This window comes from Mesorhizobium sp. B2-3-4 (assembly GCF_006442315.1).
GTDB lineage: Bacteria > Pseudomonadota > Alphaproteobacteria > Rhizobiales > Rhizobiaceae > Mesorhizobium.
This window is the reverse complement of record NZ_VFVY01000012.1, coordinates 115,343-171,813: the sequence shown is the minus strand read 5'-3', so window position 1 is coordinate 171,813 and position 56,471 is coordinate 115,343. Positions and strand designations below refer to the sequence as shown.

Here is a 56,471-nt window from a genome sequence, read left to right as displayed (position 1 = left end):
GGCGGCATCAGCTCACCAACATGAAGATTTCGCCTGACATGAAGCGCCTGGTCATCAATCTCGATCGCTCTCCCGACCGGCTTGCCCATATGATCGCCGAGTTCGCCCGCATCGGCACGGCCTTCGAGCGGATCGCGGCAGTCGATGCAAGACAACATCCCGACCTGGTGCTGCAACCCCAGCATGCCCGCTACGCAACACGGCGCCTCTTCGGCAGCGAGATCGCCTGCCTGCACAGCCACCGCGCCTGCTGGACCATTATCGCGCAGGACGAGGCCCCCTATGGCGCCGTGTTCGAGGACGACATCGTGTTTTCTGCGAAGGCCGGCGCGCTGCTCGCCGATACGGGTTGGGTTCCGGCCGACGCCGACATCGTCAAGCTGGAGACATTCTTCCAAAGAACGGTCATCCATCGCGCAACCATCTCCGTCGGCCATTGTTTTTCGGTATCCAGGCTGCGCAAGAACCACATAGGATCCGGGGGCTACCTGCTCTCCAGGCAAGCGGCACGCGACCTTCTGCAGGCGAGTGCCGGGGTCAACGTGGCGGTGGACAGTCTTCTCTTCGATCCCGCATTCAAAACGGCAGCCGGCAAGACGATCTACCAGCTTGTCCCCGCGCTCTGTGCCCAGGACCAGTTCCTGCGCAACAGCTTGCCAAGCCTGCTCAATCTGGAACGGCAAGCCGAGTGGGTCGCAAGCGGGCACTCCACAAAGCGCCGAAAGCCGTTGGTCGAGAAGGCAAGGGTGGAAGCCAGGCGGGCAGCCGAGTGGATCATCGACCACTGCAGGCTGCGACGGCATGCGATCATTCCCCTCGATCCACCCGAAGCGGGGCGATAGATCTCCTGCCGAATCGCCGGCATGCTCATGCTCTGCTAAGCAAATCCGCCCAGAAATAGTCCGTGATCCCCGGGACTTCGCATGCTAGACGGCGCCGGCGATCCGCTGAACGGCAGTGCTGGCGTCCGAATATGAAGTGCCTGGTCATCAATCTCGATCGTTCAGCCGACCGGCTCGCCCACATGACCGCCCAGTTTGCCCGCATCGGCGTCACCTTCGAGCGTGTCGTGGCGGTTGATGCAAGCCAACATCCGGACCTTGTGCTGCAACGCCAGCACGACCTTTACGCCGAGCTGCGCCTGTCGGCCAGCGAGATCGCATGCCTGCACAGTCATCGCGCCTGCTGGGCCATCATTGCGCGGGACGACGCGCCCTATGGCGCCGTGTTCGAGGATGACATCGTGTTTTCGGCGAGAGCCGGGGCGTTGCTCGCCAATCCGGGCTGGATTCCGGCCGATGCCGACATCGTCAAGCTCGAAACAAGCTTCCATACGACCGTGATCCAGCGGGAAAGGATTTCCGTCGGCCACGGCTTTTCGGTGTTCAGGCTGCGCAAGAACCATATCGGGGCCGGTGGCTATCTGCTTTCCAGACAGGCGGCTCGCGACCTTCTGCACGCGACCGCCGAGACCAACGTGGCGGTGGACAATCTCATCTTCGATCCAGCTTTCGCGATCTCGTCGGGCAAGACGATCTACCAGCTCGTTCCCGCGCTCTGTGCGCAGGATCAGTTCGTCGATGACAAGTTGCCGAGCCTGCTCCAGCCGGGGCGGGAGGCCAGTTGGGCAGCAAGCGGGTTTGCTGGTCGGCGCAGGCCGCCGCTCATGGCGCGAATCAGGCGCGAGGCGTGGCGGACGGCACGGTGGATTGCCGATTTCTGCAGATTCCGCCGACAGATCGTCGTTCCCTTCGATCCGATCCAGGCAAACGACTAGTTGGCGGCCGAGCCATCGGCAGGCCCCATACCCAGCGCCGTGAAAACGCGCTATAGACGCCGCCCAAAAGGCAAGGCCGACCGGTACCGATGGCGAAAATCTCCCTGAAGCTCGATGAATTGATCGACGGCGACGCTCTGCGCCGCGAGATGACCGCGCTGACAGCGGCGAGCGACGGCGACGGCTCCAGCCAGGCCATCCGCACGGCGGTTCTCCAGCTTCTGAAGGGACGCCTGGCCGAAGGCCGCAAGACCGCCGAAGCCATGCTGAGGCAAGATGGCGGCGGCAACGCCTGCGCCGAGCGGCTTTCACACCTGATGGACGAGCTGATCCGGGCGCTCTACGATTTTGCCGCCACCCATGTCTACCGGGTGAAGAACCGGTCCTCGGCCGAACGCATGGCGGTCGTCGCCGTCGGCGGCTATGGCCGCGGCACGCTGGCGCCGGGATCCGACATCGACCTGTTGTTCCTGCTGCCCTACAAGCAGACGCCGTGGGGCGAACAGACGGTCGAATACATGCTCTACATGCTGTGGGACATGGGGCTGAAGGTCGGCCACGCCACCCGCAACATCGAAGAGTGCCTCAGGCTGTCGCGCACCGACGTCACCATCCGCACCTCGATCCTGGAGGCGCGGTTCCTGTGGGGCGAACGCAAACTCTATGACGAGCTGATGCTGCGCTTCGACCATGAAGTGGTCCGCACGACCGGCCCGGAATATGTGCAGGCCAAGCTCGCCGAGCGCGACGAACGCCATGCCAAGGCCGGCGAGAGCCGTTATCTGGTCGAGCCCAACGTCAAGGACGGCAAGGGCGGCCTGCGCGACCTGCAGACCCTGTTCTGGATCGGCAAGTATTTCTACCGCGTGCGCACCGGCGAGGAACTGGTCGAAAAGGGCGTCTTCACGGAGGCCGAGTACCGCGAGTTCCAGAAGGCCGAGGATTTCCTGTGGGCGGTGCGCTGCCATATGCACTTCCTCACCGGCAAGGCCGAGGAGCGGCTGCATTTCGACATTCAGCGCGAGATCGCCGAGCGGCTCGGCTATACGACCCATCCCGGCCTGTCGGCGGTCGAACGCTTCATGAAGCACTATTTCCTGGTCGCCAAGGATGTCGGCGACCTGACCCGCATCTTCTGCGCCGCGCTCGAGGAGGAGCAGGCCAAGCACGTGCCGGGCTTCAACCGCATTTTCCTCACCTTCCAGCGGCGCAAGCGCAAGCTTGCCGGTACGTCGGACTTCATCGTCGACAACCATCGCATCAACGTCGCCGACGACAGCGTGTTCGAGCGCGATCCGGTCAATCTCCTGCGGCTGTTCTGGTTCGCCGACAAGCATGGGCTGGAATTCCATCCCGATGCGCTGAAACTGCTGACCCGCTCGCTCGGCCTGGTCAACAAATCGCTCAGGCGCGACGAGGAGGCCAACCGGCTGTTCCTCGACATATTGACCTCGGACCGGAACGCCGAGCTCAATCTGCGGCGCATGAACGAGGCTGGGCTGCTCGGCCGGCTGATCCCCGATTTCGGCAAGATCGTCGCCATGATGCAGTTCTCGATGTACCACCACTATACGGTGGACGAGCACCTGATCCGCTGCATCGGCGTGCTGGCCGAGATCGAGCGCGGCGATGGCGAGAAGGTGCATCCGCTGTCGCATTCGCTGATGCCGGGGCTGAAGAAGAGCCGCGAAGCGCTCTATGTCGCGGTCTTGCTGCACGATATCGCCAAGGGCAGGCCGGAAGACCATTCCGAGGCCGGCGCCAGGATCGCACGGCGGATCTGCCCGCATATGGGGCTTTCGCCGGCCGACACGGAAACCGTTGCCTGGCTGGTCGAGAACCATCTCGTCATGTCGATGACGGCACAGACCCGCGACCTCAACGACCGCAAGACGATCGAGGATTTCGCCTCTATCGTGCAGTCGGTCGAACGCCTGAAGCTGCTTTTGATCCTCACCGTCTGCGACATCAGGGGCGTCGGACCGGGCGTGTGGAATGGCTGGAAAGGCCAGTTGCTGCGCACCCTCTACTACGAGACCGAACTGTTGCTGACAGGCGGCTTTTCGGAAGTGTCGCGCGCCGAGCGCACGGCGGCGGCGCGCGAGCAGTTGGCCGAGGCGCTCGCCGGCTGGCCCGACAAGACGCGCAAACGCTATGTCGGCCTGCATTACGAGAACTACCTGCTGACCGTGGACCTGCCCGTCCAGATCCGCCACGCCGAATTCATTCGCGAGGCGGACGCGGCGGGCAACAAGCTCGCCACCATGGTCAAGACGCACCAGTTCGAGGCGGTGACAGAAATCACCGTGCTGGCGCAGGATCATCCCCGGCTGCTCTCAGTGATCGCGGGCGCCTGTGCCGCTGCCGGCGGCAACATCGTCGACGCGCAGATCTTCACCACCTCGGACGGCCGCGCGCTCGACACGATTCTGATATCGAGGGAATTCGACCGCGACGAAGACGAGCGACGGCGCGCCGAGCGCGTCGGCCGGCTGATCGAGGATGTGCTGTCGGGCAAGAGCTGGCTGCCGGAAATGATCGAGAAGCGGACCAAGCCGAAGCGCGGCGCCAAGGTGTTCAAGATCCAGCCGCGCGCCGAAATCCGCAACGCGCTGTCGAACCGGTTTTCGGTCATCGAGGTCGAGGGGCTCGACCGGCCTGGCCTTTTGTCGGAAATCACCGGAACGCTGTCCGACCTGTCGCTCGACATCGCATCGGCGCATATCACAACTTTCGGCGAGAAGGTCATAGACACCTTCTATGTCACCGACCTCACCGGCCAGAAGATCGACAGCCCGGCCCGCATCGCCACCATCCGCAACCGGCTGATGGCGACGCTCGAAGGCGCGGCGCCCGAGCGCGGCGGCAGGGCCAAGGCGGCCGCCGAGTGACGTCCACCATCCCCCTCCCCCGATCCCACAGGCGGTTTGCGAACGCATGAGTCTCGTCAAGAAATTCGCCACCGTCGCTTCCGGTACGCTGATGAGCCGTGCGCTCGGCTTCGGCCGCGAGATGCTGATGGCGGCAGCATTGGGCACCGGACCCGTCGCGGACGCCTTCAACGCCGCCTTCCAGTTTCCCAATACCTTTCGCCGGTTGTTCGCCGAGGGCGCTTTCAACGCCGCCTTCGTGCCGCTGTTCGCCAAGGAGATCGAGACGCACGGCACCGACGGCGCCAAGCGTTTTTCCGAGGAAGTGTTCGGGGTCCTGTTCACCGCTCTCCTGGCATTGACCATCGCCATGGAACTGGCGATGCCGCTGATCGTGCGCTATCTGGTGGCGCCGGGCTTTGCCGACACGCCGGGCAAGTTCGAGACGACCGTCACGCTCGCGACGATCATGTTCCCCTATCTGATCTGCATGTCCCTCGCCGCCATGATGGCTGGCATGCTGAACTCGTTGCGCCGCTATTTCGCCGCAGCGATCGCGCCGGCTTTCCTCAACATCATCCTGATCAGCGTGCTTGGCTACGCCTGGTACCATGGGCTGGATGCCCATGCCGTCGGCTTTGCCCTGTCCTGGGGCGTTCTGGCGGCCGGCATCGTGCAGCTCGCCATCGTCTGGGTGGCGGTGCGCAATGCCGGCATCTCGATCGGCTTTCGCCGGCCCAAGATGACGCCGAACGTGAAGCGGCTGTTGATCCTGGCGCTACCGGCGGCGATCACCGGCGGCATCACCCAGATCAACCAGCTGATCGGCACCGCCATCGCCTCGGCGCAGGACAGCGCCGTCTCCTCGCTTGCCTATGCCGACCGCGTCTACCAGTTGCCGCTCGGTGTCGTCGGCGTCGCCGTGGCGATCGTGCTTTTGCCCGAATTGTCGCGGGCGCTGAAGTCCGGCAACCTGATCGAAGCGGCCAATCTGCAGAACCGTTCCGTCGAGTTCACCTTGTTCATGACCTTGCCGGCGGCCGTGGCGCTGTGGGTGATGGCGGAGCCGATCGTGCGGCTGGTCTATGAGCGCGGCGCGTTCGCCGCCAACCATTCGACCCCGACGGTCGCGGCGATCCTGGCGATCTTCGGTCTCGGCCTGCCTGCCTTCGTGCTGATCAAGGCCTTCACACCGGGTTATTTCGCCCGTGAGGATACGCGCACGCCGATGATCTTCGCCGCCATTTCAGTGGCAGTGAACGTGATCACCGCTCTGACCCTGTTTCCCAGGATGGGCGCGCCTGGCATCGCCGTCGCCTCGGCGGTCGCCGGCTGGGTCAACGCGCTGATGCTGCTTGCCGTGCTGATCCGGCGCGGCCATTGGGGCCGCGACATACCTCTCCTGAAACGCATTCCGCGCCTGATCCTGTCGGCGGTGGTGATGGGCGCGGCGCTGTATTTCGCCGAGCACTGGCTGGCCGTCAGGCTCGGCCCCGGCTCGCCGCTTTTCGTCAAGGCGACGACGCTGCTGGCGCTGGTGGCCGGCGGGGCGCTCATCTATTTCGTTACCGCCTTCGCTACCGGCGGCGCCGATTTCGGCATGATAAGGCGCAACATAGGGCGCAAGGGAACGCCGCCTAAGGCACAGTCCGAAGATCAGTAAGCCGGAATTCGTCGGCCGTCGAAAGCATCGGAACGTCGTAGTAGCGCGCGCAAGCGTAGTGGAAACAATCTGCCAGATTCAGTCGGAGAGCATTGTTGCGAAACCGTGACGCAGCTTCGATGGACAAGGCCGTCGCATCGGATGCAGGTGGGAGTTCTCGCAAGGCGATGGCCCTCTCTTCGAGAAAACGATTGACTATTTTCAAGCTCAATTCGACCGGCACAGCCAATTTTTCCGGCCGCGAAAGCGCCATTGCAGCTTCCCAGACGGCGATCGCCGATGTGAACGAGGCCGAAGCATCGATGATTGCCTGAGAGCAGCGTTCAGCCTCGGTCTCCTGGCTCAGCATTGCCACGATGGCGGCAGCGTCGACAAACATCAGTCTTCGCCAGACAATTCGTCGTAAACGGAGCGCGGCAGCGGCTTGCGCGCCTGCTCGCTCAGCTCAATTCCGAATTCGGCTCGGAGCCGTGCTGCCGTCTCCAGTGGCGTCTCTCGGTTGCGGCGACGCTCCAAAGCCTCACGCATGGCGATAACGATTGCCTCGGTAATGCCAACACCTTCGATCCTGGCAAAGGCCCGTGTCAGGTTATCGGCCTCCTTGTTGTTGATGTTGATCGTCATCTTTCTCTCGTCAGAATGTAGTAAATATTATGTAGCTGCCTACATGACAATGTCAATATTGATTGGCGTCACGTCCCAGGCAACCTCTTGATCCCCCGACCGCTCTCGTCCATAAGCGCGCCGTCGAAAGACTTTCGCCGCGCGCGAAACGGCCCTCCACCAGCCACGAGGACATCATGACCGCCTTCAAGCCACTCGTCTTCTCCGGCGTCCAGCCGACCGGCAATCTGCATCTCGGCAACTATCTCGGCGCCATCAAGAAATTCGTCGCCCTGCAGGAGACGTCCGATTGCATCTACTGCGTCGTCGACCTGCACTCGCTGACCGCGCAGCTCGTCCATGACGACCTTGCCGATCAGACACGGTCGATCACCGCGGCGTTCCTCGCCTCCGGCATCGACCCGAAGAAGCACATCGTCTTCAACCAGTCGCGGGTGATGCAGCACGCCGAGCTTGCCTGGATCTTCAACTGCGTCGCGCGCATCGGCTGGATGAACAAGATGACGCAGTTCAAGGACAAGGCCGGCAAGGACCGCGAAAATGCCTCGCTCGGCCTGCTCGCCTATCCCTCGCTGATGGCCGCCGACATCCTGCTCTACCGCGCCACCCACGTGCCGGTGGGCGAGGACCAGAAGCAGCACCTGGAACTGACCCGCGACATCGCCCAGAAATTCAACAACGACTTTTCCGACCGCATCGCCGCCCTGGGCGTCGGCGTGGAGATGCAGGTCGGCGAGGAGACGGTGAACGGGTTCTTCCCGATCACCGAACCGGTCATTGGCGGGCCGGCGGCGCGCATCATGAGCCTGCGCGACGGTTCGAAGAAGATGTCGAAGTCGGACCCGTCGGACCTGTCGCGCATCAACCTGACCGACGACGCCGACACTATCTCGAAGAAGATCCGCAAGGCCAAGACCGACCCGGAAGCCTTGCCGAGCGAGGTCGACGGGCTGGAAAGCCGGCCGGAAGCGGAGAACCTCGTCGGCATCTATGCTGGCCTGGCCGAGATGTCGAAGGCCGACGTGCTGAAAGAATTCGGCGGCCAGCAATTCTCGGTGTTCAAGCCGGCACTGGCGGACCTTGCGGTCGACAAGCTGGCGCCGATCGCCGGCGAGATGCGCCGCATCCAGGGCGACCGCGCCTATGTCGACGGCGTGCTCAGGGATGGCGGCGAGCGCGCCGGCGTGCTTGCCGAAGCGACGATGAAGACGGTGCGCGACATTATCGGGCTGCTGCAGGGCTGATACCGGCGGCGCCGCACCGTACTGGCCCAAGACCGGCGGCTTGCCGCCGGTCCGCCGCGGTGGCAGATTGCGGCCGAAATGACACCGAGTAGATAGACATGGTCTCCAAACGCCTCAGCCGCGAAGCCGGTCATCGCAGGAAATTCCTGACGATCATCGACGACACGCCGGAATGCGAGCGCGCCGTCGCCTACGCCTCGAAGCGGGCGCAGAGCACAAGCGGCACGCTGGTGCTGCTCTATGTCATCGTGCCGGACGACTTCCAGCATTGGCTGGGGGTCGAGAAGATCATGCGCGAGGAGGCCAACGCCACGGCGCGCGCGGCCTTGGACAGTTACGCCAACAAGGTTCGCCAGAAGCTCGGCATCGAACCAGAAATGGTTGTGCGCGAAGGCAAGCCGACCGAAGAGATCCACAAGCTGATCGAGGAAGACCAGGACATCGCCATCCTGGTTCTGGCGGCCGGCGCCGGCAAGGAAGGCCCGGGACCGCTGGTTGGCGCGGTGGCCGGCAAGGGTGCCGCCTTCCCCATTCCGGTCACGGTTGTGCCGCAGAACCTGTCCGACGAAGAGATTGAGAGCCTCGCCTAGGGCCCGCCCGGGATTTGACGTCCCCAGCCAGCAAAAACATTCCGCCAGCCAGCCATCCGAGCGAACGCGTTTCGCTTGAATGTCCAGCCGATAGAGCCTATTTAGAATTATTCCAAACTAGTTGCCCGGCATGGGCACGGAGACGGCTATGTTCATCCAGACCGAGTCGACGCCCAATCCGGCGACGCTGAAATTCCTGCCCGGCAAGGAAGTGCTCCGGGAAGGCACCGCCGATTTCCGCGATGCCGACAGCGCGGCGGCGGCCTCGCCGCTGGCTGGCCGGCTGTTCGAGATCCCCGGCGTGACAGGCGTCTTCTTCGGCTATGATTTCATCACCGTCTCCAAGGACGGGCCGGACTGGCAGCACCTGAAGCCGGCGATTCTCGGCGCCATCATGGAGCATTTCATGTCGGGCGCCCCTGTGATGGTTACGGCCGGCCCTGCGGCAGAGACCAGCCAGACAGGCGAGTTCTATGACAAGGCCGACGAGGAGCTCGTCGTCACCATCAAGGAGCTGCTCGACACGCGGGTACGCCCGGCGGTGGCGCAGGATGGCGGCGACATCACCTTCCGCGGTTTCGAGAATGGCACCGTGTTCCTGCACATGAAAGGCGCCTGCGCCGGTTGCCCGTCGTCGACGGCGACGCTGAAGCACGGCATCCAGAACCTTCTGCGCCATTTCGTGCCGGAAGTGCAGCAGGTCGAGCAGGTCAGCTGATCGCTGGTGCAGCCGGCCGCCGGCCGGTCCGCGCACGTCCTGCACCATCCTATCCCCAAACAACAAAAAACCGGGCCAGATGCCCGGTTTTCTGTTTGGGACGTCCGTTGTTGCCTAGACGGTCCGCGTACGAAACTTGTCTTCTCGTCCCGTCACACCGTGACGGGTATGGTCCCTACATCACGATGACCTTGGCGCCGACCGAGGCGCGGTCATAGAGATCGATGATGTCCTGGTTCATCAGCCGGATACAGCCAGACGACATCGCCTTGCCGATCGAGTTCCATTCCGGGCTGCCGTGCAGGCGGTAGCCCATGTCGCCGCCCTTGTTGAACAGGTACATGGCGCGCGCGCCGAGCGGGTTCTTCAGGCCTGGCTCCATGCCGCCGGCGAATTTGGCGAGCTCCGGCTGGCGCTTGATCATCTCGCGGGGCGGCGTCCAGGTCGGCCATTCGCGCTTCAGCGCGATGTGGGCCGTGCCGTGCCACTCGAAGCCCTCGCGGCCGACACCGATGCCGTAGCGGATGGCGCGGCCATCGCCCTCGACGAAGTAGAGGAACTTGTTCTGCGTATCGACGATAATGGTGCCGGGCTTTTCCTTGGTGTCGTAGTTCACTTCCTGGCGGTGATACTGCCTCGGCACCTTCTCGATCGGAATGCGCGGCAGTTGGTAACCGGCATCGGTCACCGCGCCATAGTCGTTGGTGAAGATCTGCCCGCCGATGGTGCTGCAACCGGCGATGGCAGTGGACAGCGCCAGAGCGGCAATGACTGCAAGCGACTTCAAGCGCATGTGGTGATCCGGAGCCCCGCCCAAATGTCAGCGGCACGAGTCGGCCGCTTTCTCGCCATCATTCATGCTGGCATTTGCTTTGCTTGCCAAGCACACGATGCCTATATGCGAGGACTTAGGTGCTGGTAAGCGTATCACTATGGCATTTCGGCAACAGCCCTCACCGGATTGTGAAGGAAATTCAATGAGGGCGACATCAAACGGTTACCTGGAATCGAGGATCGGCCATGAATGTCGGTGATGCAGCCAACCGGTCCGGCCTGCCGGCTAAGACCATCCGCTACTACGAAGAGATCGGCCTGATCGCGCCCGCGCGCGCCGCCAACGGCTACCGCGACTATTCCAGCGACGACATCCACCGGCTGGCCTTCCTGCGCCGCGCCCGCAACCTGGGCTTTTCCATCGACGATTGCCGGCAGCTGATGGCGCTCTACCGGGATCGCGGCCGCGCCAGCCAGGACGTGCGCGCGATCGCCGCTGCCCATGTCAGCGCCATCGAGGAGAAGGTGCGCGAGCTGCAGTCGATGCGCTCGACCCTGCAGAAACTGATCCACGCCTGCCATGGAGACGAGCGGCCGGACTGTCCGATTTTGGATGACATGGCGGGAACAGCGGACCAGGCATCTGCCTGAGACTGGACCGGCGTCCGACGCTATCCGCCGCGATGTTGCGTGGGCGATTCGCCGAAACGCGCCCGGAAACGGCGATTGAAATAGGACACGTCGTTGAACCCCGCGGCCAGCGCGATGTCGCTTATCTTCGTCGCATCGTTACGCACGTCCGACAGCATGGTGCACGCCTTCATCAGCCGCAGTTCCAGGACGCGCTCGGCAAAGGTGCGGCCGCTTTCGAGAAGAAGCGTGTTCAGGTATCGGCGCGACAAGCCAATCTTGCGCGCCACCATGTCCGTCGACAGGGCCGGGTCGGCGAAAAATGCTTCTATTACGGCCACGGCCTCGCGCAGCCGCGCCGCGCGCAGCCCGCGGGCGGTCGCGATTTGCGCGGAATCGCCTTCAGCACCCAGCGCGAGCACGATCAGGTCGGCAAGCGCTACTCCGGCCTGCCGTGAGAGCGCCGGATCCGCGTCCAGTTCCTCGGACTGGAGCAGGAAGTCGATCGTGCGTTCCAGATGTCGCACGGCGGAGTTGGCCGGATCGAGCCGCGTTACCGGGCGGTCGTCGGCACGCGGAACCATCTTGAGCAACGACACGCGAGGGATCGACGCCAATACCCAGGAGGTAACGCCGTCGGTGAAACTGCGGCAGGGTTGGGCGACATTGTAGGCAATGCCGTCGCCGCGCTGCAGGGACAGATCGCGATCGGCGACCGACCAGACCTGCGGCTTGGGGCTCCGATAAAATCCCACGAAGATATCGTCGCGATCGTTGGCGACATGCCGTCGCGTGCGCACGTAGTATTCGGTCGTGGTCTCGAACAGGCCGACGCGAAGGTCGCCCAGGAAGCGCATTTCGGTCGCCGTGGCGAAACGCTTGTCTTCGGCATGCCTGATCTCCGCCGCGCCGAGCTGTTCCATCCACATGTCTCGCCAGAGGCGAAACCGATCCTTGTCGCTCAGATGGGAAGGGAGGCTGTCGGACGAAAAAACGATCTTCTGCATTGCCAAAAATCTGTTTGACCGACCACAGCCTATCACGGCGTTCGCGTCTCGGAAGCGAACAAAAGCAGGCAAGAGCCCTTGCGTCCAACTTCAGAGCCCCCCGGTCCAATCCCCGATCATTTGCGCCACCTTTCGTTGCGTCGGCGCAACATTTCCGACTGATCTCGCGGCCGACCTGACCATCCAATGCCGGAGCCCGTGCGTCCAAGACGACGGCCGCGAAATCGGCGATGGCTGCACGTACAGAATGAACATCGAGGACTTTTGCATGAGACTTTTGGCAGTGGCTGGCATCGTGACGATCGCGGGCATGTTGCAGCCGATGGCATCGGCGGCCGACATGAGCGCCACGGGACAAGCGCCAGCCCGGGACTGGAGCGGGTTTTATCTTTCAGCCGGCGGCGGGTTTGGATGGTGGAGTGCCGATCAGTACACGGATTTCGGAGGCTTTCCCGCGCCAGGGCCATCCGAGCGTACCTCAGGCAGCGGTGCCTTCGGCACGATCGGCGCTGGTTACGACTGGCAGTTCGCTCCGTCCTGGGTGGCAGGCGCTTTTGCCGATGTTCAGTTCGGCGACATCAGGGGCACGATCAGGGCGCCTTTCGAGCAATATTCCGGCACCACGAGCGACAGGTTGAACATCGCCGCGGGGCTCCGTCTCGGCGTGCTTGCCACGCCGGACGTGCTTATCTAAGCCAATGGCGGCTACGGCCATGCCGAGTTCACGGGGTCCGGCCTCGACCCGACACCGCTTGTTCCACTGAGTGTTGCCGGACAACACTATGACGGCTGGTTCGTGGGCGGCGGCATCGAAAACACACTCGACTTCACGGGCATCTCTTCGCCAGGCTGGTTCATGAAAACCGAATACCGCTTCGCCGATTACGGCCGCAGAAGCGCCGACATGTATGTCGACGTGACCGGAGCCCCGGACAGCGCCATCGCCTTCAAGCCAACCGTCCAGACAGTCTCGTTCTCGCTCGTCTATCGTTTCAATGCCAACAACGCCGGAGGCACCTCGCCCTGACGACCCTCGAAGAATTCGATCGAGGATTTCGAATCGGCCGCAAATTGCCCGTTGCGGCGGCGAGCAAGATGCGCGGTTGAAACACACTTACGGGGATGAGCGGCCGAACTGTCCGGTCCTGGATGACATGGCGGGCGGCGCCGTTTCCCGATCCGCCTGAAGACGCGCGTCCCGCGTTGCTCGCCGGATGGAGTGACGAGGTGCGCGCTGACTGCGCATAGGTGCAGGCAAGATCTGAGGGCGGGACGGTGACGCATCGGTCTGCAAAACCGACGTAATGGGTTCAATTCCCATTCCGGCCTCCAGTAATCACGCATTTCCTGCCGCATTCATGGGTTGTTAGCCAGGACACCGCCTCCAGAAAAGCGATTATATATTTGACAAACCCCAACGCTGAGACGCGAACGAGCTGCCGTGTTTCAAGCGGCTTTGCCAGAGTTGCCGCTCCTTGCCGCATCTCTCTTGGCTTGAAAGAATTTGCGCTGCGCACGCGCCATTCTATTATTGAGACTCCCTAAAAGATAACCGCTGGGCGCTACGCCGATGATCCCGGTCACTACATTTTGCGGGAGAAATAGATATATAAACGCGATTGCTATAGCTCCGGCGACAAAAATACCCACAACCGTGGCAAAGCAATCTTGCCACATACGATCTACCGGTAGGAATTGCTCCATCCATGGCATTACCAATGGGTTCTTATCCCAAAACCGAGCAATTTGGATGGGGTCGTCCTGTGGCATGGCTCTAGATGATCCCTAGGGGCCCGATTGACCCCAGGCCACCATGCGTGACGACGATACGATAGGACCAATCACAAGCGCGACACTAGCGGGACCCAGCCCCAAACCAGCGAATAGATGTGGCATCCTTGCAGGTGATGTCCTTCACCGCCTTTAACAGAGCTTGCGCAGAATAATCGACTCGCAGTTCGAATATACACAAACGATTATTGCGGATCATTCGGAAAACCGAAAACCTTGCATATATAATCGCTTACACAAAACAGGTTCAAACCGTGAACAAAATCTGGCATGGTGCCGGCCATGCCAATCATTTCCCCGATTCTCCTCAACCCTTTGATCGATGGCCGCCAGTCCGAGCGCGCCATGCTTGTGCGGCGCGGCGTGCAACGGCTGCTAATGGAGATGGGCGCGCATGTGCTGCCTGAACTGTCGCTGGCGACCGGTCGCCGCGCCGACCTCGTGGCGCTGACCCGGCAGGGCGACATCTGGATCATCGAGATCAAATCCTCGATCGAGGATTTCCGGGTCGACCGCAAATGGCCCGATTACCGGCTGCACTCCGACCGCTTCTTCTTCGCCACCCATCCGGGTGTGCCCTCGGAAATCTTTCCGGAAGAATGCGGGTTCATCCTTTCCGACGGCTATGGCGCGGAAATCATGCGCGATGCGCCGGAGCACCGCATGGCGGCAGCGACACGCAAGGCTCTCATGTTGCGGATAGCGCGCGCGGGCGCCGCGCGACTGCTGGCGGCGGAGCTGGCGGGCGTGGCGGTGCCGGCGCTGGAGGGCGAGAGCGAGTAGCGAGGCCTATTCTGTCGGCTCGTCCGCACCGCCGGCAGCCGGCGCCATCAGCAATACGGCGGCGCCGAGAATGGCGGCGACAAGCGAGCCGGCGAGGATGCCGACCTTGACGGCATCCTGCAGCGCCACGTCGCTGGCAAAGGCAAGCAGGCCGATGAACAGGCTCATGGTGAAGCCGATGCCGCACAGCAGCGACACGCCAAGCATATGCGACCAGCCGGCATGGGCGGGCAGGTCGGCAAGGCCGAAGCGGATGGCAAGCGCCGAGGAGCCGAACACGCCGACGAGCTTGCCGACGACGAGGCCGGCCGCGACGCCCAGCGTCAACGGCTGGACAAGGGCGCCAAGGCTGAGGCCAGCGAGCGAAACGCCGGCATTGGCAAAGCCGAAGATGGGGATGACGATGAACGCGACGAGCTTGTGCAGGCCATGCTCGAGCCGGTGCAGCGGCGAATGGTCGAGATCGTGGCCGATCCCGGCGGAGCGTTCGAGCGGAATGGTGAGCGCCAGCGCCACGCCGGCCAACGTGGCATGGACGCCCGACTTCAACACCAGCACCCATAGAATGGCGCCAAGCACGAGATAGGGGACCAGCGTCATCACCCGCATGCGGTTGAGCACGATGAGCAGAGCGATGACGGCGAAGGCGCCACCGAGATAGGCCAGCGACAGGCCGCTGGTGTAGAAGATGGCGATGATGATGACGGCGCCGAGATCATCGATGATGGCGAGCGCGGTCAGGAAGACCTTCAGCGAAGCCGGCACACGGCTGCCGAGCAGCGACAGCACGCCGAGCGCGAAGGCGATGTCGGTGGCGGTCGGGATCGCCCAGCCGGACAGCGCGGCCGGATTGTTGCTGTTGATGGCGACATAGACCAGTGCCGGCACGACCATGCCGCCGGCGGCGGCGATGCCTGGCAGCACCCGGCGCGGCCAGGTCGAAAGCTGGCCGTCCAGCATCTCGCGCTTGATCTCCAGCCCGACGAGCAGGAAGAACACCGCCATCAGCCCGTCATTAACCCAGTGCGAGATGCTGAGCGGGCCGAGATAGGCGTGCAGGGCCGAGAAATAGGTTTCGGCAAGCGGCGAATTGGCAACTATGAGCGCCAATGCAGCCGCCACCATCAGGATGATGCCGCCGGCGGCCTCGCTGTCGAGGAACTCGCGGAAGACGGAAACCGGCCGCTGCTTCTGATCCTGCATGTCGCCTCCTGATTTTTGCCGGGCGTCGGCAGCGTCACTCGCTGCCGACCCCTCACGGCTCCAGAGCGATGGCTCTCAGCGCGGCGCGCGCTTGGCCAGGATGCGCTGCAGCGTGCGGCGATGCATGTTGAGCCGGCGCGCGGTCTCGGAGACGTTGCGCTCGCACATTTCATAGACGCGCTGGATATGCTCCCAGCGCACGCGGTCGGCCGACATCGGGTTTTCCGGCGGCGCCGCGCGCTCGCCCGAGGTGCGGGTGAGCGCGGCGAAAATGTCGTCGGCATCGGCCGGCTTCGACAGATAATCGACGGCGCCGAGTTTCACCGCTGTCACCGCGGTGGCGATATTGCCGTAGCCGGTGAGGATGATGGTGCGGGAATCCTGGCGCTTCTCGCGGATGGCTGCAACGACATCGAGGCCGTTGCCGTCGCCGAGCCGCATGTCGACCACCGCGTAGGCGGGCGGATTGGCGCGCGCCTTGCCGACGGCCTCCTCGACGCTCTCCGCCGTCTCGACCACAAAACCCCGGGTCTCCATGGCGCGGGCCAGGCGGGTCAGGAACGGTTTGTCGTCATCGACGATCAGAAGCGAGGTGTCCTCGCCTTCAACCATTGCACCACTGTTCTCATCGCCTGTCATCGTCTTGAAAAATTCCTGCTGCCTTATTTTTACGCAGATATAGTTTTGCGCCGCTTTTGTCCAATTTACGCAGTGTCAAACATGGTTGCCTGAGCCGATTCCGGGTTCAGGAAGACGCTTCGCGGCCAGGAAATCTGCACCACGGCCCCCTCGCCCAGCCCGCTCGAATTGCGGAAATCGAGGGCGGCGCCAGAGCGCTCGAGCAACGTCTTGGCGATGAAGAGGCCGAGCCCCAGGCCGCCGCCCGCCTCGGTTCCCTGGCGTGTCGACATATAGGGCTCGCCGATGCGGTCGATGATCTCGGCCGGAAAACCGGGTCCATCGTCGATGATGGAGAAGGTGACCATGGCCTCGTCCCAGCTCCAGCGCACGGTGACGCTCTTCCGGGCGAAATCGACGGCATTCTCGACCAGATTGCCGAGGCCGTAGATGACACCCGGATTGCGGCGCCCGACCGGCTCCGGCCCGCTGCGATCGCCTGGGCGGAGCTTGATCGAAATGCCGAAATCGCGATGCGGCGCGGTGACTTCCTCGACCAGCGAGGTCAGCGGCAGCCGCGACAGATGTGCCTCGCCCTCCGACGACAGGCTGGTCAGGCGCTTCAGGATTTCGCGGCAGCGCTCGCTCTGCGAGCGCAGCAGCGTGACGTCCTCGCCATATTTCGGATCCTTGCCGAGCGCCTTTTCCATCTCCTTGGCGACCAGCGTGATGGTGGCGAGCGGCGTGCCGAGTTCATGCGCGGCGGCGGCGGCCAGACCGTCCAGCGCCGAAAGGTGCTGCTCGCGCTGCAGCACCAGTTCAGTGGCGGCAAGCGCGTTGGCCAGAAGCCGCGCTTCGGCTGCCACCCGGAAGGCATACATAGCGGTAAAGGCGATCGAGGACAGCACCGCCATCCACATGCCCGCGACATAGATGAAGGGCATCGGCAGCGGCGCGCCCTCATACCAGGGCAATGGCAGATGGATGAAGACCAGCAAGGTCGCCGCCGTCATCACCAGTCCGCCGAGGATGGCGGTGAGACGAAGCGGCAGCGATGTCGCCGAAATGACGACAGGCACTGTCATCAGCAGCGAGAAGGGATTGGTCAGGCCGCCGGTCATGTAGAGCAGGCCGGCAAGCTGCAGGCTGTCGAAGATCAGGATGCCGAAAGCGGCGAACGGGGTGAGCCGGTGCGCGGCCGGAAACCGGAAGGCCAGGAACAGGTTCATCCAGGCCGAACAGGCGATCAGTGCGAAACACAGGCTGACCGGCAGCGGGAATTTGAGGCCGTAGGCGACGACGAGCACCGTCAGGCTCTGGCCGACAATCGCCAGCCAGCGCAACCGGATCAGCGTGTTGAGGCGCAACCGCTGGCTCTGCTGGAAATCGGGCGAACGCAAAACGTTGATCATGACGAATGGATTACAGCCGCGGAAAGACGAACGCTAGGTCCCGCGCGGTTTTGCGCGGCTGGTTGCGGCGGCAAGCAGAGGGTTTTCCGGCCAGACATGACGGGGATAGCGGCCGCGCATGTCGGTGCGCACCTCGGCCCAGGAGCCGCGCCAGAAACCGGGCAGGTCGCGCGTCGTCTGGATCGGCCGGTGCGCCGGTGACAGGAGTTCGAGCGTCAGCGGCACGGCACCGTTGGCGATCGAAGGATGGTGGTCGAGGCCGAACAGTTCCTGGACACGGACCGCCAGAACAGGCCATTCGCCGTCATAGCGGATCGGTACGCGACTGCCCGAAGGAGCGTCGAAATGCGTCGGCGCCAGCGCGTCGATGCGGCGCTGCAGGTCGTGCGGAACCAAGGCAGCCAGGGCGGCCGATACCACGCCGGGATCGATGGCGGCCAGGGATGCCGCGCCGGAGAGGAACGGCAGCAGCCAATCGTCGAGACGCTCGATGAGCGCTTCATCCGACATGTCGGGCCATGGCGCGCCCAGGCCCTTGTGCAGCCAGGACAGCCGCTGACGCAGCGTTTCGGCCTCCTTGCTCCAGTTAAGCAGAGACAGGCCATGCTCGCGCAGGGCCTCGATAACGGCGCGGTCGGCATCGGCGCCGGCCGGCGCCGGCAGCATGCGTTCGGCGAGCGTGATGGCACCGATTCGTACGGTTTCGCGCACGCGCACGGCGCGCCTGTCGCGGTCGAAACTTGTCTGCCGGCGCGTCTCGATCCTGCCGCCAAGGGCCGAGCGGATATCTTCCTCGCCGATCGCCGCCGCCGCGGTGATGCGTGCATTCTGCGCCTTGCCCTGCAGATCGGCGACGACCAGAAAGGGTTCGCCGGCCAGCGGATCGGCGGCGTCGAGCATGGCGCCTGAGCCGTTGGCGAGCACGAAGCGGCCGCGCTCGCCGCGCGCCTTGGCGACGCGGTCCGGCCAGGCGTGCACAAGCAAGGCACCGGCGGGGATAGCTTCCGCGCCTTTCGCTCCGCCGACCTGGCGCGCCAATCGTTCGGCGAGCTGCCGCGCGGCGATGGCGCGCGGCGACTTTTCGGCGCGAGAACGCGTCAACCGCCGTTCGAGATCGGCGCCGTCGCCGCCCAGTCCACGCTCGGTCAGCAGCACTGCAAGCATGGCCGCCTCGCCTGCGTGACCGCTGCCGGACGCTTCGGCAACCATATGCGCCAACCGCACCGGCAGAGCGAGCTTGCGCATCGCGATGCCGGCTTGGGTCAGGCGCCCCGCCTCGTCGATGGCATCGAGCGCGCGCAAGAGCAGCCTTGCCTCGTTGAGCGCCGGCGCCGGCGGCGGATCGAGGAAAGCGAGCGTCGAGGCATCGGCGACGCCGAAGGCGGCGCAGTCGAGCAGCAGTCCCGACAGGTCCGCCTCAAGGATTTCCGGCGGCGGGAAGGCGGGAAGGGACGCCGTCTGCTCGGCGCGCCACAGCCTGATCGCGACGCCGGCCTGCGTGCGTCCGGCGCGGCCGGCGCGCTGGTTGGCGGAGGCTTTGCTGACGCGCACCGTTTCCAATCTGGTCAGGCCGCTGGCCGGCTCGTAACGCGGCAGCCGCGACAGGCCGGAATCGATGACGACGCGCACGCCGTCTATGGTGATCGAGGTCTCGGCGATCGAGGTGGCCAGCACCACCTTGCGGCGGCCCGCCGGCGATGGCTTGATCGCCGCATCCTGCGCCTTGCCGTCGAGCTGGCCATAGAGCGGCACGATATCGGTGTCGCCGCCGACCTTGCCGGCCAGCCGCTCGGCGGTGCGCTCGATCTCGCGCTGGCCAGGCAGGAAAGCCAGCACACTGCCGCTCTCGTCGGCAAGGGCGGCGCGGACCGCCCTGGCCATGGCGTCCTCGACCGGCACGCCGGCCGGCCGTTCGTCGTATCTGACATCGACCGGAAAGGCGCGGCCTTCGCTTTCGATCACCGGCGCGCCCGACAGGAGCCTGGCGACCCGCGCGCCATCGAGCGTCGCCGACATCACCAGCAACCGCAGGTCCGGCCGCAACGCGCCCTGTATATCGAGGGCGAGAGCGAGGCCGAAATCGCCATCGAGCGAGCGCTCGTGGAATTCGTCGAAAATGACCGCCGATATCCCGGGCAGTTCAGGGTCGTCGAGGATCATGCGCGACAGCACGCCCTCGGTGACGACCAGGATTTTCGTCCGCGCCGAGGTGCGGTTCTCCATGCGCATGGCATAGCCGACCGTGCCGCCGGGCTCCTCGCCCATCAATTCGGCCATGCGCCGCGCAGCGGCGCGGGCGGCGAGCCGGCGCGGTTCGAGCAGAACGATCCGACCGGTTCCCAGCCAGGGCGCCCCGAGCAGCGCCAGCGGCACCAGTGTCGTCTTGCCGGCGCCGGGGGGCGCCACCAGCACGGCGCTGTTGCCATGGCCGAGCGCTTCGCTGAGCGCCGGTAGCACGGCCGTGACCGGAAGCTCAGGCAGGGATCTCGTCGTCATGGCGTCCGCATACCAGCGGTCGCGGTCGCCTTGCAACGTGTATGGCCAGGGATCAAAGCCTGGTTCGCGTAAACGGGTTCCAGCGCACGGTGCCCAGCCTCACCTCCTCGCGCACCATGGTCAGCAGCCCCGAGGCACCGACGACCGCGAGGCCGACAAGCGACAGCCAATCGGGATATTCCTGGAAGAACAGCGCGCCGAGGATGACCGCCCAGACGATCTGCGAATAATGCGTCGGCGCGATCCGGTTGGCGGGCGCGTATTTGGCCGCCAGCAGCTGCATCAATTGCCCGCCGGCAGTGAAGGCGCCGGCCATGGCCAGCCAGACGAACTGCATTGCGTTGGGCAAGGTGAACGACGCCGTGGCGGCACCGACGCCGTTGAACAGCAGACCGTAGCCGACGAGCACGCCGAGCATCGACGTGCGCTTCTCCTGTTGCGCGAGCGAGCGCAGCAGGATGACGCTGGCAGCGGCAAGAAAGGCATTCACGAAAGCGGCCAGATGGCCAAGGTTGAGCTCGCGAAAACCCGGCCGCACCACCAGCATCACACCGATAAAGCCGGCGATCACGGCGAGCCACCGCCAGGGTCCGACCTTTTCCTTCAGGATGACTGTCGACAGGATGGTGACCAGCAAGGGCGCCAGGAAGATCAGCGCATAAACCTCGGCAAGAGGAATGTGGGTGAAGGCGTAGACGCTGAGCACGCCAGACGCGATGCCGGCAAAGGCCCGAGCCTGCACGGCCCATGGCCGCTTCATGCGCCAGAAGTCGCGCCAGCGCTCGTTGGCGGGACGCGAGAAGAACAGGAAGCAGCCGGCAAACAAGGTAGAGAAGAAGCCGATCTCGAAGACGGTGAACTGTCCGCCCAGGCTCTTGATAACGGCATCGCTGCACGAATAGCTTGCGTAAGCGATCAGGGCGAGCAGGATTCCGTTCGGCACGTTTTTCCATTTCCGGGAGAGAAGAGTTGAAGATACTGGCGCTCGGCGCACATCCGGACGACATCGAGATCTTCATGTTCGGTACGATGGCCGCCTATGCCGCGCAAGGCGCAGAACTCATTTTTGCCGTGGCCACCGATGGGGCCAGGGGTGGCAAGAGCGACCCCGCCATCCTGGCTCGCATGCGCCGGGAGGAAGCGATGGCCGCGGCGGCATTGCTTGGAGCGGCGCCGCGCTTCCTCGACTTTCCCGATGGCGGGCTGGTTGCCGATGCCGCGCTGATCGATGCGCTGAAAACCCTGATCCGCGAGACCGCACCGGACCTGGTGATCACGCACGCGCCCGCCGACTATCACGCCGACCACCGCGCGCTGTCGGATGGCGTGCGCATCGCGGCATCGTTCGCCGTCCCTGTGCTTCATGCCGACACGATGGGCGGCACCGGATTTTCGCCGACGCATTATGTCGACATTTCCGCCTACCGGGAGATCAAGACGCGGGCGATCCGCGCGCACCAGTCGCAGATGCCGGAGCAATATGTCGACAGGGCGCGCATTCAGAACGAATTTCGCGCCGGCCAGTGCAACGCCACGCCAGGCTCGCTGGCCGAAGCGTTCCGCTTCGAGCCGACATTTCCGTTCGCCGACATACGCGCGCTGTTGCCGCCCGCGCCGCCGATCAGGCCGGTAAAGCCGAACACGGCTGCCGCCGGTCAAACCGGCTGAGGGCTCTCTCCCGCATTCATTTCCCAACGATTTCAACGAGCCGTTTCGTCATGTTGCGACGCAGCGACGATTTCGCTTGCCTTGTTTAGTAAAAATTGCATCACTAAACAAATTACTAAACATCTGCGGCGCGACGACGCTGCCATGTTTGGGCCTCTGAGGAGAGAGGTTGAGGGCTCTTGAAACCGTCATCCGGACGTGTTTCGCAAATGGGAGGAAGGCATGAAATCGAGTTTGAAACTGGCGTTGGGACTGGCCTCGGCGATCACCGCGTCGACAGCCGTCTCGAACGTCGCGCACGCTGAAGACCTGACGCTGTGCTGGGCCGCCTGGGATCCGGCCAACGCGCTTGTCGAACTGTCCAAGGATTTCACCAAGGAGACCGGCATCGGCATGAAGTTCGAGTTCGTGCCGTGGACGAACTATGCCGACCGTTTCCTCAACGAGCTCAACTCGCATGGCAAGCTGTGCGACCTGATCATCGGCGACAGCCAGTGGATCGGCGGCGCGGCCGAGAACGGCCACTACGTCAAGCTGAACGACTTCTTCGACAAGGAGAAGATCAGCATGGACGACTTCGTGCCGGCGACCGTGGTCGGTTATTCCGAATGGCCGAAGAACACACCCAACTACTGGGCGCTGCCGGCCATGGGCGACGTCGTCGGCTGGACCTACCGCAAGGACTGGTTCTCCAAGCCGGAACTGCAGAAAGAGTTCAAGGAGAAGTATGGCTGGGATCTCGGCCCGCCGACCACTTTCGACCAGTTGAAGCAGATCGCCGAGTTCTTCCAGAAGCGGCAGATCGACGGCAAGACGGTCTATGGCGCCTCGATCTACACCGAGCGCGGCTCGGAAGGCATCACCATGGGCGCCATGGACGTGCTCTACAGCTACGGCTTCCAGTACGAGAACCCGAAGAAGCCCTACGAGATGGAAGGCTTCGTCAATTCGGACAAGGCGGTGAAGGGGCTGGAGTTCTACAAGGCGCTCTATGATTGCTGCACGCCGCCCGGCGCCTCCAACAGCTACATGGGCGAAGGCGTCGACGCCTTCAAATCCGGCCAGGTGGCGATGCACATGAACTTCACCTTCACCTGGCCCGGCCTGCAGAAGGACGAGAATGTCGGCGGCGACAAGATAGGCTACTTCGTCAATCCGAAGGGTCCGGACGGCGACCAGTTCGCGCAGCTCGGCGGCCAGGGCATTTCGGTCGTGTCGTATTCCGACAAGCAGGAAGCGGCGCTGAAATACATCAAGTGGTTCGCCAACAAGGACGTGCAGGCCAAATGGTGGTCGCTCGGCGGCTACTCCTGCCTGAACGCGGTGGTGAAGGACCCGAAATTCCCCGCCAGCCAGCCTTACGCCCAGGCCTTCCTCGACTCGATGGCCATCGTCAAGGACTTCTGGGCCGAGCCCAGCTACGCGCCGCTGCTGCAGGCTTCGCAGAAGCGCTTCCACGATTATGTGGTGGCCGGCCAAGGCTCCGCGAAGGACGCCCTCGACGGCCTGGTCAAGGACTGGACGCAGGTCTTCCAGGACGACGGCAAGCTCTAGTCGGGAAGATTTAAGGCTCCTCCCGAGCCCAACCGCAGCGTCCCGTGCCGCCCTTGGCACGGGACGCAGTTCAGATAAATTCCATCATCGAGACCGACCCGTGACCGAAGCAGGACTGACCATGCTCAATCGGACTGCGGACAATGTTGCCCGGGCGACCCCGGAACCGTTGGCCAAGAAGATCCGGGGCATCAGCGACAAAGGCCTCGCCTGGCTGTTCATCTCGCCGACGATCCTGTTGCTGCTCGCCATCAACATCTTCCCGCTCATCTGGGCGATCTATCTCTCATTCACCAACTACCGGGCCAACCGCCCCAACGAGGTGGTGAAGAATCTCGGCTTTGCCAACTACCAGCGCATTCTCGGCGACCAGGACATCTGGATCGCCATGCAGACCACGGCGCATTTCGTGTTCTGGACCATCCTGTTGCAGACACTGATCGGCTTCACGCTGGCCTGGCTGATCGACCGCAAGTTCCGCGGCCATGCTTTCTGGACGACGCTGATCCTGGTGCCGATGATGCTGTCGCCGGCGGTGGTCGGCAACTTCTGGCGCTTCCTCTACGAGCCGCAGATCGGCCTGTTTTCCTATGTGATCTCGTTCGTGTCGGGCATTCCGCCGACAAGCATCCAGATGCTCTCCAACGTCTCGCTGGCGCCGTGGTCGATCATCATCGTCGATACCTGGATGTGGACGCCCTACGTGATGCTTATCTGTCTCGCCGGCCTGCGCTCCATCCCCGAATACATCTATGAAGCGGCGGAGGTCGACCGCGCTTCCAACTGGCGGCAATTCTGGTCGATCACGCTGCCCATGGCGCTGCCCTTCATCATGCTGGCGGTGCTGTTTCGCGGCATCGAGAACTTCAAGATGTTCGACATGGTCAATCTCCTGACCGGCGGCGGGCCGGGCTCGACCACGGAGGTCGCCTCGATCACGCTGAAGCGGCAGGCTTTCGAAAGCTGGCGCACCGGCTATTCCTCGGCCTTCGCCATCATCCTGTTCGTGGCGGTGTTCGGTCTCGCCAACATCTACGTCAAGGCGCTCAACAAGGTGAAGCAGAGATGAGCCTGACCACAGCCCACTCGGTCGTCGCCCCTTCGGCAAATTCGAAGCGCATCGCCGGCGCCATCATCATCGCCTATGCGCTGATCTCGATCGTGCCGCTGTTGTGGATCTTCGCCACCAGCTTCAAGACGCCGCCGGATTCGATCGCCTATCCGCCCAAGATCGTCTTCCAGCCGAGCATCGAAGGCTACTGCAACCTGTTCACGACGCGCACCAGGCAGACCCCGGAATACATCAACTCGCTGGGGCCTGCGACCGGCTTCTGCGACGAGACGGTGCGCAAGCGCAACATGGTGATAGCGGGGCCGTCCAACTTCCTGCCGCGCTTCGTCAATTCGCTGATCATCGCCTTCGGCTCGACCTTCTGCGCGGTGTTTCTCGGCACGCTGTCGGCCTATGGCTTCTCGCGCTTCAAGGTGCCGCTGGCCGACGATCTCCTGTTCTTCATCCTGTCGACACGCTTCATGCCGCCGATCGCGGTCGCGATTCCCATCTACCTGATGTACCGCGAGCTTGGCCTGTCCGACACCGCGCTCGGCATGATCCTGCTCTATACCGCGGTCAACGTCTCGCTGGCGGTGTGGCTGCTCAAGGGCTTCATCGACGAGATCCCGCGCGAATATGAGGAAGCCGCCATGATCGACGGCTATACGCGGCTGCAGGCCTTCTGGCGTACCGTGCTGCCGCAGGCGACGACCGGCATCGCCGCGACCGCCATCTTCTGCCTGATCTTCGCCTGGAACGAATATGCCTTCGCCGCGCTTTTGACCTCCGGCACGGCGCAGACGGCGCCGCCCTTCATTCCGACCATCATCGGCGAAGGCGGCCAGGACTGGCCGGCGGTGGCGGCCGGCACGACGATCTTCCTGGTTCCGATCCTGGTTTTCACCATCCTGCTTCGCAAGCAATTGCTGCGCGGCATCACCTTCGGCGCGGTGCGCAAATGACGAACAATCCGCAATCATGGACCCAGCGCTGGAGCAGCGTCCCTTCTCCCCGTTTACGGGGAGAAGATGCCGGCAGGCAGATGAGGGGCAGCGCCGACGTCGGCCATAGTCAGGGACGCTTGCGCCGCCCCTCATCCGACCCTTCGGGCCACCTTCTCCCCGTAAACGGGGAGAAGGCAGGAGGTGCCGCATGACACGCCCCGCCATCTCCAGGAAATCATCATGGCCCCGTTGGGCAAGGCGCGGGCTGATGGAAAACATCGCCACCGCGCTGATCGCCATCGGCTTCCTGATGCTGTTCCAGCCCTTCGCGCTGTCGCTCTACACCTATTCCTTCATCACCATGCTCGCGGGCACGGTGATGTTCATCATCGTCTCGAAATTCCCGGAATAGTCATGGCCGAGATCCGCGTCCAACATCTGAGGAAGGCCTTCGGCGATTTCGTCGCCGTACAGGATTCCAACTTCGTCGTCGAGGATGGCGAGTTCTTCGTCATGCTTGGGCCTTCCGGCTGCGGCAAGACGACGACCTTGCGCATGATCGCCGGGCTCGAACTGCCGACCGGCGGCCAGATCCTGCTCGGCGGCGACGACGTCACCATGCTGAGAGCCCGCGAGCGCGACATCGCCTTCGTGTTCCAGCTGTTCGCGCTCTATCCCCACATGAATGTTCGCAAGAACATCGGCTTCCCGCTTTTGGCGCAAGGCATGCCCTCGGCCGAAATCCGCACGCGCGTCGAGGAGACGGCGAAGCTGCTGCGCATCGACCATCTGCTCGACAAATCGGTCTCGGGGCTGGCCGGCGGCGACCGCCAGCGCGTCGCGCTCGGCCGCGCCATCGTAAGGCGGCCGAAATGCTTCCTGATGGACGAGCCGCTGGGAACGCTCGATACCGAATTCCGCGATCTGATGGTGCATGAGCTGCGCGAATTGCACAACCGCATCCGCGCCACCACGGTCTATGTCACGCACGACCAGATGGAGGCCATGTCGATGGCCGACAAGATCGCCGTCATGAACCATGGCGTCATCGAGCAGTTCGGCAGCCCGCGCGAAATCTACGATCGCCCGGCGACCATGTTCGTCGCCGATTTCATCGGCTCGCCGCCGATGAATTTCCTGAAGTTCGGCGGTGGACTTACGAAGGGCTCGAAAGAGATCGTCGTCCAGGGTGCCAAGGTCGCGGTGCCGGAGGTGCGCGAGGACGTCGCCCCGGCCGACATGGCGCTCGGCATCCGCCCGGAACACATCCGCTTCGACGATGCCTCGAAGCTGCGCGGCGCCATCTATGGCACCGAATATCTCGGCACCACGCAGATCGTCGCGGTGGAGACGGCGGATGGCATCATCAAGGCGCGCGTGCCGGCCGAAATCCGGCTCAATGCCGGCGACCATGTCGGCCTCACTCTGAACAGCGCGCGGCTGTCTCTGTTCGAGAAGGGATCCGGGCGCGCGGTGAGGACCGCGATCCACGACACTGCCGCGGAGCGGAGAGCGCAGCATGGCTGACGTCCACATCAAGAACGTGACCAAAAGCTTCGGCGACCATATCGCCGTCGAAGGTCTCGACCTGCATATTGGGGACGGCGAATTCGTCGTGCTGCTTGGACCGACCGGCGCCGGCAAGACGACGACGCTGCGGCTGATCGCCGGACTGGAGCGGCCGGACGCCGGCACGATCGAAATCGGCGGCCATGATGCAACGACGCTGTCGCCGGCCGAGCGCGACACCGCTTTCGTCTTCCAGCAATATTCGCTCTATCCGCATTTGTCGGTGTTCGACAATCTCGCCTTCCCGCTGCGCTCGCCGGCCCGCAAGACACCGGAAGACCAGATCCGCCGACGGGTCGAGGAGGTGGCGAAGATGGTGCGCATCGACCACAAGCTCGCCAACCGCTCGACCAAGCTTTCGGGCGGCGAAATGCAGCGCGTCGCCATTGGCCGGGCGCTTGTGCGCAAGCCGGCAATCTACCTGATGGACGAGCCGCTGTCGTCGCTCGACGCCAAGCTGCGCGCCGATCTGCGGCTTGAATTGAAACGCATTCAGGCCGAACTCGGGGCAACCATGCTCTACGTCACGCATGACCAGATCGAGGCGATGACCATGGCCGACCGCATCGGCATCCTGGCTGATGGCAGGCTGGTGCAGATCGGCACGCCACGCACGATCTATTCGGAGCCGGCCAATCTGCATGTCGCGGCACGGCTCGGCCAGCCGGCGATCAACCTTCTGCCAGCCGGGCTGCTGCCGGATGGCGGGGCTCCCGCCGGCACCAGGACGATCGGCGCGCGTACCGAGCATCTGTCGATCGAGAAGTCGGCAAACGGCCATAGCGACGGCGTCGTCGACTGGGTCGAACATCTCGGCGACCAGAACCATCTGCATGTGACGGTGGGACAGAAGAAACTGGTGACGCTGACCGATCCCGACACCGAACTGGCGCAGGGCGACAAGGTTGTCATCCGCTACCGCTCGCCGCTCTATTTCGGCGCCGACGGGCAAAGATTGATGTGAGCCGTTGCTGGCAGTTCGCGCCTGATGTGACTGACGATTGCGAATACGGGACAAATTCGATGAAGCACTTTTTCAACCGCAGGGAAACCATCGTCACCGAGGCGCTCGACGGTTTGTTGCGGACCATTGGTTCGGGCGATCTGGCGCGCCTCGACGGCTATCCCGAAATCAAGGTCGTGCTGCGCGCCGACTGGGACAGAACCAAGGTCAGTGTCGTCTCCGGCGGCGGCGCCGGGCACGAGCCCTCGCATGCCGGCTTCGTCGGCAAGGGCATGCTGACGGCGGCGGTTTCGGGCGAGATCTTCGCCTCGCCAAGTGTCGAGGCGGTGCTGGCCGGCATCCGCGCGGTCACCGGCCCGGCCGGCTGCCTTCTGATCGTCAAGAACTATACCGGCGACCGGCTCAATTTCGGCCTCGCCGCCGAGAAGGCGCGCGCCGAGGGTCTGCGTGTCGAGATGGTGATCGTCGCCGACGACATCGCCTTGCCCGACATCGCCCAGCCGCGCGGTGTCGCCGGCACGCTGTTCGTGCACAAGATCGCGGGGCATCTGTCGGAAGCCGGCCGCGACCTGTCCGAGATCGCCTCGGCGGCGCGGGCGGCGGCGAAGGACATCGTCTCGCTCGGCATGTCGCTGTCGTCCTGCTCGATCCCAGGCCAGCCGCACGAAGACCGGTTCGGCGAAAACGATGGTGAGCTCGGCCTCGGCATCCATGGCGAGCCCGGCGTGGAGCGCATCGCCGTGCAGAGCGCCGACCGGCTCGTGGCTGTCATGGCGGAGCGCCTGGCGACGCGGCTCGACCCCTCGGCCAGCCATGCCTTGCTGATCAACAATCTCGGCTCGGTGCCGCCGCTCGAAATGTCTGTCGTCGCCAATGCGGTGCTTGCGTCGCCACTGGCCAGGACCGTGAAGCTGACGCTCGGCCCCGGCCCACTGATGACGGCGCTCAACATGAACGGTTTCTCGCTGTCGCTGATCCGGCTCGACGCGGCGCGCGAGGCGGCCTTGCTGGCGCCGGTCGGCCCGCACGCCTGGACCCCGGCAAAGCCGGTTGCCGCACCTGCCCTCGTCCCGATGGCCAAGCCAGCCGGTGAGGCAGCGGCGCGCAAGCCCAGCCAGGACGCAAACGCCAGGCGCCTCATCGCCAGCGTCTGTGAAAGGCTGATCGCGATCGAAGCCGGCCTGAACAACCTCGACGCCAAGGCCGGTGACGGCGACACCGGCTCGACGGTGGCGACCGGCGCCCGCAGCGTGCTGGAGCGGCTGGACGGCCTGCCGCTTGCCGACGCCTCGGCGACGCTCGGTGCGATCGGTGATATTCTGAGCTCGTCCATGGGCGGCTCGAGCGGGGTCCTGCTGTCGATCTTCTTCACGGCGGCATCACAAGCGCTTGCCGGCGGTGCGACCATCTCCAAGGCCCTGCTCGCCGGCCTCGAAAGGATGACCTTCTACGGCGGCGCCGGGATCGGCGACCGCACCATGGTCGATGCATTGGAGCCGGCCTTGAAGGCGCTCGACGCCAACGGTCTGGAGGAAGCGGCGACGGCGGCCCTGCACGGTGCCGACGCCACGGCCGCGATGGAGAAGGCGAAGGCCGGGCGGTCGGCCTATGTCGGCACCAGATTGCTGGGGGTGGTCGACCCAGGCGCCCATGCAGTGGCCGAGGCGTTCGCGGCTGCCGCCGCGCAGCATGCCACGGCCTGACGCATGCTCCAGTTGTCGAACGATCGTTCTTTCGCTACTGCGGGCGAGGTGGAAACCGGGGATTCGGGCGACATGACGGCGCTGAACCTTTCGAGGCTGATCACGGCCGCCGCGGATGCGATCGCCGCGCACGCCGAGGAATTGACGGCGCTCGACCAGGCGATCGGCGACGGCGACCACGGATTGAACATGAAGCGCGGCTTCGAGGCCGTGCGCGCCGAGACCGAGGCGTATTCGGCCAAGCCGCTGCCGGAAGCCCTGAAGGCGATCGGCACCAAGCTGGTGATGACGGTGGGCGGGGCGTCCGGCCCGCTGTTCGGGACGCTGTTCATGGCGCTCGGCAAGGAGATTTCGACTGACCCCGACCATGCCAACCTGACGGCGGCTTTCGGCAAGGCGATCGAGGCGGTCGCGGCGCGAGGCAAGTCACAGGTCGGCCAGAAGACCATGCTCGATGTGCTGCAGCCGGTGCACGACGCGCTGGCCGTCGGCAAAACGGCCAGCGAACTGGCCGACATTGCCGACGCTGCGGCCGAAGCGACCGTGCCGATGAAAGCGCTGCGCGGCCGCGCCTCCTTCCTCGGCGACCGCTCCATCGGCCATATGGATGCCGGCGCGCGCTCGACCGCGCTGTTGGTGCGCACGGTCGCGCAAATCATCGGGGACAAGGCATGAGCAATGTCGGGATCGTGATCGTGTCGCATTCACCGCTGGTCGCGGAAGGCACCGCCGACATGGTACGCCAGATGGTGGGCGACGAAGTGCCGCTTGCGTGGTGCGGTGGAAACGGCCATGGCGGGCTCGGCACCAATGTCGAGGCGATCATGGGCGCCATCGACAAGGCCTGGTCGGAAGCCGGGGTCGCCATCCTGGTCGATCTCGGCGGCGCCGAGACCAATTCGGAAATGGCGGTCGAGATGATCGGCGAGCCGCGCGCGCAGAAAATCATCGTCTGCAACGCGCCGATCGTCGAGGGCGCGGTGATGGCCGCGACCGAGGCATCCGGCGGCGCCTCGCTGCGGGAAGTGGTGGCGACGGCGCATGAATTGTCGCCGTCGTGAATGAACGGGAATTTTGAAGACATGTCCGCAACCGCCGAAGCGACCGTCCTGATCACCCACGATGTGGGCCTGCACGCGCGTCCTTCGGTAAAGTTCACCAAACTGGCCAAGAGCTTTGCCGCCGACGTCGAGATAGCGCTCGCCGCCAACGGCCCATGGTTCGATGCCAAGAGCATCGTCAAGGTGATGGCCGCCAAGGCGCCGAAGGGCACGGTTCTGCACGTCAGGGCCAATGGCGATGGCGCCAGCGATGCCGTGCGTGCCTTGATCGAACTGGTGCAGCGCGATTTCGACGAGGATGCCGGTCATGCCCGCTCGGCCTGAAGCCGACGCATATCTTGGCCGGCCCGGCAGGAATGCGGGCCATGCGCATTGAGGGTGTCGCGGCCGCTGCCGGCTATGCCGAGGGGCCTTTGTTCGAGCTCGATCGGCCTCAGGGCACCTATACAGGCAAGGCAACCGCCGCGGAGGAGCGGACGTCGCTGGAAACCGCGATCGACAAGGCGGTGAACCGGCTCGTGGCCATGGTCGGGACAGCCGACAGCGATGCCGCCGGCATACTCGAATTCCACATCGCCATGCTGGAAGACGATGCGCTGAGCGGGCCGGCCTTTGCATCGATAGCCTCCGGAAAAGCCGCCGACGCGGCCTGGCGTCAGGCACTCGGTGCCGAGATCGCCGGCTACGAGGCCTCGGACCAGGATTATTTCCGCGCCCGCGCCACGGACCTGCGCGATATCAGGGACCAGGTGCTGCGCGCCCTGACCGAGGACGATCAGCGCGCGGCACCGGCCGGCGCCATCCTCTACGGCGCGGACATCGCGCCGACGCGCTTTCTCCAAACCGACTGGAGCCATGGCGGCGGCATCGCGCTCAAGGCGGGCAGCACCGCCAGCCATGTCGCCATGCTCGCGCGCTCGCGCGGCGTGCCGATGGTCGTGGGCCTGGGCGAGCCGTTTACCGGTGCTGCCGGCATGGCGCTGCTCGACGCGGAGCACGGCAATATCGTTGTGGCGCCCTCGCTCCCGGAGATCGGCGCATTCCGGCAGGCGGCTTCCGCCTTCGCGGCCCGACAGGGCAAGGCGCGGACCTTTCTGGCGCGGCCGGCGGCGACGAGAGCCGGCACAGCGGTGCGCGTGCAGGTCAACATCGCCGACCCCGGGGATGTCGATGCCATCGATATCGCGACTTGCGACGGTGTCGGCCTGATGCGCACCGAATTCCTGTTCGGCAAGACGCTGCCGGACGAGGAAACGCAGTATCGCGGCTACCGCAAGGTGCTCGAATGGGCCGGCGGGAAACCGGTGACGATCCGCACCGTCGATGCCGGCGGCGACAAGCCCGTGCCGGGCTTTACGGTCGAAGAGGGCAACCCGTTCCTCGGCCTGCGCGGTGTCAGGCTGTCACTAGCTAGGCCCGATATATTCCGCGTTCAAATCAGGGCATTGCTGCGCGCCGCGCCACACGGCAATCTCAAAGTCATGTTTCCGATGATCGCCACATCAGAAGAATATGAACGCGCCGCGGCCCTCTTCGCCGAGGAGCAGGCGGCCCTTGCCGCGCGTGGCATCGCGCAAAGGATGCCGCCGCTCGGCATCATGGTCGAAGTGCCTTCGGTGGCGATCGCGCCGGAGGCGTTCGCCGGCGTCGCCTTCCTGTCGATCGGCTCCAACGATTTGACGCAGTATGTGATGGCGGCGGCGCGCGACAATGCGGCGGTCGCGCATCTGAATTCGGTTCGTCACCCGGCTGTGCTGCGGCTGATCGGTGCGGTCGCGGCCTTCGGACGGGAGAACGCCATTCCTGTCAGCCTGTGCGGCGATGCCGGCGGCGACCCCGCCTCGATCCCGTCGCTGCTCGAAGCCGGCCTGCGCGACCTCTCGGTGGCGCCGGCGCAACTCGCCATGGCCAAGGCGGCCATATCAGATGTCCCGGTCTAGGCGGCGGGCATGATCGACAAGACACCCGAGCCCGGTTCCGAAGACGCGATCCGCGCCTACAAGACGATCCTGTCGCATGTCATCGACCAGCGGCCGTCCGGCATGCGCCAGCGGCTTGCCGACGCGCTCGGCAAGCACCGTAGTTTCGTCACGCAGATTTCGAGCCCGGCCTATTCGATCCCAATCCCGTCGAAGCATCTGCCCGCCATCTTTTCCGTCTGCCATTTCAGCCAGGCCGAACGGGACCAGTTTCTTGCCGCCTATCACCAGGCCCATCCAGGCAAGATTTCGGCCGCCGCCGGCGCGCGCAAGACCAGGCACGTTTCGCTCATCGTGCCGGATTTCGGCGACGAGAAGCAGAATGCGGCGCTCGACCGCGCCATCAACGAATTCATCCAGAAGGTCACCAGCATCACCGGCAAGAGTGGCTGAGCGACCTTTGATGACAGGCTATTTCGGGAGGAGACGGCCTTGAAGAAATTCATCAACTCGGTGGACACGGTTCTGACCGAGAGCCTCGACGGGTTCGTTGCCGCCCATGCCGATATCCTTGCGCTTGGCGAGGAGCACAAATTCATCCGCCGCAAGGCGCTCAAGCCGGGCAAGGTGGCGCTGATCTCCGGCGGCGGCTCCGGCCATGAGCCGATGCATGGCGGCTTTGTCGGTCACGGCATGCTGGATGCCGCCTGCCCCGGCCAGGTGTTCACCTCGCCGACGCCGGACCAGATGATGGCGGCCGCCCAGGCTGTCGACACGGGCGCCGGCTGCCTGTTCATCGTCAAGAACTATGAGGGCGACGTGATGAACTTCGACATGGCCGCCGAAATGTCCGATGGCGTGCTGCAGGTGGTCACCAATGACGATGTCGCGGTGGAGAACTCGTCCTATACGACCGGTCGACGCGGCGTGGCCGGAACCCTGGTGGTGGAAAAGATCGTCGGCGCGGCGGCCGAACATGGCATGGCGTTGCCGGTATTGAAGGCGCTGGGCGAGCGCGTCAATGCCGCGACCCGCTCGATGGGCGTGGCGCTGACCAGCGGCACCGTGCCTGCAGCCGGCAAACCGACCTTCGACATCGGCGATGGCGAGATGGAATTCGGCGTCGGCATTCATGGCGAGCCGGGCCGCCGCCGCGACAGGCTGAAAAGCGCCGACGCGATTGCCGAGGAGATTTGCGCCGCGATCCTGGGCGATCTCGGCGACCGGGCGAAGGGTCCGGCATTGCTGTTCGTCAACGGCTTCGGCGGCACGCCGCTGATGGAGCTCTATCTGATGTACAACAGTGCGCGCCGAATTCTGGAGAAGCGCGGCGTGACGATACGCCGTTCGCTGGTCGGGACCTATGTCACCTCGCTCGACATGGCCGGCTGCTCGATCACGCTGACCCTGCTCGACGACGAATTGACGGGTTGGTGGGACGCACCTGTCCACACGGCCGCGCTGCGCTGGGGCATGTAAGGCTGGCTTCAGCAGCGCTTTTCTGCAACCATCCCGACAATCCCGCCATAGCCAACACCTGTCCTGATCGATGCTGCCATCCCTTACCACCGCCGAGGAAAAGCTGCTGCTGCGCTACGCCGATCCGGAAGCCGCGGCGGTCGGGAGCAATGTGTCGGCAGCGGCCCTGTCGGCGCTGCTCGACAATGCCGAATTCCACGGCATCCTGCCGATCATGCTGCGCAAGCTCAGGGAGAGCGGCGACGCACATCTGCCGTCGGGCGGCGTGCGCGAGAAGCTTGAAGATTTGCGCGACAAGGCGACGATCGCCACCGGCCAGTCGATGCTGCTGCAATACCACGGCGACCGCATCATGAAGGCGATGGCGGCGCAAGGCATTGCGGCACGGATCGTCAAGGGACCGGTCTTCGCGCGAAAGCTCTACCGTCACGTCTCCGACAGGCCGTTCACCGACATCGATATTCTCGTCGATCCTGCCGACCTGCCCCGGGCCAACACGGTAATCGCCTCATGCGGCTTCGAACTCAGCAGCGACGAGGCCGAATCCTACCAGTTGCAGGAATTCAAATGGCTGGAAAAAGAGAATTCGAGCCTTCTGGTCGAACTGCACGGCGACCTCGTGCATGACACGGGCATGCGTCGCCGCCTGTCGCTGGGGTTTCGCGAGCTGGGCATCATCGATGCTGACGCGACGGACACGCCGGCCGCACTTTTGACGATCGCCATCGTGCATGCCGCCGGAGGCCACAAATTCCACCGGCTGCAGCTTTGCGTGGACGTGCTGCAAGGCGTGCGGGCCTTGCAATCGGCGGAATCGGAAACCCGCCTGCTCGACGCGGCACGCATGACCGGCATCGAGCTCGAACTGGCGATCGTGCTCAACGTGACGGGCCGGTTGTTCGGCGAGCCGCATGCGCTTGAACTCGCCGGGCGGATCAAGCCCGACCTGTCGATACGGCTGGCCAAGAAGCTGATCACGACGAACACACTGCTCAGGGTCAATTCAAGAGAGAAGATCGGCTCGCGCCTGCGCCGCGATGCCTTCCGCTGGATCCAGCGGTTGGCCAAAGCCAGAGCAATTCCAGGAAAAGTGTGAGGCGGTTTTCCTGCAGCAATTGCGTCAAAGCAAAGAGGCCACACGCCGCTTGAGGCGGCCGTCAGTCCGCCGATGCCAACGTGGCGCAGATCAGCGCCGCCGCGTCGGCCGGGCGTGAGCCTACTTCCAGCGTGAAGGTCGGCACCGACGAGACCAGCCTGCCGATCGTCGCCAGCCGGCGTTTCTGCGAGGGCAGCAGGCCAGTCATGCCGGTTCGGACATTGTCCATCGCCAGCGCCACCATCGCGTCGGTCCGGGCCATGGGTGCGAGCCGGGTCTCGCTGTCGGGCGAACGCGCCAGGTGCAGGAGCGCGGCTACCGGCCGGGCCGCCGGGCTTTCGATGCGTATGATTTCGCTCAGCCGCTCCAGCGAGACGGCCTGTTCGCCGTTGCGGTCCCATGATGGTCCAAGGCAGGGCGACACCTGCGGGATCATTCGGGCGGTATTCTCGTGGATCTTGGCGTGGCGCGGCAGCCCCCAGGCCACGGGTCGGTCCGAAGCGACATTCAGGATCATGGCATCATCGGAACAGAGCCCGAAACCTTGTGTCGCCAGGGCGAGCGATGTCGTGCTCTTGCCCGTGCCGCTGGGCGCATGGATCAGCACGACGGTGTCGTTGTCCGGTAATGTCAGCCCGGCGGTGTGCAGCATATGCTGGCCACCGGCGTCGAGTGCCGCGTCCAGCACGAGCATCGATGGCGTCCAGGCCGCTTTGGCGCCAGGGCGAACCCGCAGTTCGGCCCAGCCTTGCTCGTCGTTGATCGCAACGGTCTGGCGCCCGGGAAAGACGAGATGGACGGTGGCGCCATCGGCGATCATCCGGCAATAGCCATCCTCCGGTATCTCACCGTCGAAGACGAGCGATCCGCCGGGTGTCTCAGCCAGGACATCCACCTCAGCGATATCGAGGCGAAAGCCCGGCTCGACGGGACCTTCGATACGCAGGCTTGCCAGCATCCTGTCGAAGTCCAGCCACAGCGCGGCGCGTTCAGCCGATATGCCGAGGACCTGCCCGTTGAGGTCATAGAAAGCGCAAGGTCTGGTCAAGCGGGGCGCACCTTGGTGGCACGGTCATGGTGGCGATAGATCTCGACCATGCCGGGAAAGCTGTCGCTGACCACCGGCTTGCCGTCGAGGCAGACCCAGCAATGCGCCGACAGCCGCGACGCCTGCAGTGACTTCGGATCGACGCCGAAGCGCAACTCCGGATCGAAGCCGGCGAAGCGCAGGAAACGGTGGCCAAGCAGACCTTCGCGCAGACATCTGCGATCGCGCATCAGCCAGGGGCGGCGCACGGCACGGTTGACGCGCGTGACGATGTAACTGGCCGGCAAGCCGCGATAGGGCGTCGAGGAGGCGAGCGGCGCCCATTTCAGCACCTCCTCGAAGCTGCGGTTGGCAATCAGGACCGGCATCAGCCGCGCGCTGGCCCAGAGATGGCAGCGGAACAAGGCGCGCAGGAGAGGACTGTCCGCCATCAGGCACGTACCATCAGCTATCAAGCCCCGGGGCGGCGAGGATGCCTTCCGAGACCAGTTCGGCGGCCAACTCCGCCATGTCCTCGTCAAGCGTGCCCTTGTCGACCTCGAACTCCTCGCAAAGCAGGCCGACGATCTGGCCGAGGTTGCGCGCGCCATCGACCTTGTCGAGAAAGGCCTCGGTGGTGCCGTTGCAGGTATAGAGCTGGCCACTGCGCGCCAGAAGCACGACCGCGCCATCGCCGACATGCTGGACCGACGCATCCTCCGCCAGCCGCAGAACTGTTCCAGAGGCAATTTCCATCACGAACCCCAAATAGCCATGCAAACCCCGAAATGAGATAGCGCGGTGGTGGGGCGCTGTCTATCGGCCGGCCGGGTGATGGCTCGCGCAATCTTGGATCGTGACCGGCCTTCGTCAGGCCGCAAGCTCCATCCACAGCCGATAATCGTCCCAGAAATAGTCGCCGGAACGACGCGCCAGGCAAGCGTGTCGACCTGCAGAGCCGTTGCTTTTCTTCCCTGAGGTAAGGTAAGAACTTCCCGGGTCTTGGGGAGATAGCGTATGCGTTACAATTGGGAGCGGGCTCCGACGACTTTCGAACGTCATCGGAAGGCTCTGGCGACAGCCATTTTGATCTTCGGCGGAGTCGGCCTCATGCTTGTGGCCTTGCCGATCTAGTTCGATCGACTTTTATCCAACGAATTCCGTTTGTTAGACGGCTACCGGTCAGCGCTCAGCGTGGTTGCCCGGTCACCGCGATGAAGCGGCGATCGCGCCCTTCAAAGCCCTGGCTGAAGCGCTGCACCAGCACGGCGATCACCGCCGGCTTGCCGGCGGGTTTGAATTCGTAGGCTTCCGACAGGCTGTAGGACGTCGGGCAGTTCCTCGAGCCCGGCACTGTCTTGTCCTCATGCAGGGTCTTGAACGGCTTGCCGTCCTGTCCCTGCAGCGTCAGGCGGAAGCCGAGCGCCTTGCCGGTCTTGTCGCCTTGAAGAGCGTTCTCGTCCTGAGCTGCCGGGGCGCCTTGCTTCGCCTCCTCGAAGCTTGCCGAACAATCGGCCGAGCTCGCCGCCAGGACCTCGTCGAGCTGGATGGTCGAAATGCCCGTTTCACCATAGGTCGGCGAAAGCCATTTCTGCGACACTTGCTCCAGCCGGGAGATGTCGCCATAGGCCACCATGTCGCCGGGAAAGGTGAACTTGTCGGAAGCCGTCTGCTCGCCGCGCTTGGCGATGGCGTATTTCGCAAGGACAGGTGCCGCCTTGGCGGCCGCCTGCGCTCTCGCCTTCTCCAGTGTCAGCGTCGCGTCCTCGGATTCGTCGACCACCAGGATCGGCTTGCCGCCGATAAATGTGTCCGTGCCGACATCGATAATATCGATCTCGGAATAACCGGAATCCGAGGCACCGGCATCGAGCGTTCCATATTGCTCGAAGGCGAAGTAGGCGCCATCCGGCGAGAAGCCGATGATGCGCCGTGCGGCGGCATCGCCGGCATGGGCGGTCCCGGCTGAAGCCGCGAGCGCCGCGCCAATGGCCAACGCAACCGCTGGCCTTGCCACGCCAGACCACCGATGGTGCATTCGTTTTCCCTCCGCGCCGCGGCACTTCACGACACCGCGCCTATCCGGTCAAGTCGCCGCCGCCTGAGACGAAAATGCAGGGAGACATCGCCGGAAGAAACAACATAGGCTATTGGCAAGGGCGGCAAACCGTTGCTGGGGAGAATATGGATGGCTTCACGCTATCACGAGGTCTATGACGGCTGGAAACGCGACCCGGAAAAATTCTGGGCCGACGCGGCCCGCGCCATAGACTGGTACTCGCCATGGGACAAGGTGTTCGATGCCGACGCCGGCGTCTACGGCCGCTGGTTCACCGGCGCGACCTGCAACACCTGCTACAATGCCCTTGACCGGCATGTTGCCGGCGGCCGGGCCGACCAGATCGCGCTGATCCACGACAGCGCCATCACCGGAACGGTGAAAAAATTCACCTATGCCGAACTGAAACGCGACGTGGTGGCGCTGACCTCGGTGCTGAAGAACCGTGGCATCGGCAAGGGCGACCGGGTCATCATCTACATGCCGATGGTGGCGGAAGCGGCCATCGCCATGCTCGCCTGCGCCCGCATCGGGGCCGTGCATTCGGTCGTCTTCGGCGGCTTTGCCTCGCATGAATTGGCCACCCGCATCGACGACGCAAAGCCGAAACTGATCATCTCGGCCTCCTGCGGCCTGGAACCAGGGCGTATCGTCGCCTATAAGCCGCTGCTCGACAGGGCGATCGAGATGTCCCGCCACAGGCCGGACGCCTGCCTGATCCTGCAGCGCGACCAGCTGCGCTGCGAGATGAAGGACCATTTCGACATCGACTATGCCGATGCCGTCGCCCGCGAACGGGCGGCCGGAGCCAATGTCGACTGCGTGCCGGTGCTGGCCACCGATCCGCTCTACATCATCTACACCTCGGGCACGACCGGACAGCCGAAGGGCATCGTGCGCGACAATGGCGGCCACATGGTCGCGCTGAAATGGACGATGGACAACGAGTTCGGCGTCGAGCCGGGAGAAGTGTTCTGGGCGGCCTCCGATGTCGGCTGGGTGGTCGGCCATTCCTACATCGTCTACGGGCCGCTGCTGCATGGCTGCACCAGCGTGCTCTTCGAAGGCAAGCCGATCGGCACGCCCGACGCCGGCACCTACTGGCGGGTGATCGAACAACACGGCGTGGTCGCCCTGTTCACCGCGCCGACCGCCTTCCGCGCCATCAAGGGGCAGGATCCCAAGGGCGAGTTCGTGCCGAAATACGATCTGTCGAAATTCCGCACGCTATTCCTGGCCGGCGAGCGCGCCGACCCTGAAACCATCAAATGGGCAGAGCAGAAGCTGAATGTGCCGGTGGTCGACCATTGGTGGCAGACCGAGACCGGTTCGCCGATGACCATCAACCCGGCCGGGCTCGGCCTGCTGCCGGTGAAGTACGGCTCGCCCGGCGTGCCGATGCCGGGCTACGACATCCGCATCCTTAGCGATGTCGGCCACGAAGTGCCGCGCGGCACGCTCGGCAATGTCGTGGTCAAGCTGCCGCTGCCGGCCGGCTGCCTGCCGACGCTGTGGAACGCCGATGCCCGCTTCCGCCAGGCCTATCTCGAGGAGTTCCCCGGCTTCTACAAGACGGCGGACGCCGGCATGATCGACGAGGACGGCTATCTCTACGTCATGGCCCGCACCGACGACATTATCAACGTCGCCGGCCACCGGCTGTCGACCGGGGCGATGGAAGAGGTGTTGGCCGCCCATCCCGATGTCGCCGAATGTGCCGTCGTGGGCATCGCCGACGCGATGAAGGGGCAGATTCCGCTCGGCTTCGTCGTGCTGAACGCAGGCGTGGCGCGCGACGGCGGCGCCATCGAGCAGGAAGTCGTTGCGCTTGTGCGCGAGCGCATCGGCCCGGTCGCCGCTTTCAAGACCGTGGTGACGATCAAGCGGCTGCCGAAGACACGTTCGGGCAAGATCCTGCGCGGCACCATGCAGAAGATCGCCGACAAGGAAGAATGGACGATGCCGGCGACCATCGACGACCCGGTCATCCTCGACGAGATCACTGCCGCGATGAAGGCGCGCGGGATCGGGGTCTGATCCTGCCGGCGACGCCTGGCCGCGCCCAGGATGTTGCGACGCGGCGAACTTTGTGATGGGCGCATTGCACAATCGTTGATTGTGCAATGCAACATTCCACCTTACAATTCCCGTGGGGGGCCATTCGATCGGATCGCATGGCTCAGCAGAAGACTACATTTGGCGGCGTCGACATCCTGCGGTTCCTCGCCGCCGTGATGGTCATGGTCTACCACTACGGCTTCTGGGTGTGGGCCTATCCCGACGGCATCTCCGCGCAAGCCACCGGCGGCGTTCCCGCACAGCCCGGTATCGGCGCCTGGGTCGAGTCCGGTTGGGTCGGCGTCGAGATCTTCTTCGTCATCAGCGGCTTCGTCATCGCCTTCAGCGCCGAGCGTTCGACGCCGCTGCGCTTCTTCGAGGCCAGGGTGAAGCGGCTCGCACCCGCGGTCTGGATCTGCGCGCCGATCACCGCCTTGCTACTGCTGCTCATCGGCTTGAGCTGGCCGACCGACGCGGCCGTCAGGCTCGTGCGGACGGCCCTGTTCGCGCCCTATGGTCCGTGGGTGGACAGCGTCTACTGGACGCTCGGCATCGAGATCGCCTTCTACGCCATCGTCTGGACCCTGCTGCGGCTCGGCCGCTTCGATCTCATGGAAAGGGTAACCATCGTCATCGGCCTTGTCAGCACGGCGTTCTGGTGCCTCTATTATCCGCTCGGCTGGTCCGACTTCGCCGAAACTCGGCTGTTGCAGCTCACACTGGTGCATCATGGCGCATTCTTCGCGGTCGGCGTGCTCATCTGGCTGATGCGGTTCAAGGCGGTGACGGCCCCTCGCCTTGGCTTCTGCCTGCTGTTCCTCGGCGGCGGCGTATTACAGATCGCCAGTTCGGTCGACGTCCACAGCGTCAAGGTCGGCACGGTGATGCCCTACGCACCGCCGATTCTCATTTTCCTCGTCGCCATCGCCCTGATGGCATGGTCGCTCAAGCTTGACCTCAGCTGGAGCGGCTGGCGCCGGATCGGCCTGATGACCTATCCGCTCTACCTGATCCACGACGTCGTCGGCGCGGCGATGCTGGGCGCCATGGTCCGCGCCGGAGCGCCTTATCTCCTGTCGATGGCAATGGTAGGCGCGACCATGATCGCGGCAAGCTGGCTGGTGGCCACAGAGGCCGAGCCGCGCATGAGGCTGCTGCTCGATCATACTGTGTTTCGCTACCGGCTGAAGGCGGCGTAGCTCACCGACTAGCATTTGTTTCGGCTCGACACCCGCATAGAAAAAGTGCGAGGCTCGTCTAGTGAGCTTCGATCAGATATTGAAATGTGGTCGAGGATGCAGGGTGGGGCATTGTTGGCGTGCAAGGCGAGTGGATTGCCCTCTTTGGAGAGTCGTTGGGTTATGACCTCTTCAATGAGTTCCTAGAGTCAACTGAAGAATGCAACATTCGCGTCGCAGGCCAAGCGATGGGGCTTAACCTTCAGGAAAGCCTTGCAGTGCATGCTTATTCTATGGGATTCCGCGACGGCACTGGCTGCTTCACAGAACTCAATCGGCGACTACGAAACAGAATTCCAAAGGGCAAATTTTATGGCTCACTCTTCAATGATTTGAAGGATGCCGTCAAAAAACTCCCCACGTTTGACGGTATCGTCTACAGAAGAACAGAAATTCCTGCGAGCATGCTCAACCTGCTTTCCCTCAAGCCAACCGCTGGTTATCGGGATCCGGCATTTCTTAGTGCATCAACGGGCGTCAACGCGTTCGCCGGCCGGGACATGCTAGTGATCCAGTCATCTCAAGGTTGCGATATCAGCGGACTTTCGGCCTTCCCTGAAGAGCAGGAAGTCTTATTTATGCCAAATGCTTCTTTTCAAATAACCAAGGTTCTGCTTGATCCAGCGGGGACCTATCTGGAATTGATCGACTTCCGATGAAGAACCACAGCAACATCAAGCACCTAACGATAGATGAGGCGCGAGCTATAGCGCTGGCGGCCATGAAGGAGCCCCATGTTGGAGGGCGTCTAGACGCGCCTTTAGTGACGCGGGCGTTCTTGATACCGGGCTATGATACCGAGAGCGACCCTCCTCGTAGGGCTCGCAGCCGCTCTGCAAGAGAGGTTTTTCGAGGTACCGTTGTTACCGACAAAACCGACGACACAGTCGTCGTAAAAGTCGAGCGACGTCATGCGTATCTTACAAAAAGAAATGCGCACTTACCCCTCAGGATCAAGATTTACGACGAGGGCACCGACTACAGGGCCGGAGATCAGGTTCTCATAGCTAAAATTAGAAACCGTCTTAATCATTGGATTATCGTTGGGAAGAAGGCTCACCGTGATTTAAACGATGACCGTAAGCGTGCGTAGCCACCAAATACGTCACATACCGAACCTCCAACTGCGCTATCGTGCGCGCGAGGCGTGATGGGCGGCGATAAACCTCAGACATTTGCCTTTGCCCGCACTTCCGACTTGTCGAGATAGTAGGTCGAGTATTTGTCGAAGAATTTCTCCGATGCGCCGAACGATCCGTATTTGGCGAGCTTTTTGAGATCGACCTTGTTCAGCACCGCGCCGACGATCTTGTTGGCGACGTAGGGTTCGGATTCCAGCATCGAGCGCACCATGGCGCGTGGCGTGCGGCCCCATTCGGTGACCAGCACGAAACCATCGACCAGCGGTGCGAAGGCCTTCGCGTCGACCACCGGCCCGAGCGGCGGCAGGTCGACGACTATGTATTCGAACGTCTCCTTGGCGTTCTCGATGAAACGCCGCATGCCGGCCGAGGAGAGCAGCTCGCTGGTGTGCGAGAAATGCCCGCGCGACACGGCCGGGATGATCGCGAGCTTGGTCTGCCGGTCAATCTTGCCGACGGACTGCCAGGTCTGGCCGCTCACCACCGCTTCCATCAGCCCTTGCTCGGCCTCCATGCCGAGGCCGCGGCTGAGGCCGGGATTGCGCAGATCGCCGTCGATGAGCAGCGTCCTGGCGCCATTGGCGGCAAGCAGGCCGGCGAGATTGGCCGCGACCGTCGACTTGCCTTCGCCGGGCAAAACCGAGATCACGCCGATGACGCGGCTGCCTTGCCCTTCCATCACGACATCGAAAGCGATCTTGGCGCTGCGCAGCGTTTCGGAAAACATCGATGCCGGAGCGTCGATGCTGACCCGCATGCGCGCGCGCCTTTCAATGGCGGCCGGCGATTTGGCAACCTTTAGGTCGGGCTCGGCCGGCTTGTCTTCCTTGGTCGGCTTGCCGCCGATGGTCGGCAGGTAACCGAGGAATTTGAGGCCGACGCGGTCGCGCACCTCCTCGCCGGTCCTGAAGAAGCGCTCATTGAACTCGTTCAGACCGCCAAAGCCGGCGCCCATCAGCACGCCGAGCACTAGCGACAGGCAGAGCACGATGATGCTGCGCGGGCTCGATGCGGAGAGCGGCGTCGACGCATCCGAGATGATGCGTATCTTGCCGACCGGGAAGGACTGCTGCTGCGCGGCTTCCTCGTAGCGGCCAAGGAAGGTCTGATAGAGCGTGGTCAGCGCCGTCGCCTTCTGGTCGAGGTCGCGCAGCTTGACCTGCGACTGGTTGTCGATGGAGCTCTTGCCCTGCGCGGCGGCGACATTGGCCCTGAGCGCGGTCTCGCGCGCCAGCGCCACCTCATATTCGTTGCGATAGCTCTGGGTCAGCTGCTTCAGTTCGCCGAATATCTGCGCCGAGATGTCGGCCTTTTCCTTGGCAAGCGCCACCGCCTGGGGATGTTCGGGGCCGAAATTCGCCTCGACATCCTGCTGCCGCTTGGCGACAGTGAGGTAGCGGGTCTTGAGCGTCGAGATGAGCGCGCTGCTGGGCTGGTCGGCCGAGATGGCGGCATCCTTGAAGGCATTGTCGGAGCCGCTGTCGACGATCTGCTTGTACTGCTGGTAGCGGGCGCTGGCGCGCGCGGTGTCGGCTTGCGCAACGATGAGCTGGGCGTTGAGGTCGGCGAGCTGCTTGTCGCTCATCAACTGGCCGTCGCTGTTGGCGGACAGGCCGTGTTCGGCCCGGAATTTCTCGACCGCGAGCGACGCCTGCTGCGAGCTCTCGCGCAGTTCGGTCAACCGGCCCTGCAGCCAGACCGCCGCGCGCTCGGTTGCATCGAAGCTGGCATCGAGCTGATCGGCGAGATAGGCGTCGGCATAGGCCTTGGTGATGGCGGTGGCCAGCCCCGGATCCGTCGCCTGGTAGCCGAGCGCGATGACATAGCTTCGCCCGACACGGTCGGCGCGGATTTCGTTCTGCAGCTTGAGGATCGCGTAGTCGCGGCGCGAGGTGGCAATCAGCGCATCGCGCGCCGCCGGATCGAGCTTGGAGATGTCGCCAACGCCCGGCATGACAGGGCTCGGACGAACATACTGGATCAGGCCGCGGATCAGGCCGACGCCCTGGGCGAGCGCCGACTGCGGCGGGTTCATGAACGCGTCGTTCTGGTCGAGCTTGAGCTTGTCGACGACCACGGCGGCGAGCCGCGTCGAGGTCAGGATCTCGATCTGGCTCAGAATGGCCGAATCGGTCTGCATGGTCGTCGAGGCCGCAGAGATGTCGTCGACGATCTTGTTCAGCCCCTCGTCGATCAGCACGCTGGCGATCGACTGGTATTTGGGCGGCGTCGTCTGCAGATAGAGCAAGCCCAGGAAAAGACCGATGACAGCGCACACGGCGACCACCTTGGCCTGCCGTGCGGCCATGCCAAGCAGCCGCTCGATGTCGATGAAGTCGTCGCCGTCAGCTGCGTCCGAATTCGACAGTGGCATCCTCTTGTCGAGAGGAAAGTTGGCATAATTCATCTTCGGTCCAATTCTGGCTTGTCTCGCTCGCAGGCCCCGGGAAGTTCGGGAGCGTTGGCAGGCGCGACACACGCTTGGTGCCGGACAGCGTGGAGCCGGCAGGCCCCTCCGCCGTCAGCCGCCCGACAATGCTCCCGAAAGATGGGCATTATGCGGCTTCTTCCTGGCGTTCATGCGACCGGACGAACTCCCGGAGCATCTCGAAAACCGGGCCCTTCATGTCGTCGCGCGACAGAGCGAAGGCGACATTGGCCTGGATGAACCCTTCCTTGGAACCGCAGTCGAACATGCGGCCCTTGAAAGGCTGGGCAAAGAATGGCTGCTCCCGCGACAGGCGGACCATGGCGTCGGTCAGTTGGATCTCATTGCCGGCGCCGCGCTGCTGGTTGCCCAGAAGCTGGAAGATTTCCGGCTGCAAGATATAGCGGCCGTTGATGTAGAAGTTCGACGGCGCGTTGGCCAGGGCCGGCTTTTCGACCATGGCCGTCACCTCGAAGCCGCCGCCAATGTCGGCGCCACGGCCGACGATGCCGTATTTGTTGGTCTCGCTCGGATCGCAGCGCTCGACGGCGATGACGTTGCCGCCGGTCTGCGCATAAAGGTCGGTGATCTCGGCCAGGCATCCGCGCCCGCCGAAGGAAACCATGTCGGGCAAGAGCAGGGCGAAAGGCTCATTGCCGATGACCTCGCGGGCACACCAGACGGCATGGCCGAGGCCTTGCGGCGATTGCTGGCGGATGAAGGAGGTGGCGCCGGCAACCGGCAGCATGCTTTCGAGCGCTTCCAGTTGGGTCTTCTTGCCGGTCTGCTCCAGGGTTCCGATCAGTTCGGGATGCAGGTCGAAATAGTCCTCGATGACCGCCTTGTTGCGGCCGGTCACGAAGACGATGTGCTCGATGCCGGCCTCGAAGGCCTCGTCCACCGCATATTGCACGACGGGCCGGTCGACGACGGGAAGCATTTCCTTCGGCATCGACTTGGTCGCCGGCAGGAACCGTGTTCCAAGCCCCGCCACCGGTATCACGGCCTTCCTGATTTTCTTCATCGCAAATTCCTTCTGAGGAGATCGACTGCAGTTTCTTCACAGGCCACGAAAAATCCCTCCATGTGCCTGCATCTTCACCTCCCCGCCCCCACGGCAAACTGTGCCGCTACTCTTCGCAACCGCACGGCGATCGGCATGCCCATATGCCGGACCGCCGCCGGGTCGCTAAGCGCCGTCCGGATCGCCTTGAGCGGAGACCGCGCCTTGATGTGCTGGACCATCGCCAGGAACGAGGCCGCCTTGCGCAGGCTGCGGCCGCGCCGGGCGAAGGCTGCCTCAGCCGCCTCGTCCATCTGATGGGTTTGAGCGAATTCGGCGTCCGCCTTGCGCATCGCCTCGACATGATGAGGCTCGAGCACGCGCGAGATGGAACCGCTGCGGATATGATAGGCATAGCCGATTTCGGGCTCGACCACGCATCTGCCGCCCATGGCCAGAGCTTCGGCAAACAGGATGTAGTCCTCGCCGATCCTCAGTTTCTCATCATAGCGAAGCCGGTTCTCGTCGAGGAACCGGCGCAGGAATATCGGCTTGAGATAGCCGAGATTGAATTTCGATTCGAAGACGATGTTGCCGGCGATGTAGGTGGCCAGCGAAATCTCGCGCAGCCCTTCCAGATACCGGCGCGGGAACATCGCGTCCTCGACTACGCCGTCCTCACGCACGACCTGGAGATTGTCGACGGCGATCTCGGCGTCCGCCTTTTCGGCGCGGCCGATCATGGCCGCCATGCGGCTGGGAAAGACGGCATCGTCGGAATCGAGAACCGCGATCCACCTGCCCCGGGCGGCATCGAGCCCGGCATTCCTGGCGCCGCCGGGACCCCTGTTCTTTTCCAGCGCCACGACGCGCACCATGTGCTCGGGATAAGCCCGCGCGACGTCGAGCGTGGCGTCACGCGACCGGTCGTCGACGACGACGATCTCGATGCTGACTCCTGTCTGCGCGATGGCGCTGGCGATCGCCCGGTCGAGGGTTGCCTCGGCGTTGTAGGCGGCGATCACGAAAGAAACGTCGGGAACGAAGGAAAGATCAGGCCGCACGCTTGCCTCCTTCCCCCGGCGAAGGCTGGCCGTAGAGGCGCAGTTCACGGATGCCGACCAGGCCGCTGACGACACCGACATGCATGATGCCGCGCAACACGGAGCGGTTCCTGCGTACCGGGCTGGCGGCGACCGGAAGCGCGGCGGCAAAGCAATACAGCGCCTTGGCCGAGGCGAGGCCCAGTTGCTTGACCAAGCCGATGCCTCCGGTGTTCTGCCCCAGCAGACGGCCATGCGTCTGGCCGACCCGGAAGCGGCGGCGGCTGAGCCAGTCGAAGGCGGCCCTGGCGCGAGGCACCGCCTCGTCCACCCACGCTTCAGGCGCGAAGGCGATCCGGCCGCCCGCCTTGTGCATCTGGTCGAAGAACTCGGTGTCCTCGCCGCCGGTCTGGCCGCGCGCCAGGCTGAAGCGGCGGCCGCGCAGGCTGTCCGATCCCATGCGCAGCAAGACGTTGCAGGTGTAGCCGGTGCGGATTTCGCCGCGCACGCGGACCGGCAAGGTGGAATGGAAATCGCCACGGCGCATCCACTCCGGCGCATCCGGGCGATAGAGCGCGCGCACCGGGCCGAGAACCGCGGCGGCGCCGCTTTCCTCAGCCCTCGCCATGAGTTCTGCCAGCCAGCGGGGGGTAGCGGTCTCGTCATCGTCGATGAAGGCCAGGAAATCCGCCTCGCTGGCATCGAGGCAAGCATTGCGGGCGATCGAGATGTTGCGCGCCGGGCAGTGGCGGTAGCGGACCGGCAGCTTCAATTCCTGTGCCAGCGCCGTGACCAGGTCCCTGGCGCCTGGCGTGTCGTCATTGTCGGCGACAATGACGCCGACGTCGAAACCTCTGGGCATTTCCATGGCGGCGAGCGAGCGCAGCGTTTCGGCCAGCTCCGGCCGCCGGAACGTGCATACGCCGATGTCGATGCTGCGGTTCCTGACCTGAACCGCCATCACGCCGCCCTCCGCCACGCGCCGAGGCCGAGAAGCTGCAGCCAGAAGCCGACGGACCAGCCGAAATGCATGACCATCGCCGAGACGCCGGCCAGCGCGATGTCGGCATTGCGCTGGCTGATGGCCGTCACCAGGCCGTAACCCAGGCACACCGAAACCCACAGCAACAGCGGCAATGCCGCGATCCAGTGCACGAAGGAGAAGGCGGCGAGAAGGACCACGGGGAAGACGGCCAGCGGCACCATCTGCCGAACCTTCGGGATGACGCGGTGCTTCAGCACATTCTTGGCCCGCCCACGGCCATAGCCGAGATACTGAAAATAGAGGCCGCGCAGCGATGTGCGCGGATAATAGACCATCTGCGTCCTGCCGCTCATCCAGATCCGGTAACCCGCCTGCCTCAGCCGGTAATCGAGTTCGGCATCCTCGTTGTGGCTGAATGTCTCGTCATAGCCCCCGACGGCCTGGAAGGCCGAAATCCGCATCAGCGCGTGATGGCCATGGTCGACCCACTCGCCGGCGGAGAGGTGACGGTGCTTGGAACCGCCGGTGCCAAGCTTGGAGTTCTGCGCCGCCGCCGCCGCTTTCTGCACGGTGCCGCTGCCACTGGTCAGCATCGACACCACGACCGAATCGGCGCCGGTGCCCAGCGCCTCCTCGACCAGCCGGTCGCAATAGTCGTCGGGGTAACCACCATGGGCATCGATGCGGATCAGATAGTGCGCACCCTCGCCAAATCTGGCCACCGCCAGGTTGATCGCCGCGCTCTGGATACGCTTTTCATTGTGAAGCATCACGATGCGCGGATCGTTCTTCTGGCGCTCGCCGACAATGGCCAGCGTACCGTCGGTACTGCCGCCATCGGCAACCACGATCCGCGCGCCAAGCCGTTCCGCCGCCGGGCACAACTGGTCGAGCAGCGCGCCGATATGGGCCGCTTCGTTGAGACACGGGATTACGATCAGGCTGGGGGAAAGCGCTTGCGTCATCGGGCGATGTCCATCCTATGCCAGCGCCTGGGCGGCGAGCGGTTCGCGCACGGTGGTCAGGCGGCGCAGCTTTTCGACCAAGGCACTGCAATCGCCTCGATCGTAGCTCCACATCCTCGGATTGTGGGCCAGCACGCGTGCCTTCCACCTGCCGAAGCGGTGCTGCTCCATCCCGCCAAGCGCGGTTTCAAGCGCCTCAGGCGTGGCCTGCGGCAACAGAACGCCGATATCGCGCTGCCGCAGGAACCGACCGGTCTCCGTGTTGTCCATCGAGATCGGCACCGCGCCGAAGCGGCAGCCTTCATAAAGGCGGTTGGGCAGGAGCCATTCGGAGTTCTGTCCCTCCTCGAAGAAATCGATCGCCCAGGAGAAATGGACGTTTTCATAGATCGCCGCCATGTCCTCCGGATTGCGGTACGGCCCGCGAAACGACAGATAGGGTTCTGCATCGACGAAGGCATGGAAGTCAGGGAATTCGGAAAGCGCCGGACGGCCGCGCAATACGATTTCGAACCGGCCTTCCATGAGGCGGGTGAACCCTGCCAGCAGTTCGAGCGAGCGGCGGCAGCGCAGCGCCCCGAACCAGCCGATCCGCCAAGGCGGGGCGACAGGTCCTGCCACTGCTTCGCGCTCGCCGGGCAGAACAGCAGCGGCCTCGAAATATTTGTTCTCGACCAGTTCCACCGGTGCCGCGACCTGGCGGAACGGTTTGAAATAATTGGCGATGAAGGCCGGCGAACTTGTCACCAGCAGCTTCACGTCCCGCGCCAGATGACGCTCGGTGGCGCGCAGCGCCTTGCCCAGCACATCGTCGCGAAGCACGAGGCGGTGAATGTCCAGGCATTCATAGACGATGGGGACCGTGGCACCGAAGGCGGACCGGGCGCGGCGGGCCAGCGCCAGCATTTCCAGATTGCGCGCGATGATGAGATCGGGCTTCGGCATGCCGCCCAGCTTCGACCCTATCGAAACCGCCGCTTTCGCCACCGCGGCCAGGCGCTGCGCGAATCGGCCGTCGCGCGTCGCGCCAAGGTCGATCGGCCGCAATCCTTCGATATCGGCAATCGGGGTGGCGGTGCGGCGAAAGCCAGCCAGGGTGACCCGGGCGCCACCTGTCCTGAGCATCGTGATCCGCCGGCGAACCGCCGGGTCGGAAACATCGTGCACCAGGTACAAGACATGCAGCATGAAAACTCGACCGCTGTTTGACCCACCCAGGGGAAGCCTAGTACAGCTCTTGCTGCATCGCAACATTTTTGGCGCGACGCCGGACGTTTTCTGTTGCACTGCAAAATTATTGCCGTAGTTTGGGGTCGGCGGCGGTTGTGGATTTCGGGCTCCGGAATCCGCGCAAAGGTCAGGAATCCTGAATTTGGAAGCCAATCCATTCGATCCGCCAGAAGGCTCGCTGCGCAAATCGGTCGGCCGCGGCGCCGTCGTGACGGCGCTGTCGCAATCGGTGCGGGTCGCCACCCAGATCATCTCGGTCATCGTGCTGTCGCGGCTTCTGTCGCCGCAGGATTTCGGCGTCGTGGCCATGTGCGCGCCGGTGCTCGCCTTCATTGCCCTGTTCCAGGATTTCGGCCTGACCCAGGCGACGATCCAGAAATCAGGCATCCGGCATGAGGAGGTGAACTATCTCTTCTGGATCAATGTCGCCGTCAGCGCGGTCCTGGCCTGTGTGCTGGCGGGCGCGGCACCGCTGGTCGCCACCTTCTACGGCGAACCGCGCGTGGCCGGCCTGGTGGCGGCGCTGGGACCGCAGATCCTGGCCTACGGCTTGGGCGCTCAGCACCTGGCGCTGCTGACGCGCCGCATGCAGTTCGGCCGCCTGGCGATCATCGACGTCGCCGGCGCGGTGGCGGGACTGGCGGTATCGATTGCCTGGACCTTCATCGACCGCTCCTACTGGGCGCTGTTTGCCGGCACTCTGACCGGCGCGGTGCTGCCGACGCTGTGCTACTGGGCAAGCTCGCGCTGGCGCCCGGGCATGCCGCGCAAGGTCGCGGGCATCAGCGAGCTGATCAATTTCGGCGCCGGCATCACCGGTTTCAACTTCGCCAATTTCTTCGCCCGCAACCTCGACAACGTGCTGATCGGCAAATACTGGGGCGAGGCGCAACTCGGCCTCTACGACCGCGCCTACAAGCTGCTGCTGTTCCCGCTCAGCCAGATCACCAATCCGCTGTCGAAGGTCATGGTGCCGGCGCTGTCGCGGCTGAAGGACGAGCCGGACCGCTACCGCAGCGCCTATCTGCGGGTCATGCCGCTGATCCTTCTGGTGGCGCTGCCCGGTGTCGCCTTCGCCACCGCCATGTCCGATGTGCTCATTCCCTTCGTGCTCGGCGAGCAATGGCGCGCCAGTGCCTCGATCTTCCTGGCGCTCGGTTTTGCCGGCCTGCTGCAGCCGCTCAACAATCCTGCCGGATGGCTTTTCGTCAGCCAGGGCCGCTCCGGCGACTTCATGCGCTGGGGTATCGTCACGGCGGTGACGTCGGTGCTCGCCTTCGCGCTCGGCCTGCCCTATGGCGCGCTCGGCGTGGCGGTCGCCTATGCGGTCAGCGAATATCTGCGCACGCCGTTCCTGTGGCTCTATGTCGGCAGGAGCGGACCGCTGCAAGCGAGCCACGTGCTGCGCGCGGCAACGCCGTTCGTGCTTGGCGCGCATCTGGCGCTGGGCGCGGTGTGGCTGGTCAAGCCGGCGCTGCCGCAGCAACCTGTCGTCGCCCTGGCCAGCGGCGCCATCCTGGCCTACGCGATCACGATCGCCGTCGCCATGGTTTTCGCGGCCGGCCGCGAAGCCTTGCGCGAGGCCCTGAAAATGCTGCCGGCAAGGCCGCCGGCGGCGGCGCCGCGCGAGGCGCAATAATTCCGGCGCTTTCGACCGTTATCCATATCCACACGAGCATCAGGTCCGATCCATGCACTACCGATCGATCTCCGACATGAACGACGCCATCTTGAGCAACCTTCACCGGCTGCCGCGCGATATCGACCTGGTCGTCGGCGTTCCCAGAAGCGGCGTGCTGGCGGCGACGCTGGTCAGCCTCGCGGCCAACATCCCGATGACCGATCTGGACAGTTTCCTGGAAGGCCGCGTCTACACGTCGGGAATCACGAAGCGCCGCGCCGCGCTGGACCGCAAGGTTTCGGATATGCGCAAGGTGCTGGTGATCGACGACAGCGTCGCCGGCGGCAATGCCATGCGCGACGCCCGTGCCCGCATCCAGGGCGCCGGCATCGAGGCCAATTTCCTCTTCGCCGCCGTGTTCGGCCTCGAGCCGCAACACAAGGAGACCGATCTGGTCTTCGAGGTGGTGCCGCATCCACGCATGTTCCAGTGGAATTTCATGCACCACAAATTCCTGGCGCAATGCTGCGTCGACATAGACGGGGTGTTGTGCCTCGATCCGACCGAGGCCGAAAACGACGACGGCCCAGCCTATGAGAAATTCCTGAGCGAGGCGCGGCCGCTTCACGCCGCGACCCACAAGATCGGCTGGCTGGTCACCAGCCGGCTCGAGAAATACCGTGCGCTTACCGAGGCATGGCTGGCCAAGCACGAAATCCAGTACGACCAGCTGATCATGCTCGACCTGCCGAGCAAGGCCGAGCGCCAGCGGCTTGGCGTGCACGGAAGTTTCAAGGCCGATTTCTACCGCAAATGCGATGCCATCCTGTTCATCGAGAGCGAGCATGCCCAGGCGCTGAGGATCACGGAATTGTCGGGCAAGCCGGTCCTGTGCGTTGAAACGCATATGGTCACCTTTCCCGATGCGCTGTCGCTGCCGGCGCTTGGCCATGCCGCACGGAACCTGCCGGCAAGGCTGCGGCAGATCAACTCGCAGGAAGGCCGCAAGAGCGCCGCCAAGACCATTGCGCGCGCCCTGCTCGGCGCGCGCGGCTATGAAACGCTGAAGAACCGGGTCAAGCGCCCGGCCTGACGCAGCCGGGCCTTTGTCATGCAGCGCGGCGCGCGCGCTGCTGTACCGCCCTGTCCAGTATCGAGAAGAATGTGAGGAACTGGCGATCCGGATCGAGCTCCGGACGCGCCGCGAAACCGCGTGCGAGGCCGGAAACCCGGTCGTACTCCTTGTTGTCGTTCCACAGCAGCCTGACGGCCGCAACCCAGTCGGCGAGCGGCGCATCGTAGTCGAGCACCACGCCGCCGGGGCCGATCGCCTCGGGCAGGCCGCCGCGGCGCGAACCGACGACTGGAATGCCGCTGCAATGGGCTTCCGACGCCACCCGCCCCCAGGCCTCTTCCCATTTGCTCGGCGCCAGCAGGATCCTGGTGCGGCCATAGACCGTCTTCATATCGCTGGTGCGGCTTTCCAGCGTGACATTGCCAAGCGGCGCGATCGTCTCTTGGATGCGCGCCCGGTGATCGTCCTCCAGCTTCCAGCTTTCGACGAAGAGGAACGGGATTTCGGGGCATGCGCCGGCAAGGCGCACCGCAAGCTCGAAGCCCTTTTCCTCATAGGGGTTGATCAGCGTGACGAACTGGCCCGTGGTCGGCGTGCTGTATTGCGTCGGGTTGATGGTCGGCGGGATCACCGCGGCCTCGATGCCGAATTCCCTTGCATAGGTGCGCGCGGTGAATTCCGAATTGGCGATGTAGAGCGCCGAACGCAGCTCGCGCAGGTCGCCCCCCAGCTCGTGAAATTCGACATTCCTGAGATAGACGACCAGCGGCACGCCCTTGGCCTGCAACGCCTTGCCGAGCGGCACCGACTTGTGACACTGGACCACCGCGACATCCGGCTTCACCCTGTTGATGGCGAAGTTCGCAGCCTCCCAGGGAAACCACGCCCGGATCACAGGATAGCCGGGAAAACTGTCGACGACGGCGGGCTGGCGCAGGAGCTTCATCTTGGCGCGTGCCTTGAAGCCGAAGACACCGTCGCCAAACAGGGCGGCGAGCACCGCGGCCTCGTGTCCATGCTCGATCAATTGCTCGGCCAGATGGTGGGTGCTCGACTGCACCCCGCCGCTGAACTCCGGCGGGTAACCGTTGCCGCCTGCAAAGAGAACCTTCATGGTCGTCACTCCCTGTCTTTTCGCGTTTCGTTGCCCTCGGCCCGATGAAGAGCCGCGTCGAGGCCTCTCAAGCGGTCTTTGGCGGATCAAGCGTCGCGAACGGATTTGTGCATGACTGCCATCCGGTGAACCGGATGGGATCATTGGGCGAACTGCGCCAGGCGTAATCCGTCAGCATATGGAATTCGGCGACAACCCAGCGGTCGAAATGCCTGAGGTCGCGCTGCTTCTGTTTCGGCAACAACTGGCGTGCCTGACCGAGCTTCGCCTTCTCGAGCAAGGTGACGGCGTCGCCCAGTTTTTCGCTGGGAAACAGCCACGGATTGCGGTTGCGGAACTCCAGCACGAACTGCTGCAGATGCTCGATGCGCATGTTCAGCCTGCCGAGATATTTCTCGAGTGTGACGCGAACCAGGTCCTCGTCCGAAAACGAGGACACGGCCGCGTAGGCCACGCCCGTCGACGCAACTCCGCCAGCCATGATGGCCAGAACCGAACGACGCGTGATTTCTATCATCGGTACCTCCTTCCCTCACGCCATCCGGCTCGCTGCCCGCAAGGACAAGGCCGCCGCGGTCAGGCTGGGATTGGCGCAGGAACAACTCGGATAGGTGCTGGTGCCGACGACGACCAGGTTTCTCAGCCGGTGGTGGATCATGTTGCTGTCGACGACCGAATCGGCCGGGCCGGTGCCCATGCGCAACGTGCCCTGGACATGCGATTCGGTTGGCCGGATACCGCGGTCGAACAGCCTTTCGACCGGCAGGGGCGCCAGCAGTCCAGGCAATTTGTCGAGCGCCCTGGCCATGCCCTTGACCGCATAGTCCGACGGCGCCTTGAAAGAGACGAAAGCATTGTCATCCTCGTCGAGGGTGACAAAATTCTCGGGGTCGAGCAGGTTTTCGGTGACCACGACCAGCGGCAGCGCCTGGCGCACGCGACCTTTCTCGGCGCGCATGCCGTGCTGCCAGCGGTTCTCGAAATAGACCAGGGCGGCCGCGTGCTCGGACCGGTGCGGCCCGTCATAGAGGCCGAAGTTCAAACCGGTGGTGATGGTCGAGCCGTCGAAATTGTCGACGCCGTCGAGATAGACCTCGAAATTCCAGCCATAGGATTCGTGCAGGCCGCGGCCGACGAACTCATCGCCGAGGCCGGAGCGCAGCATGATCGCCGCGCTCTGGATGGCGTTGGCGCCAAGGATGAAGAGGTCGCCGCTGACCTGATATTCCTTACCATTATTCACGAAGGTGACCGAACGCACCGCGCCGCCGGCATGATCGAGCCGCCGGACTTCCGCGCCGAGGCAGACCGAAACGTCGGGATGCTCGAAGACATGCATCAGCCCGTTGTTGACCGTGAATTTCGCATCGACCGGGCACAGCCAGCAGCGCAGATTGGCGCAGCAGGAGGTGCGTTGCGCGGTCGGCACGCGGGCCCGCGCCGTCGGCATGACGAAATGCTGGTCGGGCTGCGCCGCCTTCATCATTCTGTCGGGCGTCGACATGCGATGCGGCGGCTGCGGAAACGGCCTGGAGCGCGGCAGCATCGCCGCCATGTCGGGATCTCCCGAGATCGACATGATGTCTTCGGCGTCGCAATAGAACGGCTCGACATCGTCGTAGCTGATCGGCCAGTCATTGCCGATGCCGTAGGTACTCTTGAGCCTGAAGTCGTTGGGATGGAACCGCGGCGTCTGCGCGAACCAGCAATTGGTCCCGCCGCCCAGCCCGATCGTGTAGTTCCAGGGCTTGTCGGAATTGGTCTTGTAGGTCGTCTCGTCGTCTATGTCGGTGTTGGCGTTCTGGTCGAGCTGCCATTCATGGGTGTTGTGACGGCCCCACTCCAGAACCAGGACACGGGCCTTACGCCGCCTGGAGAACTCATGCAGGAAGAAAGCCGAACCGAAGCCCGAACCGATCGCGACAACATCGAAATGATCCTTGGTGACTTGCTCGGGCTTTACGTCCAGCACCATCAGTTGCACTTCCTTTCCGCGCGGCGCGCGCCGGCAAGATCGAGCGGTTTCATGCCGCCATCCTGCCGATCGAGTGATATTCGATGCCGTGGCGCGCTACGACCTTGGGGTCGTAGAGATTGCGGCCATCGAAGATGACCGGCGTGGTCAGCGCGTCCTTCAGCGCATCGAAGGACGGTGCGCGAAAGCTCTTCCATTCAGTGGCGATCAGCAGCGCATCGGCGCCGCGCAGCGCCGCTTCCTTGGTGCCGCACAGCATCAGGTCGTCGCGCTGCCCGTATATGGCCTGGCATTCCT

The 56,471-nt window shown here is 64.0% G+C and carries 55 protein-coding genes (1 of these 55 cut by a window edge); 31 read left to right on the top strand and 24 right to left on the bottom strand.

The features are described 5' to 3' along the window. The first annotated feature begins 38 nt into the window (after window positions 1-38). From FJ967_RS19175 to murJ, 4 genes are all read left to right on the top strand, one after another. Window positions 39-842: a glycosyltransferase family 25 protein gene (locus FJ967_RS19175; protein ID WP_140733418.1), complete on the top strand. Its 804-nt coding sequence runs from the start codon at window positions 39-41 to the stop codon at window positions 840-842. Between the two features lie 131 nt (window positions 843-973). Continuing rightward, the gene (locus FJ967_RS19170) at window positions 974-1,777 is read left to right on the top strand and encodes a glycosyltransferase family 25 protein (RefSeq protein ID WP_140733385.1); all 804 of its coding nucleotides are present in this window, start codon (window positions 974-976) and stop codon (window positions 1,775-1,777) included. Between the two features lie 89 nt (window positions 1,778-1,866). After that, window positions 1,867-4,668, top strand: a complete 2,802-nt coding sequence (locus FJ967_RS19165) for a [protein-PII] uridylyltransferase (RefSeq protein ID WP_140733384.1) — start codon at window positions 1,867-1,869, stop codon at window positions 4,666-4,668. 46 nt (window positions 4,669-4,714) lie between these two features. Beyond that, the gene (murJ, locus tag FJ967_RS19160; RefSeq protein WP_140733383.1) at window positions 4,715-6,310 is read left to right on the top strand and encodes a murein biosynthesis integral membrane protein MurJ; all 1,596 of its coding nucleotides are present in this window, start codon (window positions 4,715-4,717) and stop codon (window positions 6,308-6,310) included. Here murJ and FJ967_RS19155 read toward each other — a convergent pair. Both FJ967_RS19155 and FJ967_RS19150 read right to left on the bottom strand, forming a co-directional pair. Beyond that, window positions 6,285-6,689: a type II toxin-antitoxin system VapC family toxin gene (locus FJ967_RS19155; protein WP_140733382.1), complete on the bottom strand. Its 405-nt coding sequence runs from the start codon at window positions 6,687-6,689 to the stop codon at window positions 6,285-6,287. The genes murJ and FJ967_RS19155 overlap by 26 nt on opposite strands. Next, a complete protein-coding gene (locus FJ967_RS19150) occupies window positions 6,689-6,934 on the bottom strand; it encodes a type II toxin-antitoxin system VapB family antitoxin (protein ID WP_140733381.1) in 246 nt (81 codons plus the stop codon). The genes FJ967_RS19155 and FJ967_RS19150 overlap by 1 nt, the downstream gene beginning before the upstream one ends. Window positions 6,935-7,110: 176 nt before the next feature. Here FJ967_RS19150 and trpS point away from each other — a divergent pair, with 176 nt between their 5' ends. From trpS to FJ967_RS19135, 3 genes are all read left to right on the top strand, one after another. Next, window positions 7,111-8,178, top strand: coding sequence for a tryptophan--tRNA ligase (gene trpS, locus FJ967_RS19145; RefSeq protein WP_140733380.1), 1,068 nt, complete (start codon window positions 7,111-7,113; stop codon window positions 8,176-8,178). A 98-nt stretch (window positions 8,179-8,276) separates the two neighbouring features. Continuing rightward, the gene (locus tag FJ967_RS19140) at window positions 8,277-8,768 is read left to right on the top strand and encodes a universal stress protein (protein WP_140733379.1); all 492 of its coding nucleotides are present in this window, start codon (window positions 8,277-8,279) and stop codon (window positions 8,766-8,768) included. Between the two features lie 148 nt (window positions 8,769-8,916). After that, window positions 8,917-9,486: a NifU family protein gene (locus FJ967_RS19135; RefSeq protein WP_140733378.1), complete on the top strand. Its 570-nt coding sequence runs from the start codon at window positions 8,917-8,919 to the stop codon at window positions 9,484-9,486. A 175-nt stretch (window positions 9,487-9,661) separates the two neighbouring features. Here the strand turns inward: FJ967_RS19135 and FJ967_RS19130 are convergent, their stop codons facing one another. Continuing rightward, window positions 9,662-10,279 (bottom strand): L,D-transpeptidase, encoded by a 618-nt coding sequence (locus FJ967_RS19130; protein WP_140733377.1) that lies wholly within the window; start codon window positions 10,277-10,279, stop codon window positions 9,662-9,664. A 227-nt stretch (window positions 10,280-10,506) separates the two neighbouring features. On the opposite strand from FJ967_RS19130, the gene cueR reads away from it, so the two are divergent. Then, on the top strand, window positions 10,507-10,911 hold the full coding sequence (gene cueR / locus FJ967_RS19125) for a Cu(I)-responsive transcriptional regulator (protein ID WP_140733376.1): 405 nt from the start codon (window positions 10,507-10,509) through the stop codon (window positions 10,909-10,911). A gap of 20 nt (window positions 10,912-10,931) precedes the next feature. On the opposite strand, the gene FJ967_RS19120 is transcribed toward cueR, so the two are convergent. Continuing rightward, on the bottom strand, window positions 10,932-11,897 hold the full coding sequence (locus tag FJ967_RS19120) for a helix-turn-helix domain-containing protein (RefSeq protein WP_140733375.1): 966 nt from the start codon (window positions 11,895-11,897) through the stop codon (window positions 10,932-10,934). A gap of 268 nt (window positions 11,898-12,165) precedes the next feature. On the opposite strand from FJ967_RS19120, the gene FJ967_RS19115 reads away from it, so the two are divergent. Both FJ967_RS19115 and FJ967_RS33435 read left to right on the top strand, forming a co-directional pair. Then, window positions 12,166-12,591, top strand: coding sequence for an autotransporter outer membrane beta-barrel domain-containing protein (locus tag FJ967_RS19115; RefSeq protein WP_140733374.1), 426 nt, complete (start codon window positions 12,166-12,168; stop codon window positions 12,589-12,591). Window positions 12,592-12,753: 162 nt separating this feature from the next. Next, entirely contained in the window at window positions 12,754-12,924 is a 171-nt protein-coding gene (locus FJ967_RS33435; protein ID WP_181175993.1) for a hypothetical protein, read from the top strand. 419 nt (window positions 12,925-13,343) lie between these two features. On the opposite strand, the gene FJ967_RS19105 is transcribed toward FJ967_RS33435, so the two are convergent. Next, window positions 13,344-13,667 carry a hypothetical protein gene (locus FJ967_RS19105; RefSeq protein WP_140733373.1) on the bottom strand — a complete coding sequence of 108 codons (324 nt, stop codon included), beginning with the start codon at window positions 13,665-13,667 and terminating at the stop codon, window positions 13,344-13,346. A 303-nt stretch (window positions 13,668-13,970) separates the two neighbouring features. On the opposite strand from FJ967_RS19105, the gene FJ967_RS19100 reads away from it, so the two are divergent. Further along, window positions 13,971-14,471 (top strand): MmcB family DNA repair protein, encoded by a 501-nt coding sequence (locus tag FJ967_RS19100; RefSeq protein ID WP_181175991.1) that lies wholly within the window; start codon window positions 13,971-13,973, stop codon window positions 14,469-14,471. Window positions 14,472-14,477: 6 nt separating this feature from the next. Here the strand turns inward: FJ967_RS19100 and nhaA are convergent, their stop codons facing one another. The 5 genes from nhaA to FJ967_RS19075 form a co-directional block, all read right to left on the bottom strand. Further along, entirely contained in the window at window positions 14,478-15,674 is a 1,197-nt protein-coding gene (nhaA, locus tag FJ967_RS19095) for a Na+/H+ antiporter NhaA (protein WP_140733371.1), read from the bottom strand. A gap of 75 nt (window positions 15,675-15,749) precedes the next feature. Further along, window positions 15,750-16,313: an ActR/PrrA/RegA family redox response regulator transcription factor gene (locus tag FJ967_RS19090; protein WP_140733370.1), complete on the bottom strand. Its 564-nt coding sequence runs from the start codon at window positions 16,311-16,313 to the stop codon at window positions 15,750-15,752. A 65-nt stretch (window positions 16,314-16,378) separates the two neighbouring features. After that, a complete protein-coding gene (locus FJ967_RS19085) occupies window positions 16,379-17,704 on the bottom strand; it encodes an ActS/PrrB/RegB family redox-sensitive histidine kinase (protein ID WP_140733369.1) in 1,326 nt (441 codons plus the stop codon). A gap of 33 nt (window positions 17,705-17,737) precedes the next feature. Then, window positions 17,738-20,200, bottom strand: coding sequence for an ATP-dependent helicase HrpB (gene hrpB, locus FJ967_RS19080; protein ID WP_140733368.1), 2,463 nt, complete (start codon window positions 20,198-20,200; stop codon window positions 17,738-17,740). A gap of 52 nt (window positions 20,201-20,252) precedes the next feature. Continuing rightward, window positions 20,253-21,143 carry a DMT family transporter gene (locus tag FJ967_RS19075; protein ID WP_140733367.1) on the bottom strand — a complete coding sequence of 297 codons (891 nt, stop codon included), beginning with the start codon at window positions 21,141-21,143 and terminating at the stop codon, window positions 20,253-20,255. Between the two features lie 26 nt (window positions 21,144-21,169). On the opposite strand from FJ967_RS19075, the gene FJ967_RS19070 reads away from it, so the two are divergent. From FJ967_RS19070 to FJ967_RS19000, 15 genes are all read left to right on the top strand, one after another. Further along, window positions 21,170-21,868, top strand: coding sequence for a PIG-L deacetylase family protein (locus FJ967_RS19070; protein ID WP_140733366.1), 699 nt, complete (start codon window positions 21,170-21,172; stop codon window positions 21,866-21,868). 222 nt (window positions 21,869-22,090) lie between these two features. After that, complete coding sequence (locus FJ967_RS19065) at window positions 22,091-23,422, top strand: ABC transporter substrate-binding protein (RefSeq protein ID WP_140733365.1); 1,332 nt, start codon at window positions 22,091-22,093, stop codon at window positions 23,420-23,422. A 121-nt stretch (window positions 23,423-23,543) separates the two neighbouring features. Further along, on the top strand, window positions 23,544-24,491 hold the full coding sequence (locus tag FJ967_RS19060; protein WP_140733417.1) for a sugar ABC transporter permease: 948 nt from the start codon (window positions 23,544-23,546) through the stop codon (window positions 24,489-24,491). After that, window positions 24,488-25,438 (top strand): carbohydrate ABC transporter permease, encoded by a 951-nt coding sequence (locus FJ967_RS19055; protein ID WP_056569523.1) that lies wholly within the window; start codon window positions 24,488-24,490, stop codon window positions 25,436-25,438. Before FJ967_RS19060 ends, FJ967_RS19055 begins: the two co-directional genes overlap by 4 nt. A 190-nt stretch (window positions 25,439-25,628) precedes the next feature. Next, a complete protein-coding gene (locus FJ967_RS19050) occupies window positions 25,629-25,832 on the top strand; it encodes a hypothetical protein (RefSeq protein WP_140733364.1) in 204 nt (67 codons plus the stop codon). A gap of 2 nt (window positions 25,833-25,834) precedes the next feature. Beyond that, complete coding sequence (locus FJ967_RS19045) at window positions 25,835-26,947, top strand: ABC transporter ATP-binding protein (protein ID WP_140733363.1); 1,113 nt, start codon at window positions 25,835-25,837, stop codon at window positions 26,945-26,947. Next, window positions 26,940-27,953 (top strand): ABC transporter ATP-binding protein, encoded by a 1,014-nt coding sequence (locus FJ967_RS19040; RefSeq protein ID WP_140733362.1) that lies wholly within the window; start codon window positions 26,940-26,942, stop codon window positions 27,951-27,953. Before FJ967_RS19045 ends, FJ967_RS19040 begins: the two co-directional genes overlap by 8 nt. Window positions 27,954-28,012: 59 nt before the next feature. Continuing rightward, the gene (locus tag FJ967_RS19035) at window positions 28,013-29,656 is read left to right on the top strand and encodes a dihydroxyacetone kinase subunit DhaK (protein WP_140733361.1); all 1,644 of its coding nucleotides are present in this window, start codon (window positions 28,013-28,015) and stop codon (window positions 29,654-29,656) included. Between the two features lie 72 nt (window positions 29,657-29,728). Next, on the top strand, window positions 29,729-30,331 hold the full coding sequence (gene dhaL / locus FJ967_RS19030; protein ID WP_140733360.1) for a dihydroxyacetone kinase subunit DhaL: 603 nt from the start codon (window positions 29,729-29,731) through the stop codon (window positions 30,329-30,331). Beyond that, the gene (gene dhaM, locus FJ967_RS19025) at window positions 30,328-30,717 is read left to right on the top strand and encodes a dihydroxyacetone kinase phosphoryl donor subunit DhaM (RefSeq protein ID WP_006325214.1); all 390 of its coding nucleotides are present in this window, start codon (window positions 30,328-30,330) and stop codon (window positions 30,715-30,717) included. The genes dhaL and dhaM overlap by 4 nt, the downstream gene beginning before the upstream one ends. A 21-nt stretch (window positions 30,718-30,738) precedes the next feature. After that, window positions 30,739-31,041 carry an HPr family phosphocarrier protein gene (locus tag FJ967_RS19020; RefSeq protein ID WP_140733359.1) on the top strand — a complete coding sequence of 101 codons (303 nt, stop codon included), beginning with the start codon at window positions 30,739-30,741 and terminating at the stop codon, window positions 31,039-31,041. 41 nt (window positions 31,042-31,082) lie between these two features. Beyond that, complete coding sequence (ptsP, locus tag FJ967_RS19015; RefSeq protein ID WP_181175990.1) at window positions 31,083-32,657, top strand: phosphoenolpyruvate--protein phosphotransferase; 1,575 nt, start codon at window positions 31,083-31,085, stop codon at window positions 32,655-32,657. Between the two features lie 9 nt (window positions 32,658-32,666). Beyond that, the gene (locus FJ967_RS19010; protein WP_140733357.1) at window positions 32,667-33,089 is read left to right on the top strand and encodes a hypothetical protein; all 423 of its coding nucleotides are present in this window, start codon (window positions 32,667-32,669) and stop codon (window positions 33,087-33,089) included. 39 nt (window positions 33,090-33,128) lie between these two features. Further along, a complete protein-coding gene (dhaK, locus tag FJ967_RS19005) occupies window positions 33,129-34,115 on the top strand; it encodes a dihydroxyacetone kinase subunit DhaK (protein WP_140733356.1) in 987 nt (328 codons plus the stop codon). A gap of 70 nt (window positions 34,116-34,185) precedes the next feature. Next, the gene (locus FJ967_RS19000) at window positions 34,186-35,211 is read left to right on the top strand and encodes a nucleotidyltransferase family protein (protein WP_140733355.1); all 1,026 of its coding nucleotides are present in this window, start codon (window positions 34,186-34,188) and stop codon (window positions 35,209-35,211) included. Between the two features lie 61 nt (window positions 35,212-35,272). On the opposite strand, the gene FJ967_RS18995 is transcribed toward FJ967_RS19000, so the two are convergent. The 4 genes from FJ967_RS18995 to FJ967_RS18980 all read right to left on the bottom strand — a co-directional run bounded on the left by FJ967_RS18995 (window position 35,273) and on the right by FJ967_RS18980 (window position 38,255). Next, complete coding sequence (locus FJ967_RS18995) at window positions 35,273-36,259, bottom strand: serine kinase (RefSeq protein ID WP_140733354.1); 987 nt, start codon at window positions 36,257-36,259, stop codon at window positions 35,273-35,275. Beyond that, window positions 36,256-36,690, bottom strand: a complete 435-nt coding sequence (locus FJ967_RS18990) for a lasso peptide biosynthesis B2 protein (protein WP_140733353.1) — start codon at window positions 36,688-36,690, stop codon at window positions 36,256-36,258. Before FJ967_RS18990 ends, FJ967_RS18995 begins: the two co-directional genes overlap by 4 nt. A 13-nt stretch (window positions 36,691-36,703) precedes the next feature. Beyond that, window positions 36,704-36,994 (bottom strand): PqqD family protein, encoded by a 291-nt coding sequence (locus FJ967_RS18985; RefSeq protein WP_140733352.1) that lies wholly within the window; start codon window positions 36,992-36,994, stop codon window positions 36,704-36,706. Window positions 36,995-37,427: 433 nt separating this feature from the next. Then, window positions 37,428-38,255 carry a DUF2259 domain-containing protein gene (locus tag FJ967_RS18980; protein WP_246675312.1) on the bottom strand — a complete coding sequence of 276 codons (828 nt, stop codon included), beginning with the start codon at window positions 38,253-38,255 and terminating at the stop codon, window positions 37,428-37,430. Between the two features lie 171 nt (window positions 38,256-38,426). Here FJ967_RS18980 and FJ967_RS18975 point away from each other — a divergent pair, with 171 nt between their 5' ends. The 3 genes from FJ967_RS18975 (at window position 38,427) to FJ967_RS18965 (ending at window position 42,252) form a co-directional block, all read left to right on the top strand. Continuing rightward, complete coding sequence (locus tag FJ967_RS18975; protein ID WP_140733351.1) at window positions 38,427-40,334, top strand: propionyl-CoA synthetase; 1,908 nt, start codon at window positions 38,427-38,429, stop codon at window positions 40,332-40,334. Window positions 40,335-40,471: 137 nt separating this feature from the next. Beyond that, a complete protein-coding gene (locus FJ967_RS18970) occupies window positions 40,472-41,554 on the top strand; it encodes an acyltransferase (RefSeq protein WP_140733350.1) in 1,083 nt (360 codons plus the stop codon). A gap of 86 nt (window positions 41,555-41,640) precedes the next feature. Then, window positions 41,641-42,252 carry an ADP-ribosyltransferase domain-containing protein gene (locus FJ967_RS18965; RefSeq protein WP_140733349.1) on the top strand — a complete coding sequence of 204 codons (612 nt, stop codon included), beginning with the start codon at window positions 41,641-41,643 and terminating at the stop codon, window positions 42,250-42,252. A 508-nt stretch (window positions 42,253-42,760) separates the two neighbouring features. Here FJ967_RS18965 and FJ967_RS18955 read toward each other — a convergent pair. From FJ967_RS18955 to FJ967_RS18930, 6 genes are all read right to left on the bottom strand, one after another. Continuing rightward, window positions 42,761-45,142, bottom strand: a complete 2,382-nt coding sequence (locus FJ967_RS18955) for a polysaccharide biosynthesis tyrosine autokinase (RefSeq protein ID WP_140733347.1) — start codon at window positions 45,140-45,142, stop codon at window positions 42,761-42,763. 148 nt (window positions 45,143-45,290) lie between these two features. Continuing rightward, complete coding sequence (locus tag FJ967_RS18950) at window positions 45,291-46,187, bottom strand: UTP--glucose-1-phosphate uridylyltransferase (protein WP_140733346.1); 897 nt, start codon at window positions 46,185-46,187, stop codon at window positions 45,291-45,293. A 74-nt stretch (window positions 46,188-46,261) separates the two neighbouring features. Beyond that, window positions 46,262-47,230, bottom strand: coding sequence for a glycosyltransferase family 2 protein (locus FJ967_RS18945; RefSeq protein ID WP_140733345.1), 969 nt, complete (start codon window positions 47,228-47,230; stop codon window positions 46,262-46,264). Next, the gene (locus FJ967_RS18940; RefSeq protein ID WP_140733344.1) at window positions 47,220-48,170 is read right to left on the bottom strand and encodes a glycosyltransferase family 2 protein; all 951 of its coding nucleotides are present in this window, start codon (window positions 48,168-48,170) and stop codon (window positions 47,220-47,222) included. The genes FJ967_RS18945 and FJ967_RS18940 overlap by 11 nt, the downstream gene beginning before the upstream one ends. Beyond that, window positions 48,170-49,159 carry a glycosyltransferase family 2 protein gene (locus FJ967_RS18935; RefSeq protein ID WP_140733343.1) on the bottom strand — a complete coding sequence of 330 codons (990 nt, stop codon included), beginning with the start codon at window positions 49,157-49,159 and terminating at the stop codon, window positions 48,170-48,172. The genes FJ967_RS18940 and FJ967_RS18935 overlap by 1 nt, the downstream gene beginning before the upstream one ends. A 15-nt stretch (window positions 49,160-49,174) precedes the next feature. Continuing rightward, the gene (locus FJ967_RS18930) at window positions 49,175-50,347 is read right to left on the bottom strand and encodes a glycosyltransferase family 4 protein (protein WP_140733415.1); all 1,173 of its coding nucleotides are present in this window, start codon (window positions 50,345-50,347) and stop codon (window positions 49,175-49,177) included. A gap of 184 nt (window positions 50,348-50,531) precedes the next feature. On the opposite strand from FJ967_RS18930, the gene FJ967_RS18925 reads away from it, so the two are divergent. Both FJ967_RS18925 and FJ967_RS18920 read left to right on the top strand, forming a co-directional pair. Next, a complete protein-coding gene (locus FJ967_RS18925) occupies window positions 50,532-52,028 on the top strand; it encodes a lipopolysaccharide biosynthesis protein (RefSeq protein WP_140733342.1) in 1,497 nt (498 codons plus the stop codon). Window positions 52,029-52,080: 52 nt separating this feature from the next. Beyond that, entirely contained in the window at window positions 52,081-53,103 is a 1,023-nt protein-coding gene (locus FJ967_RS18920; RefSeq protein WP_140733341.1) for a phosphoribosyltransferase family protein, read from the top strand. A gap of 16 nt (window positions 53,104-53,119) precedes the next feature. Here FJ967_RS18920 and FJ967_RS18915 read toward each other — a convergent pair whose 3' ends face one another. The 4 genes from FJ967_RS18915 to FJ967_RS18900 form a co-directional block, all read right to left on the bottom strand. Further along, window positions 53,120-54,199, bottom strand: a complete 1,080-nt coding sequence (locus FJ967_RS18915) for a glycosyltransferase (protein WP_140733340.1) — start codon at window positions 54,197-54,199, stop codon at window positions 53,120-53,122. 67 nt (window positions 54,200-54,266) lie between these two features. Beyond that, window positions 54,267-54,716: a hypothetical protein gene (locus FJ967_RS18910; protein ID WP_140733339.1), complete on the bottom strand. Its 450-nt coding sequence runs from the start codon at window positions 54,714-54,716 to the stop codon at window positions 54,267-54,269. Between the two features lie 15 nt (window positions 54,717-54,731). Then, window positions 54,732-56,174, bottom strand: a complete 1,443-nt coding sequence (locus FJ967_RS18905; RefSeq protein WP_140733338.1) for a GMC family oxidoreductase — start codon at window positions 56,172-56,174, stop codon at window positions 54,732-54,734. Between the two features lie 49 nt (window positions 56,175-56,223). Beyond that, window positions 56,224-56,471 carry the 3' portion of a UDP-glucose/GDP-mannose dehydrogenase family protein gene (locus FJ967_RS18900; protein ID WP_140733337.1) on the bottom strand. It continues 1,084 nt past the right edge of the window, so 248 of the gene's 1,332 nt are visible here — the last part of the coding sequence; the start codon falls outside the window, past its right edge; its stop codon occupies window positions 56,224-56,226.

Bases quoted from the DNA above. Each gene is read 5' to 3' on its own strand.
- FJ967_RS19175 (WP_140733418.1), top strand. From the start codon at position 39: ATGAAGCGCCTGGTCATCAATCTCGATCGCTCTCCCGACCGGCTTGCC.
- FJ967_RS19170 (WP_140733385.1), top strand. From the start codon at position 974: ATGAAGTGCCTGGTCATCAATCTCGATCGTTCAGCCGACCGGCTCGCC.
- FJ967_RS19165 (WP_140733384.1), top strand. From the start codon at position 1,867: ATGGCGAAAATCTCCCTGAAGCTCGATGAATTGATCGACGGCGACGCT.
- murJ (WP_140733383.1), top strand. From the start codon at position 4,715: ATGAGTCTCGTCAAGAAATTCGCCACCGTCGCTTCCGGTACGCTGATG.
- FJ967_RS19155 (WP_140733382.1), bottom strand. From the start codon at position 6,689: ATGTTTGTCGACGCTGCCGCCATCGTGGCAATGCTGAGCCAGGAGACC.
- FJ967_RS19150 (WP_140733381.1), bottom strand. From the start codon at position 6,934: ATGACGATCAACATCAACAACAAGGAGGCCGATAACCTGACACGGGCC.
- trpS (WP_140733380.1), top strand. From the start codon at position 7,111: ATGACCGCCTTCAAGCCACTCGTCTTCTCCGGCGTCCAGCCGACCGGC.
- FJ967_RS19140 (WP_140733379.1), top strand. From the start codon at position 8,277: ATGGTCTCCAAACGCCTCAGCCGCGAAGCCGGTCATCGCAGGAAATTC.
- FJ967_RS19135 (WP_140733378.1), top strand. From the start codon at position 8,917: ATGTTCATCCAGACCGAGTCGACGCCCAATCCGGCGACGCTGAAATTC.
- FJ967_RS19130 (WP_140733377.1), bottom strand. From the start codon at position 10,279: ATGCGCTTGAAGTCGCTTGCAGTCATTGCCGCTCTGGCGCTGTCCACT.
- cueR (WP_140733376.1), top strand. From the start codon at position 10,507: ATGAATGTCGGTGATGCAGCCAACCGGTCCGGCCTGCCGGCTAAGACC.
- FJ967_RS19120 (WP_140733375.1), bottom strand. From the start codon at position 11,897: ATGCAGAAGATCGTTTTTTCGTCCGACAGCCTCCCTTCCCATCTGAGC.
- FJ967_RS19115 (WP_140733374.1), top strand. From the start codon at position 12,166: ATGAGACTTTTGGCAGTGGCTGGCATCGTGACGATCGCGGGCATGTTG.
- FJ967_RS33435 (WP_181175993.1), top strand. From the start codon at position 12,754: ATGAAAACCGAATACCGCTTCGCCGATTACGGCCGCAGAAGCGCCGAC.
- FJ967_RS19105 (WP_140733373.1), bottom strand. From the start codon at position 13,667: ATGCCACAGGACGACCCCATCCAAATTGCTCGGTTTTGGGATAAGAAC.
- FJ967_RS19100 (WP_181175991.1), top strand. From the start codon at position 13,971: ATGCCAATCATTTCCCCGATTCTCCTCAACCCTTTGATCGATGGCCGC.
- nhaA (WP_140733371.1), bottom strand. From the start codon at position 15,674: ATGCAGGATCAGAAGCAGCGGCCGGTTTCCGTCTTCCGCGAGTTCCTC.
- FJ967_RS19090 (WP_140733370.1), bottom strand. From the start codon at position 16,313: ATGACAGGCGATGAGAACAGTGGTGCAATGGTTGAAGGCGAGGACACC.
- FJ967_RS19085 (WP_140733369.1), bottom strand. From the start codon at position 17,704: ATGATCAACGTTTTGCGTTCGCCCGATTTCCAGCAGAGCCAGCGGTTG.
- hrpB (WP_140733368.1), bottom strand. From the start codon at position 20,200: ATGACGACGAGATCCCTGCCTGAGCTTCCGGTCACGGCCGTGCTACCG.
- FJ967_RS19065 (WP_140733365.1), top strand. From the start codon at position 22,091: ATGAAATCGAGTTTGAAACTGGCGTTGGGACTGGCCTCGGCGATCACC.
- FJ967_RS19060 (WP_140733417.1), top strand. From the start codon at position 23,544: ATGCTCAATCGGACTGCGGACAATGTTGCCCGGGCGACCCCGGAACCG.
- FJ967_RS19055 (WP_056569523.1), top strand. From the start codon at position 24,488: ATGAGCCTGACCACAGCCCACTCGGTCGTCGCCCCTTCGGCAAATTCG.
- FJ967_RS19050 (WP_140733364.1), top strand. From the start codon at position 25,629: ATGACACGCCCCGCCATCTCCAGGAAATCATCATGGCCCCGTTGGGCA.
- FJ967_RS19045 (WP_140733363.1), top strand. From the start codon at position 25,835: ATGGCCGAGATCCGCGTCCAACATCTGAGGAAGGCCTTCGGCGATTTC.
- FJ967_RS19040 (WP_140733362.1), top strand. From the start codon at position 26,940: ATGGCTGACGTCCACATCAAGAACGTGACCAAAAGCTTCGGCGACCAT.
- FJ967_RS19035 (WP_140733361.1), top strand. From the start codon at position 28,013: ATGAAGCACTTTTTCAACCGCAGGGAAACCATCGTCACCGAGGCGCTC.
- dhaL (WP_140733360.1), top strand. From the start codon at position 29,729: ATGACGGCGCTGAACCTTTCGAGGCTGATCACGGCCGCCGCGGATGCG.
- dhaM (WP_006325214.1), top strand. From the start codon at position 30,328: ATGAGCAATGTCGGGATCGTGATCGTGTCGCATTCACCGCTGGTCGCG.
- FJ967_RS19020 (WP_140733359.1), top strand. From the start codon at position 30,739: ATGTCCGCAACCGCCGAAGCGACCGTCCTGATCACCCACGATGTGGGC.
- ptsP (WP_181175990.1), top strand. From the start codon at position 31,083: ATGCGCATTGAGGGTGTCGCGGCCGCTGCCGGCTATGCCGAGGGGCCT.
- FJ967_RS19010 (WP_140733357.1), top strand. From the start codon at position 32,667: ATGATCGACAAGACACCCGAGCCCGGTTCCGAAGACGCGATCCGCGCC.
- FJ967_RS19000 (WP_140733355.1), top strand. From the start codon at position 34,186: ATGCTGCCATCCCTTACCACCGCCGAGGAAAAGCTGCTGCTGCGCTAC.
- FJ967_RS18990 (WP_140733353.1), bottom strand. From the start codon at position 36,690: ATGGCGGACAGTCCTCTCCTGCGCGCCTTGTTCCGCTGCCATCTCTGG.
- FJ967_RS18985 (WP_140733352.1), bottom strand. From the start codon at position 36,994: ATGGAAATTGCCTCTGGAACAGTTCTGCGGCTGGCGGAGGATGCGTCG.
- FJ967_RS18975 (WP_140733351.1), top strand. From the start codon at position 38,427: ATGGCTTCACGCTATCACGAGGTCTATGACGGCTGGAAACGCGACCCG.
- FJ967_RS18970 (WP_140733350.1), top strand. From the start codon at position 40,472: ATGGCTCAGCAGAAGACTACATTTGGCGGCGTCGACATCCTGCGGTTC.
- FJ967_RS18955 (WP_140733347.1), bottom strand. From the start codon at position 45,142: ATGAATTATGCCAACTTTCCTCTCGACAAGAGGATGCCACTGTCGAAT.
- FJ967_RS18950 (WP_140733346.1), bottom strand. From the start codon at position 46,187: ATGAAGAAAATCAGGAAGGCCGTGATACCGGTGGCGGGGCTTGGAACA.
- FJ967_RS18940 (WP_140733344.1), bottom strand. From the start codon at position 48,170: ATGGCGGTTCAGGTCAGGAACCGCAGCATCGACATCGGCGTATGCACG.
- FJ967_RS18935 (WP_140733343.1), bottom strand. From the start codon at position 49,159: ATGACGCAAGCGCTTTCCCCCAGCCTGATCGTAATCCCGTGTCTCAAC.
- FJ967_RS18930 (WP_140733415.1), bottom strand. From the start codon at position 50,347: ATGCTGCATGTCTTGTACCTGGTGCACGATGTTTCCGACCCGGCGGTT.
- FJ967_RS18920 (WP_140733341.1), top strand. From the start codon at position 52,081: ATGCACTACCGATCGATCTCCGACATGAACGACGCCATCTTGAGCAAC.
- FJ967_RS18915 (WP_140733340.1), bottom strand. From the start codon at position 54,199: ATGAAGGTTCTCTTTGCAGGCGGCAACGGTTACCCGCCGGAGTTCAGC.
- FJ967_RS18910 (WP_140733339.1), bottom strand. From the start codon at position 54,716: ATGATAGAAATCACGCGTCGTTCGGTTCTGGCCATCATGGCTGGCGGA.
- FJ967_RS18905 (WP_140733338.1), bottom strand. From the start codon at position 56,174: ATGGTGCTGGACGTAAAGCCCGAGCAAGTCACCAAGGATCATTTCGAT.